This window comes from uncultured Helicobacter sp., from assembly GCF_947367035.1.
Lineage (GTDB): Bacteria > Campylobacterota > Campylobacteria > Campylobacterales > Helicobacteraceae > Helicobacter_D.
Map to the genome: position 1 here is coordinate 1 of NZ_CANBCA010000011.1, position 57,671 is coordinate 57,671.

Genomic DNA, 57,671 nt, shown 5'->3' on the forward strand with positions numbered 1-57,671 from the left:
GGATAAGGTTTGCAGTGTTTGTATTGTGGTTGAGGTAGGAGAAGAAGTGGGTGAGATTGTTTTGTATTGCACGCACACTAAAAATAAGATTGTTATAAAATGCCCAAATTAGTGGAACTAAAATTACTAATAGGATAACGATCCCGATTGAAAATGCTTTAAATAGTGCGGTATCAATAAAGCCCACAACATCATAGGAGATTTGATTGACATATTTGCTTAGGGTATCTACATAAACACCTGTGGAAATCCAAATATTTTCAGTATTTGGAATCATTGTAGCATAACCGACTTTTTGTGCTGTCCCAAGACCGCCATCAGGAAGTGGTTTGCTAAAAGAAAAACGAACAAATTTTGTCTGTTGTTTTTGTGTTTTTGCAGTTTCGTATAAATCTCTGACATAATATATGCCATTCGTATCTTTGGCTTCATAAAGTGATTTTCCAATCAAATCTTTACGCGTTGGGTGTGCCACAGGCGTCCATTCTTTATAGGCAAAATAATACCCACTTTTATCCGATTCAAATCGGAATTTTTCAATTGCTTTTGCTATAATCGCAATTTGCGAAGGCTCGTCTAGCCCAACAATTAGTTCACCTAATGCTTCTGCTAAACTATCGGTTGCAAGCTTGATTTTTTGCTCCACTTCCTCACTTACGGCTTGATGAATTTCAGCCTCTGTATTATGAACCATATCTTGCTTAAAATACATTATAATGCTAGATATGCTTGCTAGGCTAATTATCATACCGACTACAAGCATTGAAATTTTTAGTTTTAATGACAGATGTTTATACATAGACCCTCCTTGAAGATTCAATCACATAGACTTAATTATATAACTTTAGTCTTTAAAAAGTTTAAAATAATCTTGTATAAAGATAAACTGCGCGGAGTTTATTTGAAACAAAATTATAAAGAAATTTGAGAACAAATTTCTGTTGCGCTGCCACAAAAATGTGAAGGAAATTGTGTTTTGTTGAAAGTGCGTTGGCGTTTGGCGAGTTGAGCTGTGTGTATAGAAATAGAGTCGCAAAGAGATTGTAGAGAAGAAATAGGTGCAGTTTGCGAGCTTATTGATAGGAGCTGCTTTTGATGATTGAGATATTCCAAAGTCTCTTTAATGCCAATGCTCTTAATCCATTGATGATGGATTCCATAATGTGCAACTAATCTTTGTACCTCTTCTATAAGTCCGCTCTTAAGCATATTTTGTGTGCGTTCTTTAATTCTTGTTTTTAATAATTCACGCGTTAATACGATTTCAAAGATTTCACAGGATTGTAAAATCGGTTTGGGGGGATGGTTTGCAAAATACACACTAGGTGCGGTTTGTGTAGAGAAATAAATTTCTAATGCGCGTGTAATGCGGTAGGAATCTTGAGGTTTAATTTTGTTTGCATAAAGGGAATCCACTTTGGATAAATAGAGATATTTTGCTTGTAAATCCCCTAAGTTTTGCAGTGTAGATTCTATCTGTAATTTTTGAGATGGGGATAGTGCAGGTGCGGGAGAAAGTCCATAGAGTAAAGCCTTGAGATAAAAGCTTGTGCCTCCCACAATTAAAAGGTGTCTATGATTGGTTTCGCAGAATCTTTTTGCTTCATAGTATGCTTGGACAAAATTATAAACATTTTGTGATTCATTGGGACTTAAGACATCTATACCAAAATGCGGGATTCCTTTTCTCTCTTCAAGACTGGGTTTCGCACTTGCAATATTAATTTCTTGGTAAATACTTAAAGAATCCAAGGAAAGAATTGCACAATGACGCGTAGAAGCAAGTTCTAATGCTAATGCACTTTTGCCTGAACCACTACCACCTAAAATCGCAATAATTCGCAAATGATGGCTTGCTAGGCAAAGTTTTTAGAAGCTAAAATCGCTTCTAAAAAGGCATTTTTAAGAGCGTGCTTTTCTAGGGTCGCTATACCTTGTGCCGTAGAACCTCCCGGACTCATCACATTTTCTTTAAGCAATGTTGGGTGATTTTGTTCCAAGAGTTTTGCAAAGCCATTAAACAATGTGCGCACGATTTGTGTGGAATCTTCGCGTTTTAAACCATAGGTTACACCACTATCAATCAGTGATTCGGCAACAAGCGCCAAAAATGCTGGCGCACAACCACCCAATGCAGTGGCTAAAGGAAAATCTTTTTCTGTAAGCCACACGCTTTTACCAATAGAATCAAAAATCGCAAAAGATTCTTCTTTAAAAGCCGAATCACCACAAAGACTTGTAATAGATTGTCCAACACTTGCGCAGATATTTGGCATTGCTCGGATATAATTTTCTGACTCTATTGTTTTTTTCAAAGTTTCTAGGCTCGTGGCATTAAGGATAGAATAGATGCATTTTGCTTTACCTTGAAAGTGAAATTCATTCAAGGCATAAGGTTTAATACAAAGCAGAAGTTCATCATTTTCTTTGAGTGAAAGGATGGAGTTTTTCAAAAATAGAGGTGTGAGGCTTAATTCTTCACAAAAAGCTTGGATCTTTGCATTATCACGACCGCAAACAAATAATTGGTATTTGGCTTTTAAGCCTTGTGCTAAGGCTTTTGCCATTTTTCCATAGCCTAAAAGGATTAAGGATTTCATTCCGCGGTTTTATTGTTGCTAAAGTCAAAAAATTTTGAAATGGGTTCAGATAATCCAAAGTTTTCGTATTTAAAATTCTCTAGAACAACTTGTGCCATTGTGAGGTTTTCAAAGTTGAAAAGCACAGGAGCCAAAAAATTCACGCTAGATTCTTCAATGGGTTCTTTAACACAGACAATATTTAATGTAACAAGTTTGGAGTTTTGAGGGTCAGTGTTTGTTTTGCCTTTTAAATCTAAAAGGGCTTTAACAGGAGAAGGAATTTCAAACTCATAATCTGTGCGCATTGCATAAGGATTAACTAATGTAAAAGAAATGCCATCGTTTGCACAGCTTTTTAATTGCATAAAAGTTTCATCATCTTTTGCGATTTTCTCTAGCTTCATCTTTTGGATATGTTCAAAACCTAAAATCGGGGATTTAACTACAAATTCCATTACCTTTTCCTTCGCAAATTAGCGTTCATAGTTAGCGTAAAATCTTTATGAAAATAATTCTTTATCTAAAAGTTTTATGTGAGATTTTATCGCAATAAAAACAAAAAATCAATTTTATTTTTAAAAAAATTATAAAATCTCTATACAAATCCGCTATAATTACGACTATTTTTGACTTTTGGCTTTAAAATGTTTCTTAGCTTGTAAGATAATTTATGGTAAATTTTAGTTTAAAATCTTTTTGCTAAGGTTAAAGGTTACAATCCAAATTAATTTATTAAGGAATCTATAAACAATGTTAAAAATCATTAAAATTCCCTTTTTTGCTTTATGTTTATTCGTATTTTTAGGAGCTTGTTCATCTAAAACTAACAGCGGTTTAGCTTTAGATGAAGTGAATAAACCCGCGGATTATTGGTATCAAAATATGTTAAAGGAAATTCGCAATGGCGATTTAGAAAAAGCTGATAGTTATTTTGTTTCCTTACAGAGTGAGCATTTAAATTCCCCACTTTTGAGTGAAGCAATGTTGATTTTAGGACGTGCGCATATGCAAGAAGAGGAGTATTTGTTAGCGGGATTCTATTTTGATGAATTTATGAAACGTTTTGGAAATGAAAAAAACATTGATTTTGTGCAGTATTTAAAATTGCAAGCGAATTATTTTGCTTTTGGAAAGCAATTTCGTGACCAGCAATTATTGCTTCAGTCCATTAATGAAGCCAAAGCTTTTGACCAAAAATACCCTTATTCTCGTTATCGTCCAATGGTAGATACAATGCTTTTAAAGCTTGAGTTGGCAAATTTAAGCCTTAACAAAGAGATAATCAAGATCTATAAGCGTAAAGACAAAACAAATGCCGCAGAATTTTATCAACAAAAAATTGATGAGAACGCTTGGATTAAAGATGTGTATTATCAAGAGGCTCATTCTCCTTGGTATCAAAGAATGTTTGAGTGGTAGGAGAGAATATGCAATTAGAACGTTATGGAGAATTTCCAAAAAATCTACCCGTAATTGTAGAAGAAGAGATGTTTCTTTATCCTTTTATGATTGCACCCTTATTTGTGAGTGATGAAGAAAATCTAAAAGCTATTGATTTGGCAATGGAATCTCAAGATAAACTTATTTTTATTACAGCTTCTAAGTCTAGTGAGATTGGCGAGAGTGATACAGGATTCTATGATGTGGGTGTGATTGGGGTGATTATGCGTCGTGTGGCATTACCTGAAGGACGTGTGAAGATTCTATTTCAAGGTTTAAGTCGCGGGCGCTTACTTCAAATAGAATCCAAAATTCCTCTGAGGGGCAAGATTGAGCCTATTCTATCATTAGCCTTTGATTCTGCGCGAATGGAGGCAATTTTATCGGTTTTAAAAGAGCGATTGCGAAACCTCTATAATATTGCACAAAACTTTCCACAAGATTTATTAAAGAGTATTAATGAGACAATGGACCCCAATCGTGCGGCAGATTTGATTGCAAGTGCAATTCGGCTTAAAAAAGACCAAGCTTATAAAATCTTTAAAGAAAATGACCCAGAAGAACGTTTGTTGAGCTTGATTGAAATTGTTATGGAAGAAATCCGCGCCCAACAAATTCAAAAAGAAATTAGAACTAAAGTTAATTCTCAAATGGAAAAAATTAACAAAGAATATTTCTTAAAAGAGCAGTTAAAGCAAATCCAAAGAGAATTAGGCGGGGATAGTGGCAAGGATACAGAGATAGAGGAATACCGCCAAAAGTTAGAAAAACTAAAAAGTAATATGAGTAAAGATGCTTACAAAGAGATTTCTAAGCAGATTAATAAACTCTCAAGAATGCACCAAGATAGTGCAGATGCAAATTTATTGCAAAATTATGTTGAATTAGTCTTAGAGATTCCTTTTGGTCTCTTTGCGAAAAAACCACTTAAGATTGATGAGGTAGAAAAACAGCTCAACAAAGACCATTTCGCATTAGAGAAGCCAAAAGAGCGGATTATAGAGTATTTTGCGGTACGCGAATTGCTTGCCTTACGCGGTAAAGGCAACAATGAAAACAAAGGCACGATTTTGTGCTTTTATGGACCGCCTGGAGTTGGTAAGACAAGCCTCGCAAACTCCATTGCCACAGCCTTGAAGCGTAAATTAGTCAGAATCGCATTGGGAGGCTTAGAAGATGTGAATGAATTGCGTGGGCATCGCCGAACTTATATTGGTGCAATGCCCGGTAGAATCGTGCAAGGTTTGATTGATGCTAAAGAGATGAATCCAGTAGTCGTGCTAGATGAAATAGACAAAGTCCATAATTCTTTTCGCGGAGACCCCTCTTCTGTATTGCTAGAGATTTTAGACCCAGAGCAAAATAAGGAGTTTAGGGATTATTATACGAATTTTGATTTAGATTTATCGCAAGTGATTTTTATCGCCACAGCGAACGATATTGGTGCAATTCCCGCTCCTTTGCGTGATAGAATGGAGTTTATTAATATCAACAGCTACACACCGAGTCAAAAGGAACAAATTGCCAAAAAATATTTAATACCACAAGAGCTTAAAAAACACGGCTTACAAAATAATGAGATTCATTTCTCAAGTAGCGCAATTAAGATGTTAATTGAAAAATACACTAGAGAGGCAGGTGTGCGGAATCTTCGCCGCAAGATTGCACAGATTTTGCGTAAAGTGGCAAAAAATATTTTACAAGCACCACAAGAAAGAATCCAAATTACACCTAAAAATCTGCACGAATTTTTAGATAAGATTGTCTTTGAGTTTGAAAATGCAAGTAAAAATGCAGAAGTTGGGTTAGTCAATGGGCTTGCTTGGACGAGTGTAGGGGGAGATGTTTTAAGAATAGAGGCACTTAAAATCAAAGGTAAGGGCGGTTTGCATTTGACGGGAAATTTAGGCAATGTGATGAAAGAAAGCGCAAAAATTGCCTATTCTTATGTCAAATCTTTGATTGATAGTGGAGTGTTAAAGGTGGATTGTAGGTTGATTCCAGAAACTCCAAAAGAAAAAGAAGAAGGTATCAAGCCAAGCGCTAGTGAGATTTATAATCGTTTTGATGTGCATTTACACGTGCCAGAAGGTGCGACACCAAAGGACGGACCAAGTGCTGGAATCGCCATTGCTAGTGCGCTTGCTTCCTTGCTTACGAATAAAAAAGCACGTAGCAATGTGGCAATGACAGGAGAGCTAACCTTAAGAGGAAAAGTTTTGCCCATTGGAGGATTGCAAGAAAAGCTGATTGCAGCCTATAAATCTGGAATGAAAGAAGTATTGATTCCAAAGAAAAATTTTGAACGAGATATGGACGAGATTCCACAAGAAGTAAAAGATGGGTTGCAGATTCGTCCTGTGAGTGAGTTTAAAGAAGTTTTACGCCTAATCTTAGAGTAAGGTGTGATGAAACAACGAGATAAAAGCCTTTTGCTTTGGGGTTCTATATTTAAAGATGGCTTCAAATTTTAATCCCACACTAGAATCCAATTCTGTGAGGCAAATTCTAGAATCTCTCGCAATTCCTTTTTGTCAATACCCTGCAATTTGTGGGATAGATGAAGCGGGGAGAGGTTGTATTGCGGGTTCGCTTTTTGTGTGTGGTGTGGTGTTGAAAAATCCTCCTGATAGATTCTTGAGTCAGCTTAAGGATTCTAAAGTGCTTTCTCAAATCACACGGGATTCTTTAGCAGAGCAAATTAAGCAATACACATACTTTCATCTGGTGCAAACGAGTGCCGATATGATTGATGCCAAGGGTTTAAGCGTGTGTATAAGGGACTCTTTGCTTGAAATTTTATCGCATTTAAATGCTCCTTTTTATGTGTTTGATGGTTCTTGTAATTTTAAGATTGATACCTTAAAAACGCTTGTTAAAGGGGATTCTAAATTGTATGCTATTAGTGCGGCAAGTATTTTGGCAAAAAGCGCAAAAGATGCAGAAATGCTACAATGGCACGAAAAATACCCCCAATATGACTTTGCACACAATAAGGGTTATGGCACAAAGGCGCATTTAAATGCAATTAAAAAGTATGGATTCTGTGCAATTCATCGGAAAAGTTATCATATCAAATCCCTTTCAAATCTTTTTAAACTTTGCGAAAAATAGGGCTAAAATTTTTTATATTTAATTCCTATTAAATGCTTCAAAAGTTATAATTGTTAGCTTAATTTTACAAGGAAGGTGTTGCTTTGAGTGGATGTGTGATGACAATTACCTCTGGTAAAGGCGGGGTGGGAAAATCCACCACGACTGCAAATCTTGCAGTTGGATTAGCTCAACTGGGCAAAAAAGTAGTGGCGGTGGATTTTGACATTGGTTTGCGTAATTTAGATATGATTTTGGGTTTAGAAAATCGCATTGTATATGATATTGTGAATGTAATGGAGGGAGAGTGTAACCTCTCTCAAGCACTTATTAACGACAAAAAGACGAAGAATCTTTATTTCCTCCCTGCAAGTCAGAGCAAAGATAAAAATATCTTGGATAAAGAAAAAGTTGCATTATTGATTTGTAAGCTAAGAGAGGAATTTGACTTTATTTTGCTTGATTCTCCCGCGGGGATTGAAGGAGGGTTTGAACACGCAATTTTTCTAGCTGATAGGGCATTAATTGTTTCTACACCGGAAGTTTCAAGTGTGCGTGATGCAGATAGAGTAATAGGAATCATTGATGCAAAAAGTCAAAAAGCACAAATGGGACAAGAAGTGTTAAAACACGTTATTATTAATCGGTTAAAACCTGAAATGGTAGAAAAAGGCGAGATGTTGAGCGTAGAAGATGTGTTAAATATCCTTGCTTTGCCTTTGCTTGGAATCGTACCAGAAGATGAAAAAATCATCTCTTCTACCAATATGGGAGAACCCGTGATTTATAGCAATTCTTTATCTGCACAGGCTTATCAGAATATCGCAAAACGCATTTTGGGGGAAGAAGTGCCTTATTTAGAGTTAAAGGTCAAAAAGGGATTTTTTGGGAGGCTGTTTAAATGAGTTTTATGAATAAACTCTTTAGTGGAAAAAAACCTTCTGCTCAAGAGGCGAGAGACCGCTTAACATTGATTTTAGCCCACGAGCGCGCCATTAATGTGCCTTATATGGACGCAATGAAAAAAGAAATTTTAGAGGTGATTAAAAAATATACAAAAGCCCAAAAAATTGACATTAAAACAGATTCCAATCAAGATTTTAATACGCTTGAAGTTGAGATTTTGCTAGAAAAATAACTCTCAAATGGATAAAGTAAAGCCCCTAACGATTGGTATTATCGCATTATTGCTCCTATTGCTTAGTTTTAACTTTATCCCCAAAGATTCCAAGTCCCCAAAGATTCCATTATCCAAAACAACAATGTTAAAATCTCCTAGCATAGAATCCAATACTACTTTAGCACAAAACAATGCAGAGTTAATCCAAAAGAATATTGATTTTTTAAAACAAAATTTAGAAGCACTCAAGGCAGATTCTGCTGCATCGGCAGAAGAATCTCCAAACAATATGGAAGTGAATTTAGACTTACAAACGCAATCTAATATGACAAAAGCGCAAGACCATCAAGAAATGCTCCTGTTAAAGGATTATCAAGAGGAATCTCAAGTAGAAAATTTAGAAAATCAAAAGCACAAATGCCAACGTATTAAACCACAACTTGCTATTATCCTTGATGATATAGGAACTTTTGCTCAATATTCTGCCTTAACCAAAATTAAATATAAAATCACACCCTCACTTTTTCCTAGGAGTAAAGCCAGCCCACAAACTCCAAAAATAGCAAAAATAGCCCCTTTTTATATGGTGCATTTACCGCTTGAAGCATTAAATTTTTATCAAGAGGGACACGATTTGTTGTTTGTGGGTGATTCAAAAGACAAAATTGAGCAAAGAATCCAAGCCATCAAGCAAGATTTTCCGACACTAACTTATCTCAATAATCACACAGGAAGTAAATTCACGCAAAACTTGGATTCTATGAAGTTACTTTTAGAAACGCTTGCAAAATATAAAATAAGTTTTTTGGATTCTAAAACAGCTTCTAATACTAAAACAAGCACTTTTTATGCTACGCATACTCAAGAATTGCTTAATCCTTGTCAAGGTAATTTTTTAGAACGTGATGTATTTTTGGATAATGAATTAAATATTCCAAAGATTACACAAAATCTAATCCAAGCGGTTAAAATTGCAAAAACTAAAGGCTATGCTATTGCCATTGGACATCCGCATAAAGAAACTTTATTGGCTCTTAAAAACGCGGAAGACTATCTAGCCAAAAGTGGAGTAGAAATGGTGTATATTAATGAAATTATCGCACCCTAACTATTCTATAAAGAACTTATGCTAAAATACCTTTTAGTTTAAGAAATTAAGGGATTCCTAATGACAACCCCAAAAGAGACTCAACAACTGCAAGGAAGCATTTTAAGTATTGCTCCTGTAAAAGATTCAACATTTTGTATTGATAATGTTTTTTATATCTCTGAAATTAACCAAAGTCTGCATATCGCCACAAGTATCCGAGTGATTAAAGATATGGAATCTCCTCACCGCTATTCCCACGCTTTTGGTATTTCGCCTAATTCTTACTTTTGTTTTCCAATTATGGGTGAGAAAAAGGCATTTATTTTAGAGCTTAATGGTTCTGCATTAAAGCATATTGCGACACTAGAGGACCACGATGGGGATATAGAATCTTGTGCATTTTCTCAAGATGGAAGATTTTTTGCTTCGGGGGGGCAAGACGGAAGAGTTTTTTTGTATGAGGGACGCAGTTTTTTGGCTATTTCTTCATTATTGGCGCGTTCAGATTATATTTCCACGATTCGTTTTTCTAAAAGTGGTGATTTTATTGCAATTAGTGGATTTGACAAATTTACAATGATTTTTGACCTCTTGCGACATAAAATTGCTTTTAATTTTGTAACACATGATGTGGTAGAGGACGCTTGTTTCTTTGACAACGATGAAAAGGTTTTGCTTGTTTGTCGCAACAATGCAAGTATTATTTTTAGTCTAAGAGAGGGTAAAATCATTTCACAAGAATTTCCCTTTGCTTTTTGGCCTACTAGCATCGCAATTACAGCAGAGGAAGATTATGCGTTAGTTGGCACGCGTTCCGATACGCTTTATGTTCTTTCGCTAAGAGATAATCTCAAAGCAATGGAGATTAAAAATGAGCACGCAGGAATTGCCTCACTTGCTTTTTCTGGTGGATACTTATATATTGGGGCGATTGATGGAACTCTTTTAATCATTGATTATAATGAGGGTAAGGAAGAGTTAGAAGTTAGTCTTCAAAACAAAGATTACAAAAGTGCGCGTGAAGCAATTAATAAAAATGTGTTTTTAAGTATTCACCCTTTGACAAAAGTCTTTGATGAGGTGTGGAGTGAGGTTTTGCAGCAAGCCATTGAATTGCTAAACCAAAATGAGATAGAAAAAGCAGTTGAACTGACTGCCCCTTTTGTTGTGAGTGAATCTAAAAAAAATGAATTTGATTTTTATCTCTCTCAAAAAGATGGGGTTAAAACTTTTTTAGAACTCATTAATAAAAAAGACTTTACCAAAGCGTATGAAATGTTAAAAACTACCAAATTTTTAGTCAAAACACAGGCGTATGAGAAGTTGGAAAATATTTGGAATAAGGCATTTTTCAATGCAAAAAAACTGCTGATGGAAAATGCTGGGACTAATAAACGTTTAGCAGAGCAAAGCCTAGCACCTTTTAATAATACGCCTAAAAAAGAATTGATTGTGCAGCTTTTGCGTAATTGTGATGTGTTTGAAAAAGCAGATGCGTTAATCAAGAAGCAGAATTTTAAAGAATACTTTAGTTTAACTTTTCAATTTTCTTTTTTGCGTGAAACGGATTTATATAAAAAAGTGCTTTTGGTTGGCGAACGAATGCTAACGAATTTGTTGGAATTAGAAAAAAATTTTCAATATGATGAGGCAAAAAAGATTGCAGAGATTTTGCTTGTTTTTCCAACTTTAAAACGTGCAGCAAATGAGCGCATTGTGCTAATGCAGCAAAAAGAGAATCTTTTAAATGCAATTGAGGCAAAAGACATTAAAAAGGTTTATTCACTTGTAGATGAAATTGAAAGTTTGCGTTCTATGCAACAATTCAAGGATTTTACTAAAGATTTTCTAAAATATTATGAAGAAGCGAAATCTTATGCACAAACAGGGAATGCAAAGCACGTAATGGTTGTTTTTGGTGAATATATGGAGATTCATTATTGGGTAGATAAAATTGGCTCTCTTTTAAAAATGGCATATTTAAACCAAATCCAGCAAGCATTAAAAGAATCTGATGTGAATTGGACGATTACTATCAAACGTTATTTTGAACGTTTTGGTAAAAGCATAGAATTAGTTAGGATTCTACAAAATCACCCTTCTAAAGAGATTTTAGAAGAGTTTGAAGGAGAAGGTGAGAGTGATGGCTATCGGCGGTATGGTTTTGTAGATTCTATCGTAATACATATTGTCCAAAAAGAATCCTAAAGAGATATTTTGGAACCTCTGCCAAAAGATTTTGCTATTTTGCCCACGATTCCACCAGAATTGGTGCATTTAGGGCTGAAACAAATCTTTTATTGTGGCGATTTAGACTTACTTCAAAAGCGCAAAATCACAATCGTTGGCACGCGCAACCCCAATCCCTATGCACAAAGTTTTACCCAAATCCTTGCGCGCAAACTTGTTCAAAAGGGTGCAGTGGTTGTAAGTGGTGGCGCACTTGGCACAGATATTATTGCACACCTTGCTGCTATGCCTAATACCATTATGATTTCTCCTTCTTCTTTGGATATTATTTATCCACGAACGAATGCAAAAATTATTCAACAAATCTACCAAAAGGCTCTTATTTTAAGCCCTTTTGATTCGCCCTATAAGCCACATTCTTTTTCTTTTTTGGAGCGTAATAAATTAGTTGTTAGTCTTGGGGAATGTGTCATAATCCCACAGGCGGATTTACAAAGTGGTTCTATGCAAAGTGCAAATTATGCGTTAAGTTTAGGCAAGAAAGTCTTTGTCTTGCCACATCAAATTGGGCAAAGTCAAGGCACGCAAAGTTTAGCCCAAAGTAGCAAAGCACAGGTGATTTGGGAAGTAGATGCGCTGATAGAATCATTAGGGTTTTGTAAGGATTGTAGGCAAGATTTTAAAGATATAGATGCAAAAGATGAGGTTTTGGAGTTTTGTAGGACAAATCCACTTTTTGAAGAGGCGTTTTTGAAGTTTGGTGCAATTCTTTTTGAATATGAGCTAGAGGGGAAAATCAGTCGTCATAATGGTAGAATTGAAGTCTTATAAATTTTGTTTGCAATGACGAATCCTAAACCGATTTGCTATTTTCCACCTGTCATTGCGAGCGTCCGCGAAGCACAAGTTGCAAAGTATTCATACTGCACATCGGCAAGAGATTAAATTATAGATTGCCACCAAGAAAATGCACCCAAAAGAACTAAATAGCGGAATCCTTTACCTAATGCGATAAAAAAGGTAGCTTTCAAAAAAGGATATTGATAAACGCCAAGCGCTAGAGCAAATATATCGCCAATAAAAGGCAAAAAACTAAAAAAGGCAAAACAAAATCCAAGTTTTTGAATCTTGTTTTGATAGTGGTGGATTTTTGCACTAGCAGTTTTAAAATATTTATTTAGCAAATAGTCATTACCAAAGTAGCCTATAGCATAAGTTGTTAGTGCGCCTAGCGTGTTACCTAGTGTGGCAACACACCATACTGCAGATTCTGAATATCCTATGGATACAAAACCTAAGACAAAAACTTCTGAACCTAAAGGATATAAACTACTTGCTAAGAAGCAAATGATTAGCAGCCCTACAAGCCCAAAAGATTCTAAAATTTCCATCAATTTAAATGGGTTCTGTGCAATTTATTTCAAAAACTCTACGATATTTTTTATCACCCCGTCAATTAATTTGTGCTTGCTTGTTTCATAACCCCACGCATTGTGAGGAGTTAAAATTAACTGATTGGCTATTTCTTTATCTAATAAAGGGTGGTTTTGTGGTAAAGGTTCTTTTGTGAAAACATCAAGTCCGGCATAAATTTCGCGCTTTTTGAGTTCATTTGCCAAATCTTCTTCATTTACGATTCCGCCTCGCCCAACATTGATTAGAATCGCGCCGTTTTTTATAAATTGCAAATTGCTTTTATTGAGTAGGTTTTTTGTTTTATCATTCAGTGGAGCGTGAATAGAGAGGACGAAGCATTGTTGCAGGAGAGTTTTTAAATCTTTGTGTGGATAGGCTGCATCAAGATTCTTACCACTTGTAGAGTGATAACACACTTCCGCGCCAAAGGCAGTTGCTAGCTTGGCTACCTCTTGTCCTATGCTTCCTAGCCCTATAATCCCCCATTTTTTACCATAGAGTAACTCTAATGGTTTGGCGAGGTTGGTAAAAAGTGCGCTAGAGGCGTAATAACCGCTTTTACAAAAAAAGTCATAGAGTGGTAGCTTCGCACTTAATGCTAATGCCATCATTAGTGTGTGTTGTGCTACGCTTTTTGTAGAATATCCCGCTACATTTTTGACTTCTATTCCATATTCTTTTGCTACCTCTAAATCCACATTATTCATTCCTGTGGCAGTAATGCAGATAAGTTTTAATTTGTCTTTTAAGGAGTTAAGCATTTCTTTATCTAGCACAACTTTATTGCTAAGTATAATAGTCGCACCCTTTGCTCTTTCTAGGGTTTGTTCAGGCGTAGTGGTTGGATATTCTGTATAGTCTGCATGGGGGAGTTTTTTGAGTAATTTTTCCTGCAAATCGTGTTCTCCCAAGCTTAGTCCGTCTAAAAACACAATTTTTTCTTGCATTTGCAATCCTTTTAGTTATAATTTCGCATTATTTTACTATATAAAGAGGCAAAATGCGTAATTATTCTAAAATTGTTTCTATTCTTTTGGATTCACTACCTTATATTCGGTTTTTTCGTGGTTCTAAAATCGTGATTAAATATGGAGGTGCAGCGCAAATTAACCCAAATTTGAAAGAACAATTTGCGATTGATATCGTGATGCTTTATATGTTGGGAATTAAGCCTATTATTGTGCATGGTGGAGGCAAACGCATTAATGAATTGCTAGATGCGTTGAAGATTCAAAGTGAGTTTGTTGATGGGTTGCGCGTTACGAGTATTGACGCATTAAAAATTGTTGAAATGGTGCTTAGTGGAGAGATTAACAAAGAGATTACAGCTTTTTTAAACTTTCACGGCGTAAATGCCTTAGGTTTAAGCGGTAAAGACGCCTCTTTATTTCAAGCCAAGCCAAAAGATAATGGAAAGTATGGATATACGGGGGAAATTATTGAAACTCATAGCGCAGTGATTGATAATTTATTGGAGCAAAACCTAGTGCCTGTGATTGCACCCATTGCTTGTGGAGAGGAAGCAGGGCATCCTGGTTTTAACATTAACGCAGATTCTGCTGCAAGTGCAATAGCCATTGCCACAGGTGCAAAACGAGCGATTTTTTTAACTGATACAAAAGGTGTTTTGGATAAAAATGGAAACATCATAGAATCCTTAAATATTACCCAAACCGAGAATCTTTACCAAGATGGCACAATTAGTGGCGGAATGATTCCAAAGGTAGAGGCGTGCTTAGATTGTGTAAAGAATGGTGTAGAAAAAGCCCAAATTATTGATGGACGGATTCCACACTCTTTACTTTTAGAGCTTTTTACAAGTGCGGGAGTGGGGACAGAATTTACAGCAGAATAATCTTTATAAAGAAAACTAAACAATAGAATCTCTAAAGAGAAATTTTAATGATAGATTGTTTCATTGGCGTCTGCAATGACGAAAAATAAAATTGCTTTGCCATTCTGAAGCAATCGCGAAAAATCTTCAAAAGAGTTATATCTCATTACAAAGACTCATAGGAGATTTACTTCGTTTGTGGGTTTTGAAAAATGAGATATTTTGAATGCTAAGTTTTATTTGCCATAAAATACAGAATCCAAAATCTTGATTTTTTCCTGTAAAATATGCGCTTTAATTGCTTCGCTTTTGGGAGGACTTTTTTGGGATTCTAGCCAAGTTTTAGGGGAATAAATATTTAATGCATTAAAGGTGTGCATTAGACGTTCTTTAAAACTTTCGCTTGCAATAGAATCTTTGGGAATGCGACCCTCTTTATCTGCAATAAGCAAAGCAAATTGTAAATGAAACAATAAAGAATCTTTTTTAAAAGATTCAAAAAATTTTACCACTTTAGAGGGGCACATTTTATCTAATTGATAAATTTTAATATGATTTTTGATAAGTTGTAGCATAGGTTTTTGGATAGATTTTGGGATTGAAATATCTAAGGTGGGTAAAAGATATTCTAGTTTGTCATGTCCGCTGGAATTGCCAAAATTACGATAGCAATAAGGCTTTGCAATATCGTGATAAAGGGCAGCAAACTTTAAAATCAAGGTTTGTTTTTCTAGGCTAGATTCTGCACTAATGGTTTTTAATGTCTCTAAAAGTGATTCTGCAATCCTTAAAACTTCCATTGTATGTGCAAAAACAGAGGATTCTAGATGATATAAATTTCCTTCTTTTAATGTAGTGAGTGCATAAATATGGGGGAAAATAATATCTAAAACTCCCAATTCAAAAAGTGTTTCAAAAAATAAAGCAGTATTGGGAAATTTTAATGCAGATTCCACCTCTTTATAGACGCGGTTGGGTTCTAAGGATTTTAATTCTTCACGCATTTTATAGATAAGCACTTTTGTGCTAGGGTGGATTTTCCAAGAGATTCCAAATCGTGCGCGAAACCTTGCAATTCTAAGCACACGCAAAGGGTCTTCGCAAAAAGATTCTGAAGTATGTCGTAAAATTTTGTTTTGCAAATCGTTGATGCCATTAAAGGGGTCGTAATATTTGTTGTTTTCTTCATCAAATGCAATAGAGTTAATCGTCAAATCTCTTCGTTTTAAATCTTCCTCTAATGAGACTTGCTGCGTTTGTATGCTAAATCCATTATAACCTGCGCAAATTTTTTTCTCTTTACGCGCTAAAGCGATTTGTGAGCCATCTTTTTGTAAAAAGACAGGAAAACTTTTACCCACTTGTGGCAAATGACTAAAATCCTCTTGTTGATAGCCAACAGCTACATAATCTTTATCTTCAATGGGTTGATTTAAGAGTTTATCACGAACTGCACCACCCACTAGATAAATGCGTTTAATACAATCCGTATTTTCCATCAATTCGTTTATAAATTACGCGCATTTTGGAATCTTTATCATTGAAAACAAAAAATTGTTGTGAACTACTTTTTAATCTCTCTAATGCGTCTTCAATATCAAGAGGCTTGTGTAAATCTAGGTCCATTGGCACAATTTCATCTTCACCTTTATAGGCAATTGCTTCATCGCGTAAGATTTCGTTCGCAATAATGGTTTCACTTGGAATTGCTTGTTTATGGTTGATTTTATCGTGGTAGCGGCGCAAGATTTTATGCATACGCATAATTGCAAGGTCTGCCGCGGTGTAAAGGTCTTTGTCATTTTGATTGATAACCACAGTGTTAGCGTGAGCCAAAGAGAGTGTGAGGTCAATCGTCCAAAAATGTTTTTTCTTTTTTTCACCTTTTTTATTTCCTTTTTTCTCTTGATGAGAAATTACAACACGTGCATTTAAAATCTCTAAATTATATTTTTCCAAGCCTTCTACCAAGCGACAAATGTAATCTTTAATAGAATCTGTGAGTTCAAAATGTCGTGAAGTAATGATAGTATGCATCTTTAGTCTCCTATTTAGAATTGAACTATTTTAGCATATTAAAGCACACTTTGCATACTTTGATGTAAAATTGTTTTATCAATAGAGATATTTTGGGATTCCATAAAAATTTCAAAAGCTAAAATTGCTTGATGAATTAGCATTTGTTTGCCATCACTATGTGGGATATTTAGGCTTTTTGCGAGACTTAAAAAAGGTGTTTCTTTGCCATAAACTAAATCAAATGCGAATTTAGAAGAACTTAAAAGGGGTGTGAGAATTGCAGCATCTAAGGGCAGGGAAAGATTGATTAGTCCCGCAGGTGTAGTGTTGATAATGAGTTCATAAACTTGAGGAGTAAAGTTTTCAAAAGTAGCAGTATAGAATCCCGTTTGAGCAAAGTTTATCAAACGCTCTTGTGAGCGATTGATAATTGTTACGCATAAGCCTTTTTCTCTTAAAATAGTTGCAAGCGCCCTTGCAGAACCACCAGCTCCTATAATTAAGGCGTTTCTTGGGTTAAGAGATTCTATACATTGATAGAATCCTAACGCGTCTGTGTTATAACCTAATGTTTTATTGTTTTTAAAGACAAGTGTATTAACTGCGCCAATTTGTCGTGCGATTCCAATAACTTCATCACACGACTGAAAAGCAATTTCTTTGTAGGGGACGGTGATATTTGCGCCTTTTAAATGTAGAGTTTTTAGAATAGAAAATTTTTGGTTTTGTTCTAATAAATAGCGACCATAAAAACCGCAAATTCCTAAAGCTTTAAAAGCAGAGTTATACAAAATGGGAGATAAGGAGTGATGAATCGGGTTACCAATCACTGCAAATTGCATAAAATTCCTTGTTATATTATTTTAGATTATTGGCGCAAAGTAAGTGAGCGACGAACAACCCAGCCATTTTTAATGGAAGGTGTGTTGGCATCCAAGATTCTAACCCAAATATCTTGTGTTTCTACAATGATAACAGAATCATTAGGCGTAAGTTTGCCAATCACAGGCGTATCGGTAGAAGGTAGTTGTCGGATATTTAAACTAGGAACTCTTGAAGTGTAAAGCGGTGCGTCTTGGGTGCTTTGAATGGAGTCTCCTGGTAAGGCAGTTTTAGTTGTTGGTTTTTCATCTTGTGTTAGAGATTCTGTATTGGTTTGTGTAGCGCGTGAAAGTTGAGACGTATTAGCAGGAGTGAAATTTTTGGTTTCTGAAATTGTAATTTCTTGCGGAATCTCTTGGCTAAGGCTTTTGAGAATCCAACCTAAAACTTTACTATCTTCAAATGTGCCAATCAATATCCACTCTCCCCGTTCTTCTAGTATGACTGCTTTATGAGAAGGTGTGAGTTTGCCAATAATTGCGGAAGTAGTGTTTGGTTCTTGACGAATGTTAAGAGAGCGCACATTAGAGGTAATATAAGTCTGATGGAGTGTAATAGGTGCAGTGGGTAATTCTCGTGATTCTATAGTTTGTGTGGAAGATGGAGATGAAGGAGTGATTTCTTTGCTAAATCTTTTCATAATCCAACCTAGTGGTCTTTCACTTTCTACATCAGCGATAAAAATCCAATCACCTTTTTCCTCTAAAAGAATAGTTTGGTCTGCCGGTGTGAGTTTGCCAATAATTGCGGAAGTAGTGTTTGGTTCTTGACGAATGTTAAGGGATTTGGTATCAGTAGAAATATAGGTTTTTGGTATTTGTATTAGCTCATCTTGTGGTTCTTGTGGGATTTCAATTATAGTAGATTGAGTTTCATTTGGCAGATCAGGCTCTAGCTCTGTTGGCTTTATGGTATTCATTGCGGTTTGATTGCTATTGTCTAGCATAGAGTCTGCTTCTGTCTGCGGCACAACAACATTACTCTTTTTTTCTCGTAATAGCTCAAAAGCAGAATAGTAAATGACAAAGGTAAGCAGAAGCACAAAAATTGGTAATGGATAGACTTTTAAAAACTTTTTTAAACTATCAAGCATTCAATAATCCTAGAAATTTTTTAGAATTAAACTTACTCATAAATAAGGTTTGTTCTTATATTATAATATAATTTACTTAAAATTAAGCAAAATTTACAGCTTTTTCTCCTTTTATTAATTCTCCTAGAATATAACCTCCTGATTCTTTTGCGACAGAATCCGCCTTACTGCTTTCTACAATAAGCACCATCCCTATACCCATATTGAAAGTTCTATATTTATCCTCTTCTTCAATATATGGGCAAAGCATTTCAAAGATGGGTAAAGGTTGAATATTTTTTGTAAAAATCCTAGCATTTACATTTTGTGGTAAAGCACGAGGCAAGTTTTCAATGAGTCCGCCCCCTGTAATATGCGCAAGAGCTTTAATGTCATTTTGTAGTTTTTTAAAGGTTTTGACATAAATTTTTGTTGGGGTTAAAAGTGTTTCAATCAGTGGTTTGCCCTCAAAGAGAGAATCTAATGCAATTTTATGTTCAGATAAAATCTTGCGCACAAGAGAATAGCCATTAGAATGAATCCCGCTACTTGGGAGGGCAATTAGAATATCTCCCGCTTTAGCTTGTGATTCTCTTTGCACGATTGCACGTTCTGCAATGCCAACTGCAAACCCAGCTAAATCAAAGTCTTTTGCCTGATACATATTGGGCATTTCAGCAGTTTCTCCACCAATAAGTGCGCATTCTGCTTCTAAACAACCTTTCACGATTCCGCTGATGACTTCCAAAGCAACTTCTTTATTTAGTTTGCCTGTGGCGTAATAATCCAAAAAAAACAGAGGAGTGGCAAAATTACAAATCAAATCATTCACGCACATTGCAACTAAATCAATCCCAACACTATTTAAGATTCCACTATCAATTGCAAGTTTTAACTTCGTCCCTACTCCATCTGTCGCAGCTAAAAGGACAGGTTCTTGATAGCCACAGGGCAACAAGAATGCACCACTAAAAGAGCCAATTCCGCCTAATACATTTGCATTAAAAGTTTGTTTTACAAGTCCTTTGAGGTTTTCAACTAACGCATTTCCTTGTGCAATATCTACGCCAGAATCTTTATAGTTTAGTTTTTTCATAATGAATAATCCTGCAATAAATTTGGCAAATGATACAAAATTACAACTTAAACCTTATTATTGTGTCTTTTTAAGGTAAAAAGGTAAGTTTTAAGCGAATTTTACTATAATCAATAAGAGCAATATCATAAAGCAAAAGGAGTGAAAATGGCACCAAATACTTTTAATAAGCCAACGAATTTTATCAATCGCGAGCTATCTTGGTTGCGTTTTAATACGCGTGTATTGAGCGAAGCACAGGATTCTAATAATCCGCTTTTGGAGCGTCTAAAGTTTATTGCTATTTATGGCACGAATTTAGATGAATTTTATATGGTGCGGGTTGCTGGTTTAAAGAGGCTTTATAGCGCACGCATTACGGAGAGTGGTCCAGATAGGCTGACACCAAAGGAGCAATTAGACGAGATTCGCAATTATCTTAAGCTAGAAAAACAGCGACTAGAAGCGTGTTACTTTGAAATTAAAGAGGAGTTAAGCAAGCTTGGTTTATGCATTAAAACTTATAATGAAGCGGATAAAAATCAAAAAAAAGAATTGCAAGAATATTTTATTAATCATCTTTATCCTATCGTTGTGCCAATTGCAGTAGATGCGACACACCCTTTTCCGCATTTAAATAACCTTAGTTATGTTTTGGCATTAAAACTTCAAAGCATAGATAATCCTAGTGAAATTAAATTTGGTATGACGCGTATTTCAAGAATGCTCCCGGGATTCGTGCGCTTAGGCGATACTTATTTCCATACAGATTCCATTGTGGCAGAATTTACCGATGAATTATTTCCGGGATTTAAAGTGTTAAGTTGGACTTCTTTTAGGGTAACTAGGAACGCGGATATGGAGATTGAAGAGGAAGAGGGTGATGACTTTATGGCATTAATGACAGAGGGCTTAAAGTCTCGCCGCAAGGGTGAAATTATCCGTTTAGAAATTAGTAAAACGGACGATTTAGAACTTCAAAGCTTCGTAGAACAATACATTAAAGTAACTCCTGAAGATATTTATGAGTGTAAAGCACCAATGAATTCTAGCATTCTGTGGGAAATTGTGGGGAATAAAAATTTTGCTAAATTGACTTTCCCAAGTTATACTTCTAAGGTTTTACCACCATTAGATTCTAATGCAAACATTTTCTCTGTGCTTGATTCTCAAGACATTCTTTCATTTCAGCCTTATGAGAGTTTTGACCCTGTGGTGAACTTTATCCAAAGTGCTGCAAAAGACCCTGATGTTTTCTCTATCCGAATGACACTCTATCGTGTGGGTAAAAATTCCCCAATCGTTAAAGCCTTGATTGAGGCGGCAGAAAATGGCAAACAAGTTACAGCATTAGTAGAGCTTAAAGCACGTTTTGATGAGGAAAACAACTTGCATTGGGCACGTGCATTGGAATCCGCAGGAGCACACGTAATTTATGGAGTGCCGGGACTTAAAGTGCATGCTAAAATTGCTCTTGTGATTAAAAGTATTGGGCGTGAATTGCGCGAATATGTGCATTTAAGCACGGGCAACTATAACCCAAGCACTGCCAAAATTTATACAGACATTAGCTATATGACTTCCAAGAGAGAATTTACGCAAGACGCAACCAAGTTTTTCCATAATCTTTCAGGATTTTCCCATAAATCTAAACTCAATACTTTGCTTGCTGCTCCTTTGCAAATTAAGCCTAAAATTTTAGAGCTCATTGAAAATGAAACGAAGGCAGGTAAAGAAGGTCGTATCATTTTAAAAGCAAATTCTATTGTAGATACAGATGTGATTTTGGCGCTTTATAAAGCGTCAGCTGCAGGTGTGAAGATTGATTTAATCGTGCGTGGAATTTGTTGTTTAAGACCGGGTATTAAAGGAGTGAGTGAAAATATCCGCGTGATTTCTATTGTGGGTAAATATCTTGAGCACGCAAGGATTTATTATTTCAAACACGCAAAAGTGCAAATTTACTTTGCAAGTGCCGATTTAATGCCACGTAACCTTGAGAGACGCGTAGAGCTTATGACTCCAATTTTTGAAGATAATCTTGCGGATAAACTCTTTGGCATTATCAAGATTCAAAGTGAGGATAACGCTAAAGCACACGAACTCCAAAAAGATGGCGAATACATTAAACTGGCTCCAAAAGAGGGAGAGAAGCCAACCAATAGCCAAAAAATGCTAGAAGACCATACGAATACACTTTATGCTTCTTTAAAGCGTGAAGCAGAGGAGGTCAAAGCAAAAAAACTCGCAAGACGAATGCTAAAAGAAAGTTAAGATTTTGTCATTTTAAATCTTGCAATAACGACAAAAGGGCAGTGGCTTTGCCATAAAGCTTAGAATCTCTTGGTAAGTAAATTGAGCTGTGCGACTTGTGAGAAATGGGAGCAACCAAAACAATTTAGATTGCAATGGTCGGCTAGATGAATATCAATTTTTGTTTAGGTATGTGGGTGGCGTTAGTTTTTCTGCATAATGCAATAACCTAGAATTTAATCTTTTTTGCGCCTAAATCTTTGAAATTGTTGTTTTGATTTCAAAATAAAAGGAAAATTTAGCCTATTTTGCCCCCGATGAATTGCTTAATGGCTTGTTTCAGTGGTATGCCTTTGCGAATTTATTTTTCAAGCAAAGAGCGCAACAGATACTGCGCATTCTCTAATGCGATTTTGCGGTGAGAGATAGCGTTTTTCTCTCTGCTGCTTAACTCAGCTAGGGTCTTATCAAAGCCTTTTGGAATAAAGATTGGGTCATAGCCAAACCCATTATTTCCTCTTTTTTGTGCAATGACTTTCCCATACATCATTCCGTGCGCACTATAATTTCCAATACTTGTGCTAATGCCAATACACGCGCAATAATGCGCATTAGAGATTCCACCTAGCTTTTCTACCTCTTGTCTTAGTTTCTCTAGGTTTGCTTCTGCTCCTCCTCTAGAATAGCGCGCACTATGAATGCCAGGTTTTCCTCCTAGCAAATCTACACAGATTCCGCTATCATCAGAGAGAATAATGTCTCTTGCCTCTAAAATTTCTTGTGCTTTAAGAGCGTTAAAGACAGCTTTAGATTTAAGAAGTGCGTTTTCTTTGAAACTTTTTCCATTTTCGTCTATCTCAAATGGTTCTAAAATCTCACTCCAAGCTAGAATTTCAAGCTTAGAGTCTCGTGCTAAATCCCGATAAATCTCTTGAATTTCTCTTATTTTGTCTCTATTTGAACTTGCTAAAATTAAGCGCATATCCTTACCTTTATTTATTTTTGCTAAAATTCCCCTTTTGTTTTGGAATTTTAGCATAAGGATACAAAATGGCAAAGGAATCCCTGATTAAGCAAAGCTTACCTTTAAGTCTGATTCTAGCTTCTAGGTTTTTTGGTTTATTTATTGTTATGCCTGTTTTATCGCTTTATGCACTTTTTCTTGAGAGTTCAAGTCCTATTTTAATTGGAATCGCAATGGGAGGATATGCGCTAACACAAGTGCTATTTCAGATTCCATTTGGGTTTTTAAGTGATAAGATTGGACGCAAAAGTATGATTGCTTTAGGACTTGTTATTTTTGCCTTAGGCTCACTTGTTTGTGCATTAAGCACAGATATTTATATGCTAATTCTTGGCAGACTTATGCAGGGGGCTGGGGCAGTTGGGGGCGTGATAAGTGCGATGATAGCCGATTTGGTGCGGGAGGAGAATCGCACAAAAGCAATGGCGCTAATGGGAGCAACCATCTCTTTAAGCTTCACTTTTGCTTTAATTTTAGGTCCAATTCTTGGGGCAAATTTGGGCGTGCCAAGTTTGTTTTGGATTACTTGTGCCTTAGCGCTTTTTGGGCTTGTGATTCTGTTTGTCGCTGTGCCAAATGCCCCAAAAGTTACTTATAGCTTTGCACACAAAAGCGGAGAATATAGCGTAATTTTAAAAAATAAAAACCTCCAAATTATGAATCTTACAAATTTTTTACAAAAAGGCTTTATGACTTTAGCCTTCCTGATTATCCCTATCGCACTTGTAAAGGGCTTTGAAATGCCTAAAGAGAACTTGTGGCAAGTGTATATCCCTGCTTCACTTTTGGGATTCTTTGCAATGGCTCCCGCTGCGATTATCGCAGAGAAAAAGGGTAAATTTAAAAGTGTAATGGTGTTTGGAATCTTGCTTTTTGTCTTGGCTTATTTGCTAATGTTGAGCCGAAGTCAAGCAGTATTTATCACAGGTATTTTGATATTTTTCATCGGTTTTTCTATGCACGAACCGATTATGCAAAGCCTTGCAAGTCGCTATTGCAAGGCTAATCAAAAGGGGAGTGCAATGGGGATTTTCACTTCTTTTGGTTATTTGGGGAGCTTTTTTGGCGCATTGCTTGGAGGACATTTTTATACCTTTTTTAGTCCGCTCTCTATCACGATGTTTGTTGTGATTGCATCTTTTTTATGGATTCTGTCTTTTTCTCTTTTGGCAAATCCTACAATGCAAAAGAATCTTTATTTGTCCCTTAAGGGTGAAATTACTAATGAGGCTTTAGAAGTTTTAGGAGAATTGCGTGGAGTGATTGAATGGTATATCAATGAGAGTGAGCGGGTTGTAGTAGTAAAGTATGATAAGCATTTATTGACAGAAGAAGAGATTGAAAGCTTTGTTTCAGAACATTTGCAAGTGTATTTTAAAGGTAGAGAATGAAAAAAACTTTTGATTTTTCAAGTTTAGCAAATAAAGATTTCAAAGAGTTTATCCTTGCACTACTTTTAAAGAATCTAGGCTTTGTCAATAGAGATGTAAAGAATCCCAAGCCTTTAAAACTTGCCTTAAGTCTTATAATCACTGCTCCAACGATACTAGGAAGTAATGAAAAAATCACATTACTTACAAATGCAAAGGAATTAGGCATTATTTGATGAAAACTAACACAATAGAAATTAGCAAAAAAATCCTAAAAATCACAGGTTCTACGAATGCGCAGTTCAATCTGATTAGAGAGGGGGATAAGGTGTTATTGGGTTTGAGTGGCGGTAAGGATTCTATGCTACTTGCGACACTTTTAGCAAGATTGAAAAAATATGCCCCTTTTAAGTTTGAATTTAAAGCTGTTACGATTGATTATGGGCGCGGGGGAGAGTATGGATATATCTTTGATTATTGTGAAAATCTTGAGATTCCTTATGAACTTTATCCAACAGATATTTATAAGATTTTAGAGGCAAACAAACGTGAGGGAAGCGTGTATTGTAGTTTTTGTTCTAGAATGCGGCGGGGAGCTTTGTATTCTAAAGCTTTGGAGGGAGGATTTAACAAACTTGCTTTAGCGCACCATTTAGATGATGCAGCAGAAAGCTTTATGATGAATCTTACCTATAATGGTGCATTGCGTTCAATGCCGCCCCTTTACAGAGCAGAGAATGGCTTATATGTGATTCGTCCCTTGATTTTTGTGCGAGAGCGGCAAATTATTGACTTCATCGCTAAAAATAATATTTATATCGCACCAGATTGCAATTGTCCTATAATGTGGCAAACACACGATAAACGTCCCTTTGCAAGAGAGAAAACGAAACAAATGTTGAAAAAAATGGAAGAGGAAAATCCCGATTTTTTCACTTCTTTGAAGGTTGCATTGGGTAATGTGCATTTAAAGAGCCTTTTTGATGAGCGGTATTTGGATAAACAAGAAGAGTGAGAATCCGATTCTCTGATTTTGTTTGTGAAATTACTTTTAAAGTGTTTTGCACAAGATTTTGCATATTTTTTATGAAAGCATCTAATGTCATTGTGAGGCGTAGTCGAAGCAATCTATTCTTTGTGGAATTTTGCAATGGCGAAAACCTAACCAAAAGACTTAATAAGCGGATTTTTAGAATCCTTGACAAACTCTTTGGGATTATAAAGCAGTTTTTTAAATAAACGATAAAATTTCGTGTGAGAGATTCTAACAATTAAAAAATTTGGAAGCAGTAAATCTATTATTTTGATTAAAAAATTTTTATGATAAATTTCATAAAGATAAGGTTTATAAATCAAAGATTTTAAATCAAAAGAAACTTTTTGATATTTCTCTACATTTAAAAATTTCTCTCTGTCAAGAATAATTTGATAAAAATTAATTTTTGCAACCTTACGATATTTGCGCCCATTTTTTCTTGAGGTAGTGTAAAAACTTGTCCCAAAGCTATAAAATTCATTTCTCAAATAATAAATAAACCTCAAAGATTTTGCTATATCAAAGACAAATTCGCCGCGCAAAATCGCCTTTAAGGATTCCGCTAAATGTTCCTTGTCCTTTACTTTTATGCTTAACCCTTTAAAACAATAAAAACTCTCTCCGCAAAGAATACAAGGTTTTTGCGCTAGCATTGCATAGATTCCAACCCCTGAATTAATCGTCAAAACGCATTCACAAGCTTCTAATAAATCTAAAAGATTCGTATTATCAGGGGCAAAAATAATATTTTGGTAGGCTTTTTTGTGGAGACTTAAAGTCAAAGGGTGCTTTTTGGCAACAAATGCGATTCCGCCACCAAGCTCATTTGCTAACGCATTGACAATCTTTAAAAATCCCTCGTAATCAAAAGGTCGTGCGCTGAAGTGTAAAATCACGGAATCACTCTCTACTTGCAAGGGGACAAAAACCACGCGTTTATTTTGAATTCCAATTTTCTTTAAAAGCCTAGATGCACCTGTGCGCTTTCCAGGTTCATATAAAAATCCCCCCCCCCCCGCTAGAATATGCTTAATATATTCTTTAGTCTGTGAAATTTGGCTTTGGCTTAAAGTGTGATTCCAATACTTTTCATCGTAGCTTGAAGAATCGGCATTGAATCCCTTATTATCAAAAAACCAAGAATCCGGTAATGCCCCTCTATCAAAACAAAAATAAGGCAAATTGTGCTTTCTTGCAAACTCATAAATTGCCCTGCGCTTAGGATTACTATAAGGATTAGGAAATAAAAGATAAGTAATTTTGTGCTTTGCCCAATAGTCCAAAAAATCCTTTTCCAAAAAACTTTCGCCTAAAAAGAAATCCTCCTCCCAAGCAGATAGAATCTCTCCCATATAAACACTTGCACCCCTCAAGGATTCTAAAAGCAGCTTTGAGGCTTTTACTTTGCAGAGCAAAAGTGCTTTTTGCCTATGTGCGCTTTTGGTTTGTAGAGGTTTTATGGAATGGGTTTTGAAGTTTTTTAGATTTGTATAAAATTGCTTGTGGTTGAGTGCTTTTCTATCAAAGTAACCATTTTGATTGGGCTTGATATGCCAAAAATGATAAAGATAGATTCCATAAAAGCTTGCTTCTAGCCCAAGCAAAGAAAACCAAGAGCGGAATCCTTGAAATCTAGAGAAATTCCAACTTCCATCATCATACGTCAATATCTTAGGCATTTTTGCAAAATGTGTTGTTTGCACAAGTAGGCGCATAAAAAAATCGTGGTCTTCGTAACTATGTCCAATAAATGTGCTATCATTCCCGCCAATCTCTAAAAATTTATGCTTATGGACGACAACACTGCTTGAGACGAGGGAGAAAAAATCTACTAATTCTCTTTTGCCACTGACTAAATCTTCTTGCACTAGGCAATCCCACAAATTCCTATCGTATTGTATAAGATTCTGTGTGCCAACTTCGTTCAAAAACACAACAGGCAGACAAAGAACCGCATTAGGATTTTGGGAGATATTTTTCACCTTGATAAGATTTAGAATCTTTTGAATATTCTCATTTGAAATGTGATAATCCACATCTAAGGGCATTATAACATCGGCTAGGGATTGTATTGCGCCAAAATTCCTACATTCTCCCTGTGAAAATTTGTCTTGTGCGATTTTAAAATATTTATGTCCATTTTCTTGAATAATATTGGGTAAATCCTCTAAAATCAAGCTAGAAAAACCCTCTACAAAAATAACTTCTACTCTTTCATCACTTCGTAATTCCTTTGCTTTTTGCATCACTCTTTCTTGGATATAAGGACGCTCTTTGCTTGTTCCAAAAGGGATAATAAGAGATAGTTGTGGCATTTTGTTCCTAAAATTTTGTAATTTTGTTAAATTATAGCAAAATTTGGTAAGATTATTTTTTAAGTTTTTTATTGTAAAAACTCCTAAAACTTCTAATTTTAAGGCAGGAAATGAATCAAGAAGATTTAAAACAAATGGATTTGGATTTTGTATTGCATACTTATGCGCGCAATTATATACATTTTGTCAGAGGAGAGAGTGCAAGGCTTTATGACGATAAAGGTAGGGATTACATTGATTTTGGTTCTGGAATCGCAGTGTGTAGCGTAGGACACGGCAATGTGCGCTTAGCAGAAGCGATTTATAGTCAAGCAAAAAATTTAATCCACACCTCTAATCTTTATTTAATAGAGCCACAAGCGCGTCTTGCAAAGAGGCTTGTAGAGCTTAGCGGTTATGATATGCGCGTATTCTTTGCAAACTCTGGTGCAGAAGCCAATGAGGGTGCATTAAAGATTGCTAGAAAGTTTGGTGAGGAAAATGGCGAACAAAAAAAATACCAAATCATCACCCTAGATTCCTCTTTTCACGGGCGCACGATTAGCACACTAAAGGCAACTGCGCAAAGCAAAATGCACCAATACTTTGGACCTTTTCCTGATGGATTTGTTTATGCCAAAGACTTAAACGATGTGCCAAACAAAATCAGCGATGTAACTTGTGCTGTGTTGCTAGAACTTGTGCAAGGCGAGGGTGGAATCACGCCTTTTGAAAAACAAGAAGTGCAAAAACTTGCCAAAATTTTAAAAAAAAAGAATGTTTTGTTAATGGTTGATGAAGTGCAAACAGGTATTTATCGCAGTGGGGAACTTTTTGCTTCACAAGTTTATGGAATCACTCCCGATGTGATTACCACCGCCAAAGGACTAGCGGGTGGAGTGCCTATTGGAGCGGTGATGACGAATCTTAAAGATATTTTTGCGCCAAGCGACCACGGAAGCACATTTGGAGGAAATTTCCTCTCTACAAGTACTGCCTTAGAAGTGCTAGAGATTCTATGTTGCGAAAAACAAAGTGGAGAGCTAGATAAAAGAATTGTATATTTTACGCAAAAACTTCAAAACTTGCAAAAACACTATGCAGATATTTTCACACAAGAAGTTGGATTGGGACTTATGCGCGGACTTAGAGTTAAAGATTCAGAAACCTTAACCAAATTTCTAAATGCTACTTTTAAAGAAAGGGTTTTAGTATTGAAAAGCGGTAAAAACACCGCGCGATTCTTGCCAAGCCTGACTATCACACAAGAGGAAATAGATGAGGGATTTTGTCGCATAGAGTCTTGTTTGAAAAGTCTTTAAGAGAGGAAGATAAATTTTTCTATATTTCCCCTTGACAAACACTAGGTATCAGGATTTATAATTACATTTTCAATTTTAGTCATTTAAGGAGTATTTATGCTATTAAAAGAGAATTTGACACAAGCACAAAGTGGGCAGAGAATCACTGCCAAAGGCTATGCAGTCGCACATAAAAGTGATACTTTTAAGCCCTTTAGTTTTTCGCGCCACGCTTTGGGAGAAACTGACATTTTGATTGAGATTCTATATGCTGGAATCTGCCACAGCGATATTCATAGCGCGCGTGAGGAATGGCATAAGGGAATTTTTCCAATGGTGCCCGGACACGAGATTGCGGGTAAAGTCGTGGCAGTAGGAAGCAAGGTAAGCAAATTTAAAGTTGGCGATTACGCAGGGGTAGGCTGTATGGTTAATTCTTGCGGTGAGTGTGAGGCGTGCAAAAGAAGCCAAGAGCAGTTTTGCGAAAATGGCAAATGCGTCTTTACTTATGATTGCCACGATTGCTTCCACGATAACGAGCCAACTTATGGCGGGTATTCAAATAATATTGTAGTGAGCGAAAAATTTGCGGTCAATGTCCCACAAGATGCGCCGTTAGAAAAAGTTGCTCCCTTGCTTTGCGCAGGAATCACCACCTATTCGCCGATTAAATTTAGCAATGTCAAGGCGGGCGATAAAGTCGCTGTGGCTGGATTTGGTGGGCTTGGTGTAATGGCGCTCAAATACGCAATCAAAATGGGTGCGGAAGTGAGCGTGTTTGCGCGTAATAAAAATAAAGAAAAAGAGGCATTAGAGCTTGGTGCAAAGGCGCTTTATACTGATACAAAGGGTGTGAGCGAACGATTTGATTTTATCATTTCTACGATTCCAACCGCGTATGATGTGAATGCCTATGCGGAGTTGTTGAAATTTGGCGGAGAAATGGCGATTGTAGGCTTGCCACCTGCAGATGAGAAGCTTAGCATTGATTTAACGAGACTTGTCTTTGCGGCGGGTAAAAAAGTCTATGGCTCACTCATTGGCGGAATGAAAGAGACACAAGAAATGCTTGATTTTTCGCTCAAACATAGGATCTATCCCGAGACAGAGGTTATTTCTGTGGAGCAAATCAATGAGGCGTATGAGAATCTTACAAGCGGCAAGGCGAAATTCCGCTATGTGATTGATATGAGCAGCCTCAAAGAATAAGCAAATACAAAAAATTTTCATTTACACGAACAAAAGCATAATGGCTAGCGCCGTTATGCTCCCTTGTGGGGCAAACAAAAAATTCTTTCATACAAGTGAATCTATTAAAGCACATTTTGGAACAAAACTTGCTTACTATTAATACAAATTCAATTTTAGGAGTTTGCAATGAGCATTTTTACTTACAGCCTAGCAAGGCAACTTGCGCAAGAATCCCTTGATCACAGAGCTTTGCGCAGAGATATGATTGCCAGCAATATTGCAAATGTCTCTACTCCAATGTATCGCCCAAAAGATATAAATTTTGAACAAATGATGGCAGCTAAAGCAGATGAAATCTTCAATCGTAACCGCAAACTAGAACTTGATATAGCCATCACAAACAAAAATCACTTGTTACCCATTGAAGATATGAGATTGAAGCGTCCAACAATGTTTTATCGTGATGGACATTTATCAAGAAATGATGGCAATAGTGTAGATTTGGATATTGAAACAAGCGAAATGGGTAAAAATGACATTATGTATCAAGCTATTATTGGTGCATTGCGTAAGCAAGGTGGAATCTTCACCTATGCAATAGAATCTTCAAGAAATATTTAAGGGGATTTAAATGTTTTTATCTAGTTTTGATATTAGTGGTTATGGATTATCAGCTCAACGTCAAAGAGTAAATTTAATTTCAAGTAACATTGCCAACGCAAACACCACACGCACCGATGAAGGAGGACCTTATAGACGCCGAGAACTTGTTTTAAAAGCTTTTAATTTTGATAAGGTTTTAAATCAAAAGTATGAAAACAGCAATAATTTGCTAGAATATGAAGATCCATTAGACGAAATGGATACATTTGATGAGCAAAGAGAGCCAAAACCCACTTTAATGAGTGTTTATGTGGATAAGATTGTTCGTGATGATACACAACCAAAAATGAAATACGAACCACATCACCCAGATGCAAATTCTGAAGGTTATGTTGCATATCCCAACATTAATGCAGTGGTTGAAATGGCAGATTTAATTGAAGCAACAAAAGCTTATCAAGCAAACGTCGCCGTGTTCCAAAGTGCTAAAAATATGGCAAGCACAGCAATTACAATGTTCCAAGCATAAAGGATTATAAATGGAAATTAACAAATACGGAGTAGATATAGAGAAATTAAATTCTAAACTCCAAGATGTTCCCAATCTTGCACCAAACCACGATTTAAATCCACCTTCTAAAAGCTTTGGCAATATGCTAAAAGAAGCGGTAGATGAGGTCAATACCTATCAAAAATCCACTGAACAAGTTATGGCAGATATGGCAACAGGGCAAATTAAAGATATTCATCAAGCTGCTATTGTAATAGGAAAAGCCGAAAATAGTATGAAATTGATGCTAGAAGTGCGTAACAAAGCAATTAATGCTTACAAAGAATTGATAAAAACACAAATTTAACCCCATTTCTACGATGAATGATGCTCAATCCAAAAAAGCGGGCAAGATTCTACTGCTATTTATCTTAATAAGTGTAGGGTTTTGTATTTTTCTAGGCACCGCTTTTTATCATAATTTTGCAACACGTAAGCTTCCAAATTTCCAAGCAAAACGTATTGAAAATGCCATTAGAGGTAATATTTATAGCAGTGATGGATTTTTACTAGCTTCAAGTAAAAAAGTCTATAAAGCAGTTGTAAATACCTACAATATCAATCCACAAAAAAAAGAGTTGTTTATTAATCTCTTTAGCATTTATAGCAAAATCCCCAAAAGTCAAATCCGCTCCAAACTGGAGCAAAAAGGCAATGTTACACTCTCTTATAATATTGATTCTAAAAGTGCAAGCTATTTAAAACAATTAAATTTAAAACTTAACCAATTAGATGTTTTCCAAAATTATGAAGACGAAAATGGGCATATTTTTAAATATGGTTTATCCATTGTGGAGAGTGGGGAATCTCGGGACTATCTTTATCAAGATGCAATGGAACCAATCCTTGGTTATATTAATAAACAAAATGATACTAATATCACGCGTGTGCAAGGGGTGAAAGGGATTGAAAAAAGTTTTGATAATGAATTAGAGCCAGTAAGCGATTTGTTAATGATTGGGCAGCGTGATATTGGCTTTAATGTCATCTTAAACAAACACTCCACCTTTAAAGAAAGAATGGATGGCTACGATATTATTAGCTCTATTCCTTTAAAATTACAAAAAAAAATAGAGCGGCTTGCAGATGAAAATTCCCTTAAACTTGGTGCAAAAGAAATTCTTATTGGCATTATGGAAAGCAAAAGTGGTAAAATCCTAAGTCTTGCAAGTAGCGCACGTTTTAACCCTAACTATATTACTAAAAACGATTATTCCAAACTCAATGCAAATGCGATTGAATATTCTTATGAACCAGGAAGTATTATTAAGCCTATTATTTATGCGATTTTGCTAGACAAAAATCTTATTCGTCCCAATGAAACCATTGACTTGGAAAATGGACGTTTTAAGCTCCATAATTTTTATATTACAGATACTCACAAGCTAAAATCCGCCACGACAGAGGAAGTTTTGCTCTACTCTAGCAATATTGGTATGGCAAAAATAGCCCAACGTTTAAGCCCACAAGAATACAATGCAGCCTTACAAGCCTTTGGCTTTGGCAATTTAAGTGGGATTGACTTGCCTTATGAGCGTATTGGCGTGATTCCAGATAGCAAAAGGTTCCAAAGTGAAGTCTATCGTGCAACTGCATCGTATGGTTATGGCTTGCGCACAACTTTTATCCAAATGCTTAAGGCTTATAATATTATTACAAATCACGGGGTTTCTTATGAGCCTTACTTGGTAGAATTTATCCAGGATTCTAAATCTATTCGTTACAAGCTTAAACACCAAACTCCTATTAGAATCCTAAGCGACAAAACCGCAAAAGAGGTAAAAAACACTTTAATAAAAGTTGTTAATGAAGGCACAGGCAAAACCGCACAAGTCAAAGGAGTAACCATCGGGGGAAAAACTGGCACTGCACACATTGCACAAGGTGGAAAGTACGTGCGCAAATATAATAGCTCATTCTTTGGCTTCGCAAATGATGAAAAGGGCAATGAATGGACGATTGGCATTAGCGTATTTGAGCCTAACGAAACAGAAAGCTACTTCGCAGCACGCACTGCCGTGCCGCTTTTTAGAGAGGTTGTTAATCTTCTTATCCAAGAGGATTATCTAAAGCCCTAAACTTACCAAGATTCCAACCCTTGTATCACAAACCGCTTACCCTCCAGCACGATAGGGTAAGAATCCCTAGTAACAAGGTCTATCAAAAAGCATTCATCGCCATTTTCTAATGTATATCTTTCCACAGGATAGAGTGAAAGTCGTCTTTTGACCTCCTCTAAATCCTCACATAATGCGCTGAAGCCAAACATTACAAGTTTATAAGCAAACTCTTCCATATCGGATTAGGATTCCAAACTTTTAATACGCGCAACACCGCTATCAATTGCAGCTTGGGCTACAGCGTTAGAAATAAACTCTTTTAATCGTGTATCAAAAGGGCTTGGGATAATGTATTCTTTGCCAAACGCAAACTTTCTCCCGTGTATTTGTTCTAATTGCACTCTTAAATCTTCAGGAATCGGTTTTTCTGCAACAGCAGCAAGTGCGTGTGCGGAAGCAAGTTTCATCTCCTCATTAATACATCTTGCACGTGCTTTTAATGCGCCTTTAAAAATATAAGGAAATCCTAATACATTATTAATTTGATTGGGATAATCACTTCTGCCTGTCGCAATAATAGCATCTGGTCTTACTTGATGTACAATCTTTGGGTCAATTTCGGGAATCGGGTTACTCATTGCAAAAATCATAGGATTTGGATTCATTCCCTCAATATCTTTGGCACTCAAAATATCCCCACGAGAAAGTCCAAGCACAACATCTGCACCCTCTAAAGCTTCCTTATAAGAACCAACTTCATAAGAAATTGCAAAGTCTTTTTTAAATCCGTTTAAATCTTTTCTAAAAGTCGTGATTGCCCCTTTGCTATCAAACATAATGACTTCTTTTGCTCCTAGATTTCGTGCCATTTTCGCACATGCAATCGCTGCACCACCTGCTCCCAAGACAACAATTTTTAAGTCTTTGGCTTGTCTGTTTGTGATTTTTAATCCGTTGATAATTCCAGCAGTTGAAATAATAGCCGTTCCGTGTTGGTCATCGTGCATAATTGGAATATTTAGAACCTCTTTTAATTGTGATTCTATATAAAAACACTCTGGCGCTTTTATGTCCTCTAAATTAATTCCACCAAAGGTTGGAGCAATACTTCGCACAATGTCAATAAATTTATCAGGATCTGTTTCATCTATTTCAATATCAAATGCGCTAATATCGGCAAATTTCCTAAACAATGCTGCTTTACCCTCCATTACAGGTTTTCCTGCAAGTGCACCAATATTACCAAGTCCTAAAACTGCAGTGCCATTTGAAATAACCGCAACTAGATTGCCTTTAGCTGTGTATTCATAAGCTGTATGTGGGTCACGTTGAATCTCCTTGCAAGGGACAGCGACACCAGGGGAATAAGCAATAGATAAATCGTGTTCATTCTTTAATGGTGTGCGCGCAACGACTTCAATTTTGCCCCCTTGATGATAAGGAAGTGCGTCTGGATAGGTTTGTTTTAAGTCTTCCATTGTGAATCAATGCCTTAGAAATTAAAAATTTAGTCAGCATTTAAGCAGAATAAAAATAAAATCGCATTTAAATTTACTTAAATAAAAATTAAATTCTAAAAATTATAAGTAATTTAATGAATTTTTGGTTGATTAATACTGCCGTATAACCTATAATTTTTAGTATTTTTAGAGCCTTTTATAAGCAAATTTCCGTCCAAAGTAGATTTGTTTAGATTCGTAACAATTTTAGAAGATTGAATCTGCAAGTTTTGTGGCGTTGAGTTTTTGGAATCCTTTTTCAACTGAAGCGAAATCATACTGTGTAATTGATTATCTAATAAAAGTTGATTATAAATAAAACCGCTAAAAATATGATGCGCTAGATTCTGTTGTGTTACTTGATTCAAAGTGCGCAAAAGTGCAGTATTTTGAAGTCTTGAACTAGAAATATCAAAGTTTATTTGGCGCGTGTTGCGTATAAAATCCTCTTTGACATTCAGATTAGCTATTCCTTCAAAATAATGTGGAATCTCAGGAAATATTGTATAAATTTGGGAACTCTTTAGCTGATTTAATTGGAGATTTAAGCTCGTTTTACTTAAATTCAAATTAAAAGTATCACTTTGAGTGCTTAAACTAGAATCTTTTGCAAGACTTTTAGAATTTACCTGTTGTGTGGCATTGAAAATCTCCTCATCTACAATTACACCTTTTAAGTTTAAAGATTCATTCGTTGCGATCCCTTTTGCATTCAAAGTGCCTTTAAATAGGCTTTTATTGCGATAAGAAAGGTTTTGCAGTTTTTTAAGCGTGAATTCATAAGGAATCTCAAAGGTAAAGGGCTGCAAGGAGATTTTACCTTCTTGACTTTTAAAATTTGCAGAGTTGGAGGTTAAAGCGTAGCTTAAGATTCCTCTTCCTTGTGCTAACTCCATTTTAGAATCCATTTGAAATACTATAGCTGGAAATCCGATATGCGTATAACTTTCTATTAGAGGACTATTAATCAGTAAATTTTGACTTTGCATTAAAGCAACTCCAGAGATTCCACTTGCAAAATCTCGTAAATCTAAATCAAGATTCAAAGTTCCACTCAAAAAAGCAGGTTGATTAAAAAGAGTAAAAAGTGCACTTGCCTCCAAGTTTTGGCTTGTAATATTAAGAGTATTAGCTTTTAGGTTTTTTAAATTTAAACGAAAGTCTAATGGCGATTGCTCTAGGGTTATCGCCCCATCAACTAACATATTTTTTGTGTCGCCCTTAGCGATTCCTTTTATATTTAATGCTCCATTAAGCGGAATCCCAAAAAATGGTGAAAGTGGCGAGAGATTTTGAAAATTAAGATGAAATTCTGTATTTGTAGCTAAAGTTGTAAGATTGCTTACACCCTTAAGAGCAAAATCTCCGACACTAGAATATATCTTGAGATTGTGTTTTAGTGCATTATGATGAATCTCGCCTTGTAACTCACCCATAAAACGTGTTGTTGGAATAGGAAGATTAAAATGAGATAAAAACTCTTTTGCATCTAATTCCCCACCCTCTAAATTTATATTTAAGATTCCATCATAAAGACTCTCATCTCCTGATTTTGCACGCAATAACTTTTGCAGTACAGGAGAGGATTCAGAATTCAACGAATCTCGCACTTTATTTAATTCTAATTCAAAGCTTAAGATCCCATCACCATAAGGGGTTTGATTCAATAAAGCAAAAAGTGCAGCCAATCTCGCATTTTTGGAATGCAAGTTTAAACTTTGCAAATCCAAATAAGACCAATAGATATTTAAATCACTTTGAGAATCCAAAAGATTGCTTTGTGCTTGTAGGGTATAATCCGCAAACTCTCCGCTAAACTCTCCCTCCACCCAAGTATTGTCGCTGAAATTCAATATTTTATCTGCTAATTTTATGCTCAACCCTTTAGAATTTAGCATAAAATTACCCCTTAAATTGCGTAAAAATAAAGAATATTCACTTTCCAAAAACAATTCTAACTGCCCGTTTTGTGCCACAGCTTCTAAAGAAATATGTGAAGGAGTAATCTTGAAATGCCTTGCTTGCCATTTTAAGCACGTTTGAGATTCCAAATATGCGAGTAAAAAATTCCTAACATAAGTATTGCCAAAAGGAGAAAATATAAAAGCAAATAAGCCCAAAATAATTATTAACAAACCCAAAAAGACTAAAAAAACTTTTCGCATTAGTGAGTATTTAGAATGAATGCTTTGTCTCATTATGGGATTGTGCCTCTAAAATTTGCTAGAGATTAGGCTTCAAACTACTGCCCACAACGTTTTTTACATTGCTCTGCAGCTTGAGTACCTTTGCCATATTGCGCGTTACAATTTTGCAAACAACCTTTAGTTTTCACTGCTACACACATTCCGCGTACCTTTTCACATTCATTAAGGCATATTGCTTGGCTTTTGCCCTCATTACGACATTGACTTAGGCAATCTCGTTTAACATCATTACAATTAGAACTAGTGTATAAAAAATTCTTCTCGTCTTTACTGCAACCATTCAAAAAACCAATCATTCCGATACAAAATAAAAAAATAATAAAAAAGCGATAATTTTCCATAAGGTCAAGTGTAATCAAAAATTCGTTAAAAAAACTTAAAAATTAGGCATTTTTAAAAGAAATCAAGATAGAATCCACAATTTATTTGTTTGTAAAAGGGAATTTATGGATTACAAAGATACATTAGCATTGCCCGCGACAAGTTTTCCTATGCGCGGAAATCTACCACAAAACGAACCAAAAACTTATTCAATATGGAAAAATAACGGCATTTATCCAAAAATGCTACGAAATCGCCAAAATGCAAATGTTACTTTTAATTTACACGATGGACCGCCTTATGCAAATGGACATATCCATATCGGACACGCACTCAACAAAATTTTAAAAGATATAATAGTAAAGCAACATTATTTTCAAGGGAAAAAAGTTTTTTATACACCTGGTTGGGACTGCCACGGACTACCAATTGAACAACAAGTAGAAAAAAAACTAGGGAAAGAAAAAAAAGATTCTTTGCCAAAAGTTAAAATCCGAGAACTTTGTCGCAAACACGCAGAAGAGTTTGTAAAGATTCAAAAGGACGAATTTTTAGAACTGGGAATTTTTGGCGATTTTGAAAATCCTTATAAAACAATGGACTTTGCCTTCGAAGCAGAAATTTACAAAGCACTTTGTGCTGTGGCAAAAAAAGGATTGCTAAAAGAACGCAGTAAGCCTGTTTATTGGAGTTGGGCTTGTCAAACTGCTTTGGCAGAAGCTGAAGTAGAATATAAGGAGAAAGAGAGTGATTCTATCTTCGTTGCTTTCCCTTTACAACAAGACGCGCTAGAAGCACTAGGTGCAAAAGAACTAGAGATTCACCAAGCTTTTTGTGTGATTTGGACCACCACACCTTGGACATTACCAGCTAATAGCGGAATCGCACTTAATCCCGAAGAACTCTATGCTTTAACGCAGGATAATAAAATTATTTTGGCTTCTCAAGTAGAGAAATTATCCCAACTAGGTATTGTAGAAAATAAGATTTTAAAAACCTTTAGAGCACAAATTTTAGAAAACAAGTATGCAACCAATCCACTCAATGGTAGAGATTCTAAAATCATCTTAGGAGAACACGTGGCAAGTGATGAGGGGAGCGGCTGTGTGCATACTGCTCCAGGACACGGGGAGGACGATTATTTCATTGGATTGAAATATGATCTACCAATGCTTATGCCTGTAGATGATAAAGGTTGCTTTGATGCAACATTAATCAAAGAAAGATTGTTTTTTAATCCTGATGAGTTTGTAGGAAAATTTATTTTTGATACACACTCAAGAATCTTGGAGCTTTTGGGAGTACATTTACTAAAACATAGCAAAATCAAGCATTCCTATCCGCATTGTTGGCGCTCACATCAGCCTGTGATTTTTCGTGCCACCGCGCAATGGTTTATTCTAATGGACGAACCCTATACGAGCAGTGGCGAAACTCTCCGACAAATTGCATTAAAGCAGATTAGAGAAACACAATTCTATCCAGAACACGGAATGCACAGAATCTATTCTATGATTGAAAGTCGTCCGGATTGGTGCATTTCAAGGCAAAGAGATTGGGGAGTGCCAATTGCATTTTTTAAAGATAAACAGAGTGGAAAAGTGTTATTGGATTCTGAAATTTTAGACTTTGTTGCAAAAGTTTTTGAAACAGAGGGTTGTGATGCTTGGTGGAGCAAAAGTATAGAAGAATTATTACCATCAAAATATAAAAATCAGAGCGAACATTTAGAAAAAGTGCATCATATCTTAGATGTTTGGTTTGATAGTGGAAGCACTTGGAAAGCGGTGCTAAATAACGACAAATATACAAGTGGTAAATTTCCTGCGAATATGTATTTAGAGGGAAGCGACCAACATAGGGGTTGGTTTCATAGCTCTTTACTTGTTAGTTGCGCTATTAATGAACACGCACCTTATCAAAGCATTTTAACACACGGCTTTACAATGGACGAAAATGGTGAGAAAATGAGCAAATCCAAAGGTAATGTTATTGCTCCCAAAGATGTGTTAAAAGAGTTTGGCGCAGAAATCTTACGACTTTGGGTAGCACAAAGTGATTATCAAAACGACCAAAGAATCTCACAAAATATCCTAAAACAAGTCAGTGAAAACTATCGCAAGATCCGCAATACAATTCGTTTTTTGCTAGCCAATGTGGAATCGCTAGAGCAACTAGAAGTCCAGCATTTTAGTCCGATTGATTTATGGATTCTAATGCGCGCAAGAGATTGCTTTAACCAAGTGAATACACTCTTTAATGAATATGAATTTTCTAAAGGTTTGCAAGAACTTAACTACTTTTTAAATACCGAACTTAGTGGAATCTATTTAGATATTTGCAAAGACAATCTTTATTGCAATGCGCGAGATTCTAAGGAGCGTAGAGCCGCACAAAGTGTAATGGCTCTTCTATGTGGGAGATTATTTGGGTTAGTCGCGCCAATTCTTACCTATACAATTAACGAAGCATTAAGCCATACACAAAGCAGAGCCTTACTTGAGAGTTGTGGAATCGCAGAGATTCAGAACAAAGAAACTGCTGTGCTTGAAGTTCTCTATCAACCACTTCCTTGCTTTGAAAAGCCCAATATAGACTTTGAAAGACTACTCACTTTGCGCTCATATTTTTTAGAACAAATAGATAACCTTAAAAAAGAATCTAAAATCAAATCTACATTAGAAGTAGATTTGATAGTTCCAGCAAAAATAGCAGAGTTTAAAGAACTGAATTTATGGCTTATGGTAAGCTCGGTGCAAAGTAGCAAACAAGATTCTAATGTATTAGCAACTTTTACCTTTGAGGGAGAAGATTATTCTATTTGTCAAGCCAAAGGACATAAATGCCCTCGTTGTTGGCAGTTTATCTCCAAAGCAGCAGATGAATCTTGTGTGCGTTGCACAGAAGTATTAGAAGCACATTAATTTTACAAGTTGCCAAACAAGCAAGAATCTTAAAGTTTTTGCTATAATGTTAGTTTTATTCCAACTAAGGCTAGAGTATGCCAACGTTTTTTGATTTAACACAGCCAGTAGGTTTGGTAGAAACTTGGGTTAGCATTTTTGTTGTATGCTCTCTGATGTGGCTTGGTTTTGTCATAGTCAAGCATATTAAAAAGCGAAAAGAGAAATAGACACTTAATATGCGCTCGATGATTAGAAAGTTAATGAGAATTTGTCTGTGTGATAAATGCAGAACCCCAAAGATTATTTGAGGTTGAAATAATCTTTGATTACCTCTACTTTATCGGTTTTTTCCCAGCTAAACTCTGGTAACTCTCTACCAAAATGCCCATAACTTGCGGTTTTTTGGTAAATCGGACGCAACAAATCTAGTGATTCTATAATTCCACGTGGAGTTAAACGAAAAAGTTTTTTTACGCATTCTTCAATTTTAGAATCTTCAAATTTGCCTGTGCCGTGTGTATTGACTAGAATAGAAACGGGTTCAACTACGCCAATTGCATAAGCAATTTGAATCGTAGCTCTATCACAAATACCACTTGCCACGAGGTTTTTAGCTACATAGCGCATTGCATACGCTCCACTTCTATCCACCTTGCTTGGGTCTTTTCCACTAAATGCACCTCCTCCGTGTGGGCAACTCCCACCATAAGTATCCACAATGATTTTGCGTCCTGTTAAACCTGCATCGCCTTGTGGTCCGCCGATGACAAATTTACCCGTAGGATTCACAAAGTAGCGGATATTATTGCTTTCAAATTCTTTCGGTAATACCTTTTTAACAACCTCTTCAATTACTGCACTTCTTAAAGTGTCTTGTGAAGTTTCTGGGCTATGTTGGGTGGAAACTACAATCGTATCAATTCCCACAGGCACACCATTTGCGTATTTAATTGTTACTTGTGATTTTCCATCAGGACGCAAAAAGGGTAAAGTGCCATCTTTTCTAGCTTTTGCTAACCCCTCTGTGATTCTATGAGACAGATAAATTGGTAAGGGCATTAGCACATCTGTTTCCCTGCACGCATAGCCAAACATTAACCCTTGGTCACCTGCGCCAATTTCCCCATCTTCTCTATCTACACCTTGATTGATGTCTGGGCTTTGTTCCCCTACACCATTTAGCACACCTGCGCTATGATAATCAAAACCGTATCTCGCATCAATGTAGCCAATCTCACGTATCACACGTCTAGCAATGTCTTGCATTGGTGCATAAGCTGTTGTTTTTAGTTCGCCTGCAATAACACAATAACCATTAGAAAGTAAGGTTTCACACGCTACTCTAGCCTTTTTATCCCGTTCTATAATGTAATCTAAAATTGCATCACTGATTTGGTCTGCCATTTTATCTGGGTGTCCCTCGGTTACAGATTCAGAAGTGAAAAGAAACTCTTTTTGCATAAATTCACCTTGTATTTTAATTTTTTTGGATTCTATCACAAAAAACTTAAGAAATAGCAAAAAGTATCATTAAAATTATGCTCTATCTTATGGTTAAATCTCATATACCAAATATCAAAAAACAATGTTCCTCCAGCATCTTCAAATTCTATTTTCTTACCACAAATGCTAAATGGCTGATGATGAAATGTTGCACAAAGCAAATCAAAATCTAGTAAAGATTTAGAGTTTATTTGTGTTATCACTTAGGGAATTTTCATTAAATTTTTTTCACCCTCTCATTAGTTTCACTTGACAAACACTTAGTATCAGGCTGTATAATTTCAAAATCTATTTTTAGATTTTATCCATTTGACAAGGAGTAAAAATGCAAAATACAATTTCTCACTCTCGGCGAGATTTTCTGAAAACTTCCGCAATGCTAAGCATAGCAGGTGTAAGTGCGACATTCATACCAAATCTTTTACAAGGAGCGCAAAATTTGACTAAAAACAATAAAACTCAAGCAATTTTAAATGAATTTTTCACGCTCAATAATGGCAATAAGATTCCAAAACTTGGGCTTGGGACTTGGCGTATTGATGATAATGTGGTAGAAGCGGCGGTGCGAGAGGCTTTTAAGGTGGGTTATCGCCACATTGACACTGCACAAGCCTATGGCAATGAAAGAGGTGTGGGCGAGGCGGTGAGAAAAAGCAAAATCAAGCGAGAGGAACTTTTTATCACAAGCAAGATTCGTGCAGAATATAAAGATTATAAAAGCGCGAGTGCTTCCATAGATACTTCTTTAAAAACGATGAAGCTAGATTTCATTGATTTAATGCTTATCCACAGCCCACAGCCTTGGAATAGCTTTAGAAAGGGCGATTATTTTAAAGAAAATGTAGAAGTCCATAACGCACTAGAAGACGCGCAAAAGGCAGGTAAGGTGCGTTCTATTGGTGTAAGTAACTTTTTGCAAAAAGATTTAGAAAATATCCTCAAAAACTGCAAAACTAAACCCGCAGCAAATCAGATTCTATGCCATATTGGCAACACGCCTTTTACATTGTTGGATTATTGCAAAAAGCAAAATATCCTCGCAGAAGCGTATTCGCCTATTGCGCACGGAGAGCTTTTGAAAGACCCTCGCGTGATAGAGTTAGCAAAAAAATACAATGTCAGCCCCGCGCAAATTTGTATCCGCTATACTTTAGAGTTAGGACTTGTTTCTTTGCCAAAGAGCAAAACTCCCAAATATATAGCAGAGAATGCGCAGGTGGATTTCACATTCTCAAAGGCAGATTTGCAAACGCTTAAAAAGCTTACCTTTAAGGATTATGGTGAGCATTCATATTTTCCTGTGTTTGGTGGGAAGTGAAATAAATAAGCAATGGGAATTAAGCAAAATCCCTTGACAAACACTTAGTATCAGGCTTTATAATTTCAAAATCTATTTTAAGGAGAACAAATGAAAAAAATTTTACTTTTAAATGGTGGCAAAGTCTTTGGAGGCTCTGGTGGGAGGCTTAGCCAAACTTTGCACGATGTCGCAAAGCAGACTTTAGAGAATCTTGGCTTTGAGATTTTGCAAACGCATATTGATAAGGGTTATGAGGAGCAAGTAGAGGTGCAAAAATGGCTTCAAAGTGATGCAATCATCTATCAAATGCCCGGTTGGTGGATGGGTGAGCCGTGGATTGTGAAAAAATATATTGATGAGATAGGTATTGCTGGGGCTGGGAAGTTTTTTACAAGTGATGGGCGGCATAGTAATAATCCAACTCAAGGCTATGGCACAGGCGGACTTTTGAAAGACAAAAAATATATGTTTTCTCTCACTTGGAATGCTCCGATTGAGGCTTTCACAGAGCCTAATGGATTTTTTGAGGGCGTTGGCGTAGATGGCGTGTATTTGCATTTACACAAAGCACACGAGTTTATGGGAATGCAGGCTTTGCCGAGCTTTATCTGTAATGATGTCGTCAAAAATCCGCAAGTGGAACAATATATCAAAGACTATGAGGCGCATTTGAAAAAGGTTTTTGGCAAATAGAACTTTAGTAAGCGCAAGGTTACGCGTTTTAGATTCTAACAAAGGAGCAATAATGACAAATCGTAGAGACTTTTTAAAGAATCTAGCACAACTTGCAGGAGCAGTGGCATTCACGGCTTATGTGTCTTATCCACTTTTCGCACAAAATGTGAAATCCCAAAGCACACAAGGCAAAGATGAAAGGCTCAAAGTGCTGATTATCGGTGCGAATGGGAGTGTCGCAAGGGTAGCTACTACGATGTTTTTACAAAATACCAATGTAGATTTGAAACTTTATTTACGAAACTCAAAGCGACTTTCCCACCTCAAAAGTGCGCGTGTGGAAGTAGTGGAGGGTAATGCACTTGATGAAAATGCGCTCAAAAAGGCAATGAGTGATGTCAATGTCGTCTATGCGAATCTTTATGGCACAGACACGCCGCAAATGGCAAGAGTAATTATAGATTCTATGCAGCAAGTGGGGCTTAAAAGGCTTGTGTGGATAACTTCCTTTGGCGTGTATAATGGGCAATACCAAGAGATTCCAGAGAGTGAGCTAAGGTGCATTGCAAACTATATCGCGCCGCACAGAGAGGAAGTAAAGATTATAGAATCTTCCCCGCTTGATTACACGATTATCCGAGCGCAGTGGTTTAGTAACGCCGATGAGATAGACTATGAGCTGACGCAAAAGGGCGAAGCCTTTAAAAATCCAAGTGGGAAAATCTCTCGCAAAAGCATTGCGGATTTAATTGTCAAACTCTGCACGACAAAGGATTTTGGCATCAGGCAAAGCTTAGGGATTAATAAGCCTTTGAGGTAAAAATTTCTTCATTTGCTCTATCGTTTGTGTATCTAGTCTATCTCCGCGATTGCTTAAATCCTGCACAATTTCTTCCCAATCCTCTTGCTTAAGATTCTGTCCAAATTTCGCTTTTGCAGTTAAAGATTCCACAAGGATTTTTCCTACAAATACACCTTTTTCTTGACCGATAAATTGCCCTTTCTCCATATCCATTGTTTGATTATTTGGCTCATATTTTTGAACAAGGCGCGTTAAAATATGCTTTTTCTCTGCCAAGTCTTCTACCACGCAAAATTGTCCTTCTAAAAAGATAGAAAAGAAAAATTGCGTGGGAATCATCGTGTGATGTAAAAAGTATGAGGGGATATAAGCATAAGGCTTTGCTGCGCTAAAGGCAACTTTGGGATTTTGCTTTAAAAGTGCGTATTTGCGTCCAGCCTTTGCTCCGTGCAGATAAATTTTAGAATCCTCATAGCAAAAGCTAAGTGGCACAGCATAAGGGATACTATCAGGTATTACGAGTGTGCCAAACTCTATTTGGTTTAAAAATTCCGCAATCAACTTAGAATCTTTACAATCAAAATCTTTGCGCCGCATTGCTTTCCTTAAGAGGTCTTTAGCTTTAGATTATAACATAAAATTATCATTTCCTTTTCTCCCGTCCATTGCAAAGCACAATTTCTCACTCTCGGCAGAATTTTCTGAAAACTTCAATGATAAATTCTAAGCTTTAAAGTTTAGGCAAGATTTTTTAGCTCACCTTTGATAATCCCGCTCAATGTGCGCACAAGTAGCCATATAAAAGTAAGTGTTACAGCAATTAAGAGTATACTAGAGAGTGCAACAAAGAACATTTCGTCATTGCTTACAAAGGCATAAGATTCATCAAATTGAGATTTCAAGCGTGATAAGGTAAGAGATTGCGTAATTTTAAGACTTGCAATACACATTGCAGCTAAAGGGAAACTAATCGCCCACCACGAGATTCTGAATGGACAGCATTTGCCGATTTGAAAGACTTGAGGCAATAGAGCAAAAAGCAAAAATAATCCAATGAAAAGCAGTGCGTAGCTTAGAGTATCCACGCTACTAAGGAAGCTAAAGTCTTGAATGAGCACGGCATAGGCACTTACTCCTGCACCAAATGGAGCTAGAAGTATCACAAGGGTGGGCATTAGCTTTTCAGGGAGTTTTTCAAAAAACACGATACGTGCAAAAATAAGCGCACACAGCACGATACTCCAAAAGAATCCAACACCCACACAAAATCCAGCAATAATAAAGCTAAAATCCTGCACCCATACTTTATCCACAAACAAAGGCAAGGCTAAGGGCAAGTCTAGCAAACCTACGACAGGGATAATCCACGCAGGGGTAATATGGGAAAGCTCAAGCTTGTTGCAAATCCAAAATTGCACGATATGCACACTAAAGATAAACATTAAAACTGCTCCTACAACCCACACCGCAAGGCTTAAGGATTCAGGAAGTCCAAGTCTATGGAGTGCAAAGGGCAAAAGCAGTAAAGAGATAAAAAATGTGCCAAAAAATGGACGCGTCAGAGGCGAGACAAACTCAAGCTTGACACTCTCAAAGCTGCTTAGAATCTTCACAGCATAGGCACTTACTAGCCCTATAAACGCAATGAGGGCAAGGAGTGCAAAAGAGACAGAAAGAGCAAAGCTAAAATTAGCAAGGAGAGTTGAAGGCAAGAAGTTTGTGTTATGGGTTGGGGCAAGGACATTTTCTGTATTTATGGTGAGGTTTTGGATTAAGCGCATCATTTTATCCCACGCCACGCTGATTGCACTAAGCCCCATACACGCACCAAAAAAGCTTATGGGCAGATAGCTAAAATAACCTTTTGTTTTATATTCTTGTGTCATTTTGGATTCCTTATATGGCATATTATTTTGTATTATATTTTAATTGAGATTTATTTAACTTTTTCTTTATTTTATCGTGCGTATCAAAATCTTTTTCAAACTCATCTTTTGGTTTGCTTTATATTATTTATATTTTTAGAATCCTCACATATTGCTTTGCTTTTTTTGCATAAGGCAGAGTGTGCAAATCGTTAAAATGCACTTTTATAAGCTCCCGCGCATTTTTGGCAAAGAATTTCTCCATTATTTTAAGCGTTTTTCGCGCTTGTTTTAAATCCCCTAGTTTATAGCACTTATAGAGACTTTTGCACTCTTTAGGCTCTAAAAAATGGGGTAAAAACTTATATTCCTTGCCTAGAGAAAAAGCAAAATTATTTTGTCTTAATGCCACACGCCAAGAAAGCAAAATCAAAAGCCCCTCTCTCATCATCGCTAAATGCGCGTTTGCAAGGAGCAATTCGCCTCTTAAAATGTCCTTGTGTATGCAAACATAGCGCCAATACAATTCATTGCAGCAGTCCAAAAAGCTCTGTTTGGTTAGAGGCTTGATAAAAAACGCACTATCGCTTGGCTCATTGATAGGCATAAATTGATTATCCTTATCAAGCAAAACGCGCATTAGCCGCTCATTGTCCCTATACCATTCTATGTCCGCAAGGGGAATAAGGCTCAAATCTATGCGTACTCCATCATCAAAAAGCACTAAAAAGCTAAACCAGCCCTCCCTTAAATCAGGCGGGTAAAGTTCCATAGATTCGGGCTTTTGGAGCATTAAAATATTGCCAAAGATTTTAAGCCATTCCTCATCGTTTTTAAAGGATTCTAAGTTTTTAGCGTTTAAGAAAAAAGAAATATCATAATCGCAAAATTTATCTTGCTTGATGTTGGGATTTGCCCTTGAACCCTCTAATGTAACCGCGCGGATAGAATCTGTGCGTTTGGCAAAATCTAAAATAAGGGCGAAAATTTCTTTTTGCGTGCGCATTGTGGATTCTCCTTTTTAAAGGCTTAAATTTTGCTTTGCATTTTACCCTAATAATTTGATGATTTAAAGGTGCAAGCTGCTTTGAAGTTTCTCGCCCTATTTCTCACTAGAAATGCTTATAATAAATCTGTTCAGTGTTTATTAAGATTTATATATTATAATATCAACATATATCAATATAATAATAAGGTAGTATTTTTTATGGAAAGTCAATTACTAGAATTTTTCAAATTTTTTGCCATTTATTTCGTTGAGTTATCATTCCTTTTTGTCATCGTATCTGTTTTGATTGCTTTTTTAAACAATAGATACAAAAGCACCTTTGAAAAGCATTTAGGCAAAGATTCTTATCTTACTTATCTTAGTTATATAAAAGCTATTCTTTTGGGCTCTCTTACGCCCTTTTGTTCTTGTTCTACTATTCCCTTGTTTCGTGCATTGCTTAAAGCAAATGTAGTTTTTGGTGTATGTATCGCCTATTTGCTTACCTCTCCGCTTGTTAATCCTATAATTGTGGGAATGTTGTTTGTGGCTTTTGGACTGAAAATCACATTGATTTATGTAGCTTTTTTGTTTGTTGCTATTTTTGTTTTATCCACTATGATACAAAAACTTGATACTCAAAAATTTCTACAAGAAAATTTTAAAAGCACGAATAATAATGACCACCTTAGAGCTAAGAAACCTATTAATTTTACATCTTTTTCTACTTCTGTCCTGCAAAAATCTAGCTCTTGTTGTGATACTCAAATGAATAAGAATATGTCTTGTTGCACAAAATCTAAAAATAAAGATTCTATAAAAAATTTATTTTTTCAAAGTTTAAAGGACTATAAAAAACTTGTTCCATATATTGCCATAGGTATGGGTATAGGAGCTTTTATACATGGTTTTGTGCCACAGGATTTTTTACAAAATTATCTTGGTGGGTTTGGGATTTTAAATGTGATTTTTGCTGCATTTATTGGCATCTTGCTTTATGTTAGGGTGGAGGCAATTATACCTATTGGTGTCGCATTACTTGGAGTTGGCGTCAATGAGGGTGTAATAATGAGTTTTTTAATCGCTGGCGCTGGTTGCTCTTTGCCTGAACTCATATTATTAAAAAGCATATTTAAGTTAAATTTTTTAGCATTGTTTGTTGGGTTGGTTTTATGTATTGCCATAGGATTTGGTATGATTATTTATTTTTTATAGTGAGGCATAAGATGAATAAGGTTGATAGTTTTTTAAACATTGTGGGTGCGCTCAATGATGAGACGAGAATATTAATTTTGAATTTTTTATCTGTAAATGGTGAGACTTGCGTATGTGATTTGCAAAATATGCTAGATATGAAGCAATCACGCTTATCAAGGCATTTGAAAATATTAAAAGATTCAGGCTTTTTATATGTAAATCGCAAAGGTGCTTGGGCGTATTATGGGATAAATAATCATTTAACCCCTTTTCATCAACAGGCTTTGCAAGCCATAGAAGAGCTTGATTTAAGACGTTTGCCACCTTTTTAGTGTTGGGAAAATTTTAGTGCAGTGCGTTTTGAATTGCTCCTTTGAAGTGATAGGCATACCGCAGTTTTGGCAGATTGTGTTTTGCATTAAGAATCCCTCTTTTTTCTTTAGAATCTATTCTTTATACCATTTTGGCGGATTGTTTTGTAATGGAGAACTTCCAAATATATCACGCATATCCAAAACGTTCTTGACATTCCAACTATCCAAAGACTGATTGAATGATTTTGCCCCATAAAACATCTCTTTCATATATTTCACGCTACTTGTATTCCACTTATCCAAAGGCTGATTGAAAGATTCTGCTACAGCAAACATACTATGCATATCTTTTACTTTGGATACGTCCCAAGCATTTATATTTTGATTAAAGCTCTTTGCCTTAGAGAACATATATTCCATATATTTTACCTTACTAGTATCCCATGATTCTATCCCGCTGAAATCTTGCCTTGTGCTTCCTTCAAAAAGTTTTGCCATATCAGTAATGGCAGAAGTATCAATTTCTCCTAGATTAATACTTTCATCTTGGACAAAAGCCTTTAATTCCTCTCTAGTCTTTGGAAAATATTTGTGTTGAGAATCTGCGTAACTACTAGATAAATTAAAGACCATTATTGCCAATAATGCAAAGCCTACTTTTTTCTTTGTCCCCATTTTATACATTTTATTCTCCTTGCTTCACACAAGATTACTCGCCACAAGTTCGGCTTGAGCTATGATTCTATCTGTTGCGAGTTTTTGCATATCCGGTGGATAGCCATATTTTTGCAACACCCTTTTAACTGCCACACGAAGCTTTGCTCGCACAGATTCTTTATGCTGCCAATCTAAGCTAACATTTTGTTTGAGAGTTTGAAAAATCGCTATGGCAAGTTCTTTTAGCTCATTTTTACTCATCACTTCTTTTGCATTTTCATTTTTGGCAATTGCTTCATAAAAGGCATATTCATAGTCTTTTAATCCCAAATCCTGCCTCTGCGTATCACTCGCAATAAGTTCTTTGCTTAGGGCAATCAACTCCTCTATGGCTTCTGCTACACTAAGGAGGTTGTTTTGATATTTTTGCATTGTCTTTTGCAGTCGCTCTATCAAGCTTTTTGCAGAGAGTGCAGAGTGAAGGCGCGCACTTAGTTCATCGTTTAAAAGCTTTTGCAAAGTCTGCAAGGCAAGGTTTTTGTGTTTATGAGAGGCAAGCTCGCTTAAAAATTCCTCTGAAAGAATAGAGAGATTGGGCTTTTTAATCCCTGCGCTATCTAAAAGTTTCACTACCCCCTCACTCACAATCGCGTCATTAATGATTTGTTTAATTGCGCTTTGCGGCACGAGAGATTTTCCCTCCTCCTCTCTTTCGTATTTTTTCAAAGTTCTTTTGATGAGGTCAAAAAACGCCACATCTTTTGCGATTTTCTCCGCTTCCTCGCAAGGTAGAGCCATTACATAGGATTTTAAAAGCCTCGTTGCATTATCCAAAAACCGCTTTTTGCCATTTTCTTGGGCTAGGATAGTTTCTAAAACTTGGGCGATAAATGCAAGTTTATCCTGTGCTTTAAGCCTAAAATACTGCAAATAATTCATTCCTTGCAGCATTTGGGCGGTAATTTCATAGTTTTCTTGCATTTTTTCTATGATTTTTGTCTTGTCTTGTATAAACGCGCCTTTACCTCCGCTTTGCGTATAAAACTCTAGTGCATTTTTTAGCTCATTGGCAATGCCTAGATAATCCACGACTAGCCCCGCGGGTTTGTCCTTATATACGCGATTTACTCTCGCAATGGCTTGCATAAGGTTATGTCCGCTTAGGAATTTATCCATATAAAGCGTATGCAGCGGTGGCACATCAAAGCCAGTAAGCCACATATCGCACACGATAACCATTTGTAGCTCATCATCAACGCTTTTAAGTCTTTTAGCAATTTCGCTTCTTTGCGCCTTGCTCGTGTGGTGTTGGCTTATCTTTTCTCCATCATCGCTCTTTGCGGTGATAATCACTTTGATTTTGCCCTTTGTGGAATCCTCATTATGCCACGAGGGATTTAAATGCACGATTTGCTCATATAAAGACACCGCAATTTCTCGGCTCATACAAACAATCATCGCTTTGCCTTGCAAAATCTCCTGCCGCTGCGTAAAATGCTCTAAAATATCCTTTGCGATAGTCTGCAACCTCTCCTTTGCCCCGACAATCTCGCATAACCTTGTGGCTTTGGCGTTGATTTTCTCTTGCTCCTCACTTTTGCTTAGTTTAGAATCTAGCGCGCTTAAAATCTCTTGCCCCTCTGCGCTTAAAGCAATTTTAACTAATCGGCTTTCATAATAAATTGGCAAAGTCGCCTTATCCTCTACCGCTCTTGCAATATCATAAATATCAATGTATTCTCCAAAAACGCGCCTTGTGTCCGCGTCCGCCTTTTCTATCGGCGTGCCACTAAAACCTAGATAAGTGGCATTTGGCAGCGCGTCTCGCAAATATTTTGCATAGCCATAGCGGAGTTGCGCCTCCTCATCAAGTCGCGCTTCAAAGCCATATTGGCTTCTGTGGGCTTCATCGCACAGCACGAGGATATTTTCCCTCTTGCTTAGGCATTCAAAGCTTTCTTTCTCGCTTCTAAACTTTTGAATCGTGCTAAAGACAATGCCTCCACTTGCCCTTTTGAGCTTTGCCTTTAAGTCCTGTGTGCTCGTTGCAAGGATTGGCTCTGTGCGTAAAAGCTCCTTTGCCTTAGCAAAAGTGCCAAAAAGCTGCTCATCAAGGTCATTTCTATCGGTGATGATTAAAAGCGTGGGATTAGCAAAGCTTATAATCGCCTTTGCGCTAAAAAACACCATTGTGAGACTTTTGCCACTCCCTTGCGTGTGCCAGAGCACCCCGCCTCTCTTATCCCCACACATCGCACTTTTAGCAGATTCTATTGCCTTTTGCACCGCATAGTATTGATGATAAGCAGCGATTTTTTTGTTGATTTTTGTCGTGGATAAGCCTGCTTTATCATAAAAAGTCTCTTTTTCAAAGAGGATAAAAAAGCGCGTAAATTCCAAAAGATTGTGAGGCTTTAATACATCAGGTATTTGGGGCATTTGCGTATCGGTTTTATCCTCGTTGTTCCATACCATAAAGCGTGTGAAGTCCGCACTCAAGCTCCCCACCTTGCTATTTAGCCCATCGCTTACCATACATAGCGCATTGGAGATAAAAAGCATAGGAATCTGCGCCTTGTAAGTTTGAATCTGATAATAGGCGTTTTGCAAGGTAGCATTTGGATTTAGAGGATTTTTAAGCTCACACACCACTAAGGGTAAGCCATTGACAAAGAGCACAACATCAGGGCGTTTGGGCATTTTAGATTCAAAATGGAGTTGATTAGCGCACAAAAAGTGATTGTTTTGCGGGTTTTCAAAATCTAGCACTTGCAAGAGAATGCCTCGCATTTCACCATCAAGTAGCACTTCAAGCGGGATACCCTGCGTAAGATAAGCGTGGCATTTCGCATTTGCTTCTAAAAGCTCCTCATTTTCAAGGGCTTTGAGTCTAGCCAATGCCTCGCTTATAAGCTGCTCTTGGATTTCATAACTTAGGTTAAGATTGCAAGGTTTGGAATTCACAAAGTTAATCCTCCGCACTGCCTCTTTAAATTCGCCCTCAAGTATCCACTCCTTGCTGTTGCGCTCTAGCTCTTTGCCGCTTTTGTAAGTGTATCCTGCGTTTTCTAAACCTTGCAGGAGCAAGGATTCTATGGCGTTTTCATCAAGCTTTTGAGGTTCTTGCATTGTTTTTCCTTAGGATACTTCATTTAATATTGCCTTTTTGAAATCCTCAAAGCTTTCATATCGCTCTACTTCCCCATTTCGCACTTCTCTAATAGCTTCCAAAAGCTCATCACTTGGCTGCTTTTCTAAGGAAGTTTCGTTTTGTTCTATGATTTTTATCTTGGAATCACACGCCTTTGCCATACTCTTTACCGCTTTTGCAAATTGTTTATTTGCGTTTGTAATAATTAAGGTCATTCTTGCTCCTTCCCTTGTTGTATCTGCCTTTAGGATTCCACATTTTGCGGGATATTATAGCAAAAGTTGGGTGAAAATTAAGGAACAAGTATTGAAATAAAAACTATTTAGAATATTTTTGGTAAAATCCTTTTGTGTTAATTTTGCATTACTTTGTTATAATGCTAAAATTTAATGAAATAGAGGGAATTAATATGCGAGCTTTAGATTTAGCAAAATACATTATCAATACTTCCAAAAAAGGCTTGAGTAATTTAGAATTGCAAAAAACAATGTATTTTGTAGAGTTAGATTATTGTAAAAATACAAAAAAACATTTAGTAGATGATGATTTTGAAGCTTGGCAATATGGTCCTGTTGTTCCTGAAGTTTATTGGAAATACCGAAATTATGGTGCGTGTTCTATTGACGCGACAGATGATGGGATTGATTTAAATAATATTTGTGCGGATGAAATAAAAATTATAAATTCAAGTATTATTCGTTGTAATAAAAAATACTCTTGGGATATGGTAGCTGAAAGCCATAGAGAAGATGGAGCTTGGAAAAAAACAATAGATAAGGGTTTAGCTATTATTGGCAAAGAGCTCATCAGAGAAGAAGCTTTAAAATATGGAATTTGAAAACAATAAAGATAAAACGTTAAAAGAAATAGTTATTTCTTTATGTTCTAAAGAAATTAAAGATGAACAAGAACTTCAAGAAAGATTAAAGGAATTAAAAGACATATATGAAGATAAAGATTATAGACATAGATATGATGAGATTACAGCAGCTATTTTATCTAATAATCCAAATTTACCCAATGATAATGCAGGCGAAAAAGATTCATTAATGAATGTTTCCCAAAATATGCGTTTTATTTATGAAATGGCTAGCCAAAATAAAGATATGGATAAAGAGATACTTAAGAAAATAGAAAAACTTTTTGTGCATACAAATCTTGAATGTGTAAGATTAAGAAGTTTAAAAGACAATTTTAACAGAGTTGGCGAGAAAATAAAAGATTATGATGAAAAAATGAAAGACATTAAACAAAAAGAAAAAGAAATTAAAGAAAATCTTGAGAAACAACAAACACAATATATTGTAATATTAGGGATTTTTGCTTCTATCGTTTTGGCTTTTGTGGGCGGTTTAACTTTTTCTACCTCTGTGCTTGCCCATATTCACCAAGCAAGTATTTACAGGCTTATTTTTGTGATAAGCTTCATCGCTTTATTTATTGGAAATATTCTTTATTATTTATTTGATTTCTTATCAAAAATTGCTCTAAAACAAAAAGAGGAAATTTCTTTTTTTAAAAGACCAATTTTTTATTTTAACATTATAATTTTACTTATAATGTTAGGAATAAGTGCTGTTTATCTATATAAAAAATGCATACTCTCACACCTCCATTTCACCGCTTAGTAATTTTGGTAGCATTATATCACGCAAAGATTCTAGCTTTTGAATCTGCTTAGAGTTATTGTAGATTTTATCAAAAAATCCTTTAGCTTGAATCTGAAAATCATTCAATGTTGTTTTATCGGGTAAAAGCAAAGTATATCTTTTTATTTTCTCTACATTAAGATTTTGTTGCGCTGAACCCGAAGCCAATAAATTTAAATTCTCTCTTTCATTTTTTAAAAAGCAAAAAACAAATTCTTTGCTACACTTTGTCTCATCTATTATTAATCCACAAGCCGCTTGATTAAACGCAGAATCTTGAGTTAAAATTCCAAGTCTCCCAACGGTGGGTGCTGCATATATTGCTATGATAATAGTATCCTTAGGAAAAAGTTTTGCCGATGAATTTTCAAGTCCATCTTCTGTAATTGTTTGAATACTATCAAATAGAAAATTATCGTCAAGCTCCTTTGTAGAATACCAATTAATTTTGCCAGAATAATATTCCTTTATTCTTGTAGATGGCGTTCCTCCTGAAGCTATTTTTAGGCAAATATCATTTAAAGTTACTTCCTCCCACTCGTTGCGTTTAGGATTGTCTATAAAGGTATGGCGGAAGAGAGTTAGGCTTAAGGATTCTAGAGTTTTGTTTTGGCGGTGGAGTAAGTCTATCTTATCGTCCAAACTACTTAGAATCTCCGCGATTCTCTGCTGTGTCTCAAGGGGCGGTAAGGGGATTGTAAGATTTTCTATATCAGATGGCTTAATGGCTGGATAAGCACTTGTTGAGGCTTCGGCTATTAAATCTAAAAATTCTATTGTTTTGTTAAGCGTCAAAAAATAGTATAAAAATTTAGAATCTAAAATATTTTGATGAGTTGTAATTGTGCAAAAACCTGTTGAAACAACTAAATTTTTACTCGGGTTTTTTATAAAGCCAAAGTGTCTTTGAATGGGACGAACAAGTGAATAAATAATATCATTATCTTGAACAAGCCTTTTGGCTCTACTTGGCAAATCCTTTAAATCAAAAGTTTGGAGAGATTCTATTCTGTTATCTGTAATTGAGCCTGTATCAAGATATTGAACTATATTGTATGGATAATTTTTATCAATACTTTTGCAATTTGTTTTTATCATCTCCCCCAACCTAACCTCTTTCCATTGCTCTTTATGGAGGGATTCAAAGAAAGCAGAATGAAATGGCGCGTTTGCAGTCGTGTGTTCTTTGTGATTGTGCGTTGTTGTGCCCATTGCCGCCCTTTTGGCTGTAATATTTTTATTCATTTTCTGCCTTTGTGTGTTTTATATGTTCTTAAGGTATTAATGCTATAATCCTTGCTCATTCACGGCGGTGCTTTACGCTTTGCATATATCTTTCATTTTTCTATTAACGCAAGGTTGGCTAGAATCCTTTTATTTAATGCCTCTTCCTCTTGCATTTGGGATTGCAACTCCTCTTTTAAGCGTGTAAATTCTGTCTCAAAGTCAAAATCTTCCTCACTTTCTTCCAAGCCTACAAATCTGCCCGGTGTCAAAGTGTAGCCAAGCGCGGCGACTTCTTGTAGGGAAGCGGATTTGCAAAAGCCCTTGATGTCGGTATAAGGTGGGGTGGATTCTAAATTTTGAGAATCTGTATTTGTTAGATTTTGCGCCTTTGAATCTTTAGAATCTGCAAAATCTGTGCCTCGTGGATTTTGTGCTTTCTGCCACGCGTGGTAAGTTTGGCTTATCCTTTGAATATCCTCTTGCGTGAGAATACGATTTTTACGATTAATCAACTCGCCACAATTTCTTGCGTCTATGAAAAGGATTTCTTTATTTGTTTTGGAGCGGCGGATAAACCAGAGACTTGCGGGGATTTGCGTGTTTAAGAAAAGCTTAGCGGGGAGATTGACAATACAATCAATGAGATTAGATTCTATCAAGTTTTTGCGTATCTCGCCCTCTGTCGCCGTGTTGCTTGTAAGGCTACCTTTGGCAAGGACAAATCCCGCCACGCCTTTAGGGGCAAGATGATAGAGGAAGTGCTGAATCCACGCATAGTTTGCGTTTGTAGTAGGGGGAGTGCCAAACTTCCAACGTCCATCAAGCTTTAAGAGTTCGCCGCTATAATCCGAATCGTTAAAGGGCGGGTTGGCGATGACAAAATCCGCTTTTAAGTCCTTATGTGCGTCATTTAAGAAGCTACCCTCGCTATTCCATTTAACTTGTGAGGAGTCAATTTGTCTTATGGCAAGATTCATCTTCGCTAGTCGCCAAGTCGTTTGGTTGCTCTCTTGTCCATAAATAGAAATATCATCAATGCTACCTTGATGGCTTTGCACGAAAAGTTCGCTTTGCACAAACATTCCCCCACTGCCACAACAGGGGTCAAATACGCGTCCTTTGTAAGGCTCTAGCATTGCAATAAGAAGCTCTACAACGCTTTTTGGTGTGTAAAACTGCCCGCCCTTTTTGCCTTCACTTAGCGCAAACTCGCCTAAGAAATATTCAAAAATATGTCCCAAAATATCGCTACTTTGGGTTGAATCTCCTTGTAAAGAGAGATTAGAGAGTAAGTCAATCAGCCCGCCTAAGCAAATAGAATCTAGATTTTCTTTGGCATAGACTTTGGGCAAAACGCCTTTGAGGCTTGGGTTTTCTTGCTCTATGGTTTGCATTGCATTATCTAAAAGGCTGCCGATATTGCTTTGTTTGGCGTTTTCCATAATGTAGCCCCACCGCGCCTTTGTTGGCACGAAAAACGCATTGTAGGCAAGGTATTCGTCTTTATCCTCCGTATCTCCGCCTTCACTTTGCACTCTTTCAAAAGTAGCTTGAAAGCTATCGGAGATGTATTTTAAGAAAACTAAGCCCAAAACGATATGCTTATACTCGGCGGCGTCAATGTTTTTGCGGAGTTTATCGGCAGATTTAAAAAGTGTTTGCGCCAAAGTTTTGTGCGTCATAAGAGCCTCTTTGTTGTGGGATTCTTTTGGTAATATTTTACCAATTTTTTTGGCACAATTTTACCTTAAATAGAATGCACTCTCCAATAAAAAGGCTCAACTCTCCTTAAGGATTAATCATTTTTGCTTTTGTAATAGCAACCGCAGCTTTGGCAGATTGTATTTTGCATTAAGAATCCTGTGTCATATACTCTGCGAGGAAGTTAAAAAACTCTTTGGAGACTTCAAAATGC

56 protein-coding genes (1 of these 56 running past the window's edge) are annotated in these 57,671 nt (G+C 36.3%); 28 read left to right on the top strand and 28 right to left on the bottom strand.

From position 1 onward, the window contains the following. From Q0Y61_RS04980 to fliW, 4 genes are all read right to left on the bottom strand, one after another. On the bottom strand, positions 1-799 hold a 799-nt coding region (locus tag Q0Y61_RS04980; RefSeq protein ID WP_297812292.1), incomplete at its 3' end, for a cache domain-containing protein. A 113-nt stretch (positions 800-912) separates the two neighbouring features. After that, positions 913-1,845, bottom strand: a complete 933-nt coding sequence (miaA, locus tag Q0Y61_RS04985; RefSeq protein ID WP_297812295.1) for a tRNA (adenosine(37)-N6)-dimethylallyltransferase MiaA — start codon at positions 1,843-1,845, stop codon at positions 913-915. 11 nt (positions 1,846-1,856) lie between these two features. Further along, entirely contained in the window at positions 1,857-2,600 is a 744-nt protein-coding gene (proC, locus tag Q0Y61_RS04990; RefSeq protein ID WP_297812299.1) for a pyrroline-5-carboxylate reductase, read from the bottom strand. Next, the gene (fliW, locus tag Q0Y61_RS04995; protein WP_297812302.1) at positions 2,597-3,037 is read right to left on the bottom strand and encodes a flagellar assembly protein FliW; all 441 of its coding nucleotides are present in this window, start codon (positions 3,035-3,037) and stop codon (positions 2,597-2,599) included. The genes proC and fliW overlap by 4 nt, the downstream gene beginning before the upstream one ends. Before the next feature lie 295 nt (positions 3,038-3,332). On the opposite strand from fliW, the gene bamD reads away from it, so the two are divergent. The 8 genes from bamD to Q0Y61_RS05035 all read left to right on the top strand — a co-directional run bounded on the left by bamD (position 3,333) and on the right by Q0Y61_RS05035 (position 12,346). After that, complete coding sequence (bamD, locus tag Q0Y61_RS05000) at positions 3,333-4,001, top strand: outer membrane protein assembly factor BamD (protein ID WP_297812305.1); 669 nt, start codon at positions 3,333-3,335, stop codon at positions 3,999-4,001. Between the two features lie 8 nt (positions 4,002-4,009). Continuing rightward, positions 4,010-6,424, top strand: a complete 2,415-nt coding sequence (gene lon, locus Q0Y61_RS05005; RefSeq protein ID WP_297812307.1) for an endopeptidase La — start codon at positions 4,010-4,012, stop codon at positions 6,422-6,424. A gap of 55 nt (positions 6,425-6,479) precedes the next feature. After that, positions 6,480-7,136, top strand: coding sequence for a ribonuclease HII (locus tag Q0Y61_RS05010; protein ID WP_366517288.1), 657 nt, complete (start codon positions 6,480-6,482; stop codon positions 7,134-7,136). A gap of 98 nt (positions 7,137-7,234) precedes the next feature. Beyond that, a complete protein-coding gene (gene minD, locus Q0Y61_RS05015; protein ID WP_297812484.1) occupies positions 7,235-8,020 on the top strand; it encodes a septum site-determining protein MinD in 786 nt (261 codons plus the stop codon). Then, entirely contained in the window at positions 8,017-8,253 is a 237-nt protein-coding gene (gene minE / locus Q0Y61_RS05020) for a cell division topological specificity factor MinE (protein WP_297812311.1), read from the top strand. Before minD ends, minE begins: the two co-directional genes overlap by 4 nt. Positions 8,254-8,260: 7 nt before the next feature. Then, entirely contained in the window at positions 8,261-9,343 is a 1,083-nt protein-coding gene (locus tag Q0Y61_RS05025; RefSeq protein ID WP_297812315.1) for a divergent polysaccharide deacetylase family protein, read from the top strand. 60 nt (positions 9,344-9,403) lie between these two features. Continuing rightward, positions 9,404-11,533 (top strand): WD40 repeat domain-containing protein, encoded by a 2,130-nt coding sequence (locus Q0Y61_RS05030; RefSeq protein ID WP_297812318.1) that lies wholly within the window; start codon positions 9,404-9,406, stop codon positions 11,531-11,533. 9 nt (positions 11,534-11,542) lie between these two features. Continuing rightward, positions 11,543-12,346 (top strand): DNA-processing protein DprA, encoded by an 804-nt coding sequence (locus Q0Y61_RS05035; protein WP_297812321.1) that lies wholly within the window; start codon positions 11,543-11,545, stop codon positions 12,344-12,346. Positions 12,347-12,456: 110 nt separating this feature from the next. Here the strand turns inward: Q0Y61_RS05035 and Q0Y61_RS05040 are convergent, their stop codons facing one another. After that, on the bottom strand, positions 12,457-12,906 hold the full coding sequence (locus Q0Y61_RS05040; protein WP_297812324.1) for a YqaA family protein: 450 nt from the start codon (positions 12,904-12,906) through the stop codon (positions 12,457-12,459). 24 nt (positions 12,907-12,930) lie between these two features. Beyond that, complete coding sequence (locus Q0Y61_RS05045; protein ID WP_297812328.1) at positions 12,931-13,878, bottom strand: D-2-hydroxyacid dehydrogenase; 948 nt, start codon at positions 13,876-13,878, stop codon at positions 12,931-12,933. A 53-nt stretch (positions 13,879-13,931) separates the two neighbouring features. On the opposite strand from Q0Y61_RS05045, the gene argB reads away from it, so the two are divergent. Then, positions 13,932-14,786, top strand: coding sequence for an acetylglutamate kinase (argB, locus tag Q0Y61_RS05050; protein WP_297812331.1), 855 nt, complete (start codon positions 13,932-13,934; stop codon positions 14,784-14,786). Between the two features lie 215 nt (positions 14,787-15,001). Here argB and Q0Y61_RS05055 read toward each other — a convergent pair whose 3' ends face one another. From Q0Y61_RS05055 to purM, 5 genes are all read right to left on the bottom strand, one after another. After that, positions 15,002-16,264 carry an HD domain-containing protein gene (locus Q0Y61_RS05055; protein WP_297812335.1) on the bottom strand — a complete coding sequence of 421 codons (1,263 nt, stop codon included), beginning with the start codon at positions 16,262-16,264 and terminating at the stop codon, positions 15,002-15,004. After that, complete coding sequence (gene raiA, locus Q0Y61_RS05060; RefSeq protein WP_297812338.1) at positions 16,242-16,802, bottom strand: ribosome-associated translation inhibitor RaiA; 561 nt, start codon at positions 16,800-16,802, stop codon at positions 16,242-16,244. Before raiA ends, Q0Y61_RS05055 begins: the two co-directional genes overlap by 23 nt. 38 nt (positions 16,803-16,840) lie before the next feature. Beyond that, positions 16,841-17,626 (bottom strand): shikimate dehydrogenase, encoded by a 786-nt coding sequence (locus Q0Y61_RS05065; protein WP_297812341.1) that lies wholly within the window; start codon positions 17,624-17,626, stop codon positions 16,841-16,843. A gap of 26 nt (positions 17,627-17,652) precedes the next feature. Further along, on the bottom strand, positions 17,653-18,759 hold the full coding sequence (locus tag Q0Y61_RS05070) for an SH3 domain-containing protein (protein WP_297812344.1): 1,107 nt from the start codon (positions 18,757-18,759) through the stop codon (positions 17,653-17,655). Between the two features lie 82 nt (positions 18,760-18,841). Beyond that, entirely contained in the window at positions 18,842-19,834 is a 993-nt protein-coding gene (gene purM, locus Q0Y61_RS05075) for a phosphoribosylformylglycinamidine cyclo-ligase (RefSeq protein ID WP_297812346.1), read from the bottom strand. A 147-nt stretch (positions 19,835-19,981) separates the two neighbouring features. Between purM and Q0Y61_RS05080 the strand changes: the two genes are divergently transcribed. Beyond that, positions 19,982-22,087, top strand: a complete 2,106-nt coding sequence (locus tag Q0Y61_RS05080; protein ID WP_297812348.1) for an RNA degradosome polyphosphate kinase — start codon at positions 19,982-19,984, stop codon at positions 22,085-22,087. Positions 22,088-22,427: 340 nt separating this feature from the next. Here Q0Y61_RS05080 and rdgB read toward each other — a convergent pair whose 3' ends face one another. Further along, positions 22,428-23,048: an RdgB/HAM1 family non-canonical purine NTP pyrophosphatase gene (gene rdgB / locus Q0Y61_RS05085; RefSeq protein ID WP_297812351.1), complete on the bottom strand. Its 621-nt coding sequence runs from the start codon at positions 23,046-23,048 to the stop codon at positions 22,428-22,430. Between the two features lie 68 nt (positions 23,049-23,116). Between rdgB and Q0Y61_RS05090 the strand changes: the two genes are divergently transcribed. Genes Q0Y61_RS05090 through Q0Y61_RS05100 form a run of 3 tightly spaced genes read left to right on the top strand, consistent with a single transcriptional unit; the run spans position 23,117 to position 25,475 of the window. Further along, entirely contained in the window at positions 23,117-24,481 is a 1,365-nt protein-coding gene (locus Q0Y61_RS05090) for an MFS transporter (protein WP_297812355.1), read from the top strand. Further along, positions 24,478-24,696, top strand: coding sequence for a hypothetical protein (locus tag Q0Y61_RS05095; RefSeq protein ID WP_297812358.1), 219 nt, complete (start codon positions 24,478-24,480; stop codon positions 24,694-24,696). Before Q0Y61_RS05090 ends, Q0Y61_RS05095 begins: the two co-directional genes overlap by 4 nt. Further along, entirely contained in the window at positions 24,696-25,475 is a 780-nt protein-coding gene (locus Q0Y61_RS05100; protein ID WP_297812361.1) for an ATP-binding protein, read from the top strand. Before Q0Y61_RS05095 ends, Q0Y61_RS05100 begins: the two co-directional genes overlap by 1 nt. A 146-nt stretch (positions 25,476-25,621) precedes the next feature. On the opposite strand, the gene Q0Y61_RS05105 is transcribed toward Q0Y61_RS05100, so the two are convergent. Next, positions 25,622-27,811, bottom strand: a complete 2,190-nt coding sequence (locus Q0Y61_RS05105; protein ID WP_297812364.1) for a capsular biosynthesis protein — start codon at positions 27,809-27,811, stop codon at positions 25,622-25,624. Between the two features lie 110 nt (positions 27,812-27,921). On the opposite strand from Q0Y61_RS05105, the gene Q0Y61_RS05110 reads away from it, so the two are divergent. The 6 genes from Q0Y61_RS05110 (at position 27,922) to Q0Y61_RS05135 (ending at position 33,513) form a co-directional block, all read left to right on the top strand. Further along, entirely contained in the window at positions 27,922-29,112 is a 1,191-nt protein-coding gene (locus tag Q0Y61_RS05110; RefSeq protein WP_297812367.1) for an aspartate aminotransferase family protein, read from the top strand. Between the two features lie 96 nt (positions 29,113-29,208). Beyond that, positions 29,209-30,300, top strand: coding sequence for an NAD(P)-dependent alcohol dehydrogenase (locus Q0Y61_RS05115; RefSeq protein WP_297812371.1), 1,092 nt, complete (start codon positions 29,209-29,211; stop codon positions 30,298-30,300). A gap of 168 nt (positions 30,301-30,468) precedes the next feature. Continuing rightward, on the top strand, positions 30,469-30,903 hold the full coding sequence (gene flgB, locus Q0Y61_RS05120) for a flagellar basal body rod protein FlgB (RefSeq protein WP_297812373.1): 435 nt from the start codon (positions 30,469-30,471) through the stop codon (positions 30,901-30,903). Between the two features lie 10 nt (positions 30,904-30,913). Further along, positions 30,914-31,414: a flagellar basal body rod protein FlgC gene (gene flgC, locus Q0Y61_RS05125; RefSeq protein WP_297812376.1), complete on the top strand. Its 501-nt coding sequence runs from the start codon at positions 30,914-30,916 to the stop codon at positions 31,412-31,414. A gap of 10 nt (positions 31,415-31,424) precedes the next feature. After that, complete coding sequence (gene fliE / locus Q0Y61_RS05130; protein WP_297812379.1) at positions 31,425-31,742, top strand: flagellar hook-basal body complex protein FliE; 318 nt, start codon at positions 31,425-31,427, stop codon at positions 31,740-31,742. 13 nt (positions 31,743-31,755) lie between these two features. Beyond that, positions 31,756-33,513, top strand: coding sequence for a penicillin-binding protein 2 (locus Q0Y61_RS05135; RefSeq protein WP_297812382.1), 1,758 nt, complete (start codon positions 31,756-31,758; stop codon positions 33,511-33,513). Between the two features lie 2 nt (positions 33,514-33,515). Here the strand turns inward: Q0Y61_RS05135 and Q0Y61_RS05140 are convergent, their stop codons facing one another. The 4 genes from Q0Y61_RS05140 to Q0Y61_RS05155 all read right to left on the bottom strand — a co-directional run bounded on the left by Q0Y61_RS05140 (position 33,516) and on the right by Q0Y61_RS05155 (position 37,560). Next, positions 33,516-33,731 carry a hypothetical protein gene (locus Q0Y61_RS05140; RefSeq protein WP_297812384.1) on the bottom strand — a complete coding sequence of 72 codons (216 nt, stop codon included), beginning with the start codon at positions 33,729-33,731 and terminating at the stop codon, positions 33,516-33,518. Between the two features lie 6 nt (positions 33,732-33,737). Further along, positions 33,738-34,973 carry a malic enzyme-like NAD(P)-binding protein gene (locus Q0Y61_RS05145; RefSeq protein WP_297812387.1) on the bottom strand — a complete coding sequence of 412 codons (1,236 nt, stop codon included), beginning with the start codon at positions 34,971-34,973 and terminating at the stop codon, positions 33,738-33,740. Between the two features lie 113 nt (positions 34,974-35,086). After that, positions 35,087-37,192 (bottom strand): hypothetical protein, encoded by a 2,106-nt coding sequence (locus Q0Y61_RS05150; protein ID WP_297812390.1) that lies wholly within the window; start codon positions 37,190-37,192, stop codon positions 35,087-35,089. A gap of 44 nt (positions 37,193-37,236) precedes the next feature. Then, positions 37,237-37,560 carry a hypothetical protein gene (locus Q0Y61_RS05155; RefSeq protein ID WP_297812393.1) on the bottom strand — a complete coding sequence of 108 codons (324 nt, stop codon included), beginning with the start codon at positions 37,558-37,560 and terminating at the stop codon, positions 37,237-37,239. A gap of 87 nt (positions 37,561-37,647) precedes the next feature. On the opposite strand from Q0Y61_RS05155, the gene ileS reads away from it, so the two are divergent. Continuing rightward, positions 37,648-40,446, top strand: coding sequence for an isoleucine--tRNA ligase (ileS, locus tag Q0Y61_RS05160; protein WP_297812396.1), 2,799 nt, complete (start codon positions 37,648-37,650; stop codon positions 40,444-40,446). Between the two features lie 77 nt (positions 40,447-40,523). Then, positions 40,524-40,655, top strand: a complete 132-nt coding sequence (locus tag Q0Y61_RS05165; RefSeq protein WP_297812399.1) for a hypothetical protein — start codon at positions 40,524-40,526, stop codon at positions 40,653-40,655. 73 nt (positions 40,656-40,728) lie between these two features. Here Q0Y61_RS05165 and metK read toward each other — a convergent pair whose 3' ends face one another. Both metK and Q0Y61_RS05175 read right to left on the bottom strand, forming a co-directional pair. Further along, complete coding sequence (metK, locus tag Q0Y61_RS05170; protein WP_297812402.1) at positions 40,729-41,889, bottom strand: methionine adenosyltransferase; 1,161 nt, start codon at positions 41,887-41,889, stop codon at positions 40,729-40,731. A 35-nt stretch (positions 41,890-41,924) separates the two neighbouring features. Continuing rightward, positions 41,925-42,134, bottom strand: coding sequence for a DNA cytosine methyltransferase (locus Q0Y61_RS05175; protein ID WP_297812407.1), 210 nt, complete (start codon positions 42,132-42,134; stop codon positions 41,925-41,927). Between the two features lie 122 nt (positions 42,135-42,256). Between Q0Y61_RS05175 and Q0Y61_RS05180 the strand changes: the two genes are divergently transcribed. The 3 genes from Q0Y61_RS05180 (at position 42,257) to Q0Y61_RS05190 (ending at position 44,726) form a co-directional block, all read left to right on the top strand. Continuing rightward, complete coding sequence (locus Q0Y61_RS05180; RefSeq protein ID WP_297812411.1) at positions 42,257-43,249, top strand: aldo/keto reductase; 993 nt, start codon at positions 42,257-42,259, stop codon at positions 43,247-43,249. 90 nt (positions 43,250-43,339) lie between these two features. Beyond that, positions 43,340-43,924, top strand: a complete 585-nt coding sequence (locus Q0Y61_RS05185; RefSeq protein WP_297812414.1) for an NAD(P)H-dependent oxidoreductase — start codon at positions 43,340-43,342, stop codon at positions 43,922-43,924. 52 nt (positions 43,925-43,976) lie between these two features. Next, positions 43,977-44,726 carry an NAD(P)H-binding protein gene (locus Q0Y61_RS05190; RefSeq protein WP_011116313.1) on the top strand — a complete coding sequence of 250 codons (750 nt, stop codon included), beginning with the start codon at positions 43,977-43,979 and terminating at the stop codon, positions 44,724-44,726. On the opposite strand, the gene Q0Y61_RS05195 is transcribed toward Q0Y61_RS05190, so the two are convergent. The 3 genes from Q0Y61_RS05195 to Q0Y61_RS05205 form a co-directional block, all read right to left on the bottom strand. Next, positions 44,700-45,305 (bottom strand): FMN-binding negative transcriptional regulator, encoded by a 606-nt coding sequence (locus tag Q0Y61_RS05195; protein WP_297812419.1) that lies wholly within the window; start codon positions 45,303-45,305, stop codon positions 44,700-44,702. The two genes, Q0Y61_RS05190 and Q0Y61_RS05195, sit on opposite strands and share 27 nt — an antisense overlap. 140 nt (positions 45,306-45,445) lie before the next feature. Next, complete coding sequence (locus tag Q0Y61_RS05200; RefSeq protein ID WP_297812423.1) at positions 45,446-46,594, bottom strand: SLAC1 anion channel family protein; 1,149 nt, start codon at positions 46,592-46,594, stop codon at positions 45,446-45,448. A 127-nt stretch (positions 46,595-46,721) separates the two neighbouring features. Further along, positions 46,722-47,579, bottom strand: a complete 858-nt coding sequence (locus Q0Y61_RS05205; RefSeq protein WP_297812427.1) for an aminoglycoside 6-adenylyltransferase — start codon at positions 47,577-47,579, stop codon at positions 46,722-46,724. A 201-nt stretch (positions 47,580-47,780) separates the two neighbouring features. Between Q0Y61_RS05205 and Q0Y61_RS05210 the strand changes: the two genes are divergently transcribed. Further along, on the top strand, positions 47,781-48,776 hold the full coding sequence (locus tag Q0Y61_RS05210) for a permease (RefSeq protein ID WP_297812430.1): 996 nt from the start codon (positions 47,781-47,783) through the stop codon (positions 48,774-48,776). 11 nt (positions 48,777-48,787) lie between these two features. After that, a complete protein-coding gene (locus Q0Y61_RS05215) occupies positions 48,788-49,090 on the top strand; it encodes a metalloregulator ArsR/SmtB family transcription factor (RefSeq protein ID WP_366517289.1) in 303 nt (100 codons plus the stop codon). 114 nt (positions 49,091-49,204) lie between these two features. On the opposite strand, the gene Q0Y61_RS05220 is transcribed toward Q0Y61_RS05215, so the two are convergent. From Q0Y61_RS05220 to Q0Y61_RS05230, 3 genes are read right to left on the bottom strand one after another with little or no spacing between them, the layout of a single operon-like run. Further along, the gene (locus Q0Y61_RS05220) at positions 49,205-49,756 is read right to left on the bottom strand and encodes a BspA family leucine-rich repeat surface protein (RefSeq protein WP_297812433.1); all 552 of its coding nucleotides are present in this window, start codon (positions 49,754-49,756) and stop codon (positions 49,205-49,207) included. A gap of 15 nt (positions 49,757-49,771) precedes the next feature. Then, positions 49,772-52,858: a type I restriction endonuclease subunit R gene (locus tag Q0Y61_RS05225; protein ID WP_297812436.1), complete on the bottom strand. Its 3,087-nt coding sequence runs from the start codon at positions 52,856-52,858 to the stop codon at positions 49,772-49,774. Positions 52,859-52,867: 9 nt separating this feature from the next. Further along, positions 52,868-53,095, bottom strand: coding sequence for a hypothetical protein (locus Q0Y61_RS05230; RefSeq protein ID WP_297812439.1), 228 nt, complete (start codon positions 53,093-53,095; stop codon positions 52,868-52,870). A 194-nt stretch (positions 53,096-53,289) separates the two neighbouring features. Here Q0Y61_RS05230 and Q0Y61_RS05235 point away from each other — a divergent pair, with 194 nt between their 5' ends. Continuing rightward, the gene (locus Q0Y61_RS05235; protein WP_297812442.1) at positions 53,290-53,718 is read left to right on the top strand and encodes a type II toxin-antitoxin system antitoxin SocA domain-containing protein; all 429 of its coding nucleotides are present in this window, start codon (positions 53,290-53,292) and stop codon (positions 53,716-53,718) included. After that, positions 53,708-54,508, top strand: a complete 801-nt coding sequence (locus tag Q0Y61_RS05240) for a hypothetical protein (protein ID WP_297812445.1) — start codon at positions 53,708-53,710, stop codon at positions 54,506-54,508. Before Q0Y61_RS05235 ends, Q0Y61_RS05240 begins: the two co-directional genes overlap by 11 nt. On the opposite strand, the gene Q0Y61_RS05245 is transcribed toward Q0Y61_RS05240, so the two are convergent. The 3 genes from Q0Y61_RS05245 to Q0Y61_RS05255 all read right to left on the bottom strand — a co-directional run. Next, a complete protein-coding gene (locus tag Q0Y61_RS05245) occupies positions 54,485-55,774 on the bottom strand; it encodes a restriction endonuclease subunit S (RefSeq protein WP_297812448.1) in 1,290 nt (429 codons plus the stop codon). The genes Q0Y61_RS05240 and Q0Y61_RS05245 overlap by 24 nt on opposite strands. Positions 55,775-55,866: 92 nt before the next feature. After that, on the bottom strand, positions 55,867-57,438 hold the full coding sequence (locus Q0Y61_RS05250; protein WP_297812451.1) for a class I SAM-dependent DNA methyltransferase: 1,572 nt from the start codon (positions 57,436-57,438) through the stop codon (positions 55,867-55,869). Between the two features lie 169 nt (positions 57,439-57,607). Next, positions 57,608-57,671, bottom strand: partial view of an EVE domain-containing protein gene (locus Q0Y61_RS05255; protein WP_297812454.1) — the 3' end only. Its footprint extends 347 nt past the window's final position; 64 of the gene's 411 nt are visible here — the last part of the coding sequence; its start codon lies off the right edge, out of view; its stop codon occupies positions 57,608-57,610.

Bases quoted from the DNA above. Each gene is read 5' to 3' on its own strand.
- proC (WP_297812299.1), bottom strand. From the start codon at position 2,600: ATGAAATCCTTAATCCTTTTAGGCTATGGAAAAATGGCAAAAGCCTTA.
- fliW (WP_297812302.1), bottom strand. From the start codon at position 3,037: ATGGAATTTGTAGTTAAATCCCCGATTTTAGGTTTTGAACATATCCAA.
- bamD (WP_297812305.1), top strand. From the start codon at position 3,333: ATGTTAAAAATCATTAAAATTCCCTTTTTTGCTTTATGTTTATTCGTA.
- lon (WP_297812307.1), top strand. From the start codon at position 4,010: ATGCAATTAGAACGTTATGGAGAATTTCCAAAAAATCTACCCGTAATT.
- Q0Y61_RS05010 (WP_366517288.1), top strand. From the start codon at position 6,480: ATGGCTTCAAATTTTAATCCCACACTAGAATCCAATTCTGTGAGGCAA.
- minD (WP_297812484.1), top strand. From the start codon at position 7,235: ATGACAATTACCTCTGGTAAAGGCGGGGTGGGAAAATCCACCACGACT.
- minE (WP_297812311.1), top strand. From the start codon at position 8,017: ATGAGTTTTATGAATAAACTCTTTAGTGGAAAAAAACCTTCTGCTCAA.
- Q0Y61_RS05025 (WP_297812315.1), top strand. From the start codon at position 8,261: ATGGATAAAGTAAAGCCCCTAACGATTGGTATTATCGCATTATTGCTC.
- Q0Y61_RS05030 (WP_297812318.1), top strand. From the start codon at position 9,404: ATGACAACCCCAAAAGAGACTCAACAACTGCAAGGAAGCATTTTAAGT.
- Q0Y61_RS05040 (WP_297812324.1), bottom strand. From the start codon at position 12,906: ATGGAAATTTTAGAATCTTTTGGGCTTGTAGGGCTGCTAATCATTTGC.
- Q0Y61_RS05045 (WP_297812328.1), bottom strand. From the start codon at position 13,878: ATGCAAGAAAAAATTGTGTTTTTAGACGGACTAAGCTTGGGAGAACAC.
- argB (WP_297812331.1), top strand. From the start codon at position 13,932: ATGCGTAATTATTCTAAAATTGTTTCTATTCTTTTGGATTCACTACCT.
- Q0Y61_RS05055 (WP_297812335.1), bottom strand. From the start codon at position 16,264: ATGGAAAATACGGATTGTATTAAACGCATTTATCTAGTGGGTGGTGCA.
- raiA (WP_297812338.1), bottom strand. From the start codon at position 16,802: ATGCATACTATCATTACTTCACGACATTTTGAACTCACAGATTCTATT.
- Q0Y61_RS05065 (WP_297812341.1), bottom strand. From the start codon at position 17,626: ATGCAATTTGCAGTGATTGGTAACCCGATTCATCACTCCTTATCTCCC.
- Q0Y61_RS05070 (WP_297812344.1), bottom strand. From the start codon at position 18,759: ATGCTTGATAGTTTAAAAAAGTTTTTAAAAGTCTATCCATTACCAATT.
- purM (WP_297812346.1), bottom strand. From the start codon at position 19,834: ATGAAAAAACTAAACTATAAAGATTCTGGCGTAGATATTGCACAAGGA.
- Q0Y61_RS05080 (WP_297812348.1), top strand. From the start codon at position 19,982: ATGGCACCAAATACTTTTAATAAGCCAACGAATTTTATCAATCGCGAG.
- rdgB (WP_297812351.1), bottom strand. From the start codon at position 23,048: ATGCGCTTAATTTTAGCAAGTTCAAATAGAGACAAAATAAGAGAAATT.
- Q0Y61_RS05090 (WP_297812355.1), top strand. From the start codon at position 23,117: ATGGCAAAGGAATCCCTGATTAAGCAAAGCTTACCTTTAAGTCTGATT.
- Q0Y61_RS05095 (WP_297812358.1), top strand. From the start codon at position 24,478: ATGAAAAAAACTTTTGATTTTTCAAGTTTAGCAAATAAAGATTTCAAA.
- Q0Y61_RS05100 (WP_297812361.1), top strand. From the start codon at position 24,696: ATGAAAACTAACACAATAGAAATTAGCAAAAAAATCCTAAAAATCACA.
- Q0Y61_RS05105 (WP_297812364.1), bottom strand. From the start codon at position 27,811: ATGCCACAACTATCTCTTATTATCCCTTTTGGAACAAGCAAAGAGCGT.
- Q0Y61_RS05110 (WP_297812367.1), top strand. From the start codon at position 27,922: ATGAATCAAGAAGATTTAAAACAAATGGATTTGGATTTTGTATTGCAT.
- Q0Y61_RS05115 (WP_297812371.1), top strand. From the start codon at position 29,209: ATGCTATTAAAAGAGAATTTGACACAAGCACAAAGTGGGCAGAGAATC.
- flgB (WP_297812373.1), top strand. From the start codon at position 30,469: ATGAGCATTTTTACTTACAGCCTAGCAAGGCAACTTGCGCAAGAATCC.
- flgC (WP_297812376.1), top strand. From the start codon at position 30,914: ATGTTTTTATCTAGTTTTGATATTAGTGGTTATGGATTATCAGCTCAA.
- fliE (WP_297812379.1), top strand. From the start codon at position 31,425: ATGGAAATTAACAAATACGGAGTAGATATAGAGAAATTAAATTCTAAA.
- Q0Y61_RS05135 (WP_297812382.1), top strand. From the start codon at position 31,756: ATGAATGATGCTCAATCCAAAAAAGCGGGCAAGATTCTACTGCTATTT.
- Q0Y61_RS05140 (WP_297812384.1), bottom strand. From the start codon at position 33,731: ATGGAAGAGTTTGCTTATAAACTTGTAATGTTTGGCTTCAGCGCATTA.
- Q0Y61_RS05145 (WP_297812387.1), bottom strand. From the start codon at position 34,973: ATGGAAGACTTAAAACAAACCTATCCAGACGCACTTCCTTATCATCAA.
- Q0Y61_RS05150 (WP_297812390.1), bottom strand. From the start codon at position 37,192: ATGAGACAAAGCATTCATTCTAAATACTCACTAATGCGAAAAGTTTTT.
- ileS (WP_297812396.1), top strand. From the start codon at position 37,648: ATGGATTACAAAGATACATTAGCATTGCCCGCGACAAGTTTTCCTATG.
- Q0Y61_RS05165 (WP_297812399.1), top strand. From the start codon at position 40,524: ATGCCAACGTTTTTTGATTTAACACAGCCAGTAGGTTTGGTAGAAACT.
- metK (WP_297812402.1), bottom strand. From the start codon at position 41,889: ATGCAAAAAGAGTTTCTTTTCACTTCTGAATCTGTAACCGAGGGACAC.
- Q0Y61_RS05180 (WP_297812411.1), top strand. From the start codon at position 42,257: ATGCAAAATACAATTTCTCACTCTCGGCGAGATTTTCTGAAAACTTCC.
- Q0Y61_RS05185 (WP_297812414.1), top strand. From the start codon at position 43,340: ATGAAAAAAATTTTACTTTTAAATGGTGGCAAAGTCTTTGGAGGCTCT.
- Q0Y61_RS05190 (WP_011116313.1), top strand. From the start codon at position 43,977: ATGACAAATCGTAGAGACTTTTTAAAGAATCTAGCACAACTTGCAGGA.
- Q0Y61_RS05195 (WP_297812419.1), bottom strand. From the start codon at position 45,305: ATGCGGCGCAAAGATTTTGATTGTAAAGATTCTAAGTTGATTGCGGAA.
- Q0Y61_RS05200 (WP_297812423.1), bottom strand. From the start codon at position 46,594: ATGACACAAGAATATAAAACAAAAGGTTATTTTAGCTATCTGCCCATA.
- Q0Y61_RS05205 (WP_297812427.1), bottom strand. From the start codon at position 47,579: ATGCGCACGCAAAAAGAAATTTTCGCCCTTATTTTAGATTTTGCCAAA.
- Q0Y61_RS05210 (WP_297812430.1), top strand. From the start codon at position 47,781: ATGGAAAGTCAATTACTAGAATTTTTCAAATTTTTTGCCATTTATTTC.
- Q0Y61_RS05215 (WP_366517289.1), top strand. From the start codon at position 48,788: ATGAATAAGGTTGATAGTTTTTTAAACATTGTGGGTGCGCTCAATGAT.
- Q0Y61_RS05220 (WP_297812433.1), bottom strand. From the start codon at position 49,756: ATGTATAAAATGGGGACAAAGAAAAAAGTAGGCTTTGCATTATTGGCA.
- Q0Y61_RS05225 (WP_297812436.1), bottom strand. From the start codon at position 52,858: ATGCAAGAACCTCAAAAGCTTGATGAAAACGCCATAGAATCCTTGCTC.
- Q0Y61_RS05230 (WP_297812439.1), bottom strand. From the start codon at position 53,095: ATGACCTTAATTATTACAAACGCAAATAAACAATTTGCAAAAGCGGTA.
- Q0Y61_RS05235 (WP_297812442.1), top strand. From the start codon at position 53,290: ATGCGAGCTTTAGATTTAGCAAAATACATTATCAATACTTCCAAAAAA.
- Q0Y61_RS05240 (WP_297812445.1), top strand. From the start codon at position 53,708: ATGGAATTTGAAAACAATAAAGATAAAACGTTAAAAGAAATAGTTATT.
- Q0Y61_RS05245 (WP_297812448.1), bottom strand. From the start codon at position 55,774: ATGAATAAAAATATTACAGCCAAAAGGGCGGCAATGGGCACAACAACG.
- Q0Y61_RS05250 (WP_297812451.1), bottom strand. From the start codon at position 57,438: ATGACGCACAAAACTTTGGCGCAAACACTTTTTAAATCTGCCGATAAA.